We start from the raw sequence: 57,671 nt of genomic DNA, 5'->3' as shown, positions 1-57,671 counted from the left end.
GATGTCGGCGTGGCAGCTCAGGCAGCCAACGGTGTGCTGGCGGCAAACTACGCATTAGGCGGCGACGAGAAGAACCTGAAACCGGCGCTGGCATTCTTTGCTGACCTGGCAAAACAGGGGCGTCTTGGCGTGACCGATCCGGTGATCGCCAACATCGAAAAAGGGGAAGTGCAGATGGCGGTGGTGTGGGACTTTAACGCCCTTAACTACCGTGACCAGATTGATAAAAGCCGCTACGAAGTGGTGATCCCCTCTGACGGTTCTGTGACTTCCGGTTACACCACCCTCATCAACAAATATGCGAAACATCCTGCCGCGGCAAAACTGACGCGCGAATATATCTTCTCAGACCAGGGCCAGATCAACCTGGCGAAGGGCTATGCCCGTCCGATTCGTGCCGAGCATCTGACGCTGCCTGCGGATGTTCAGGCTCGTCTGCTGCCGCAGTCAGAGTACAAAAATGCCCGCCCGGTTAAAGATCAGGCCGCCTGGGATAAATCGTCAAAAATGCTGCCGCGCCTGTGGCAGGAAAACGTCATCATCAACATGCAGCAGTAACCTGCGGCGGGGAGAGGAAATGAAGACTATCCTGGTGGTGCTGGATGGGCTGAGCAATCAGGTCGCACAACATGCAATGGGTTATCTGCATGCCGAATGTTCGCAGGGCAACGGCTTTTACTACCGTCTGACCTGTGAACTGCCCTCACTGTCGCGGCCACTTTATGAGTGCATTCTGACCGGCGTCCCGCCGGTCAGAAGCGGCATTATTCACAATGGCGTCAGCCGATTAAGTCGCGAGCGCAGCATCTTTCACTTTGCCCGTGCGGCAGGCCTGACCACCGCGGCGGCAGCCTACCACTGGGTGAGTGAACTTTATAACCGCACCCCGTTTGTTCCGGCGCGCGATCGTCATACGGACGCACCGGAACTGCCGATTCAGTATGGTCATTTTTACTCTGACGACAGCTATCCCGATTCGCATCTGTTTGAAGACGCAGAGAGCCTGCGGCTGCGTCACGATCCCGACTTCCTGCTGATCCACCCGATGAACATCGACGACGCCGGTCATAAATCGGGACTCTCCTCACCGCAGTACCGCAACCGGGCGCGCATCGCCGACGGCCTGCTGTCGCAGTGGATGCCGCTGTGGCTGGCCGAGGGCTATCAGGTGATGGTGACCGCCGATCACGGTATGAATGACGATCGCTCCCATGGCGGCATTCTGCCTGAGGAGACTACGGTGCCGCTGTTTGTCTTTGGCCGGGCCTTCTCGCTGCAGCCTGACCTGGCACCGCAGCAGACCGATCTGTGCGGCACCCTGTGCGAACTGCTTGAGGTGCCGCATGACAAACCGGTCTGCCGCGGGCTGCTGGCGGAGCCACAGAGATGAGGAAAAGAGGCTTTGCCCTGCTGCTGCTGCTGCCGTTTGCCCTGTTCTGGGTCGCCTTTCAGCTGGCACCGCTGCTGTGGATCGCCATCAACAGCTTCTGGAGTGAGATGAACAGCCAGTGGGGCTGGGATAACTATCACGACATCCTGACCTCGCCCTTTTATCAGCAGGCGTTTCGTTTTTCGCTCGATATTTCGCTCTGGTCAAGCGTCTATGGATTAGTGATTGCGCTGGTTACCGGCTACTCCCTGCATCAGCTCAGCGGCGGGCGACTGCAGCGCTTCCTGCTCTCCTTTACCAACATGACCAGCAATTTTGCCGGTGTCCCGCTCGCCTTCGCCTTTGTGATCCTGCTGGGGCTGAACGGCTGTCTGACGCTGCTGCTGCGTCACTACGGGCTGATTGAGAGCTTCCGGCTCTTTTCGCGCAACGGCATGGTGCTGGTCTACACCTGGTTCCAGATCCCGCTGGGCGTGCTGCTGCTCTACCCGGCGTTCGACGGGCTGAAGAAAGAGTGGCAGGAGTCAGCGGCTCTGCTGGGGGCCAGCCGCTGGCACTACGGGTGGCACATCGCCCTGCCGATTCTGTTTCCGGCGCTGCTTGGCACCTTTGTCATTCTGCTGGCGAACGCGCTGGGGGCGTACGCCACCATTTATGCCCTGACTACCGGAAACTTTAACGTGGTGCCGGTGCGCATCGCCGCGCTGGTCTCCGGGGATATCTCGCTGGACCCCAACACCGGCAGCGCGCTGGCGATGCTGCTGGTGGCGATTATGGCGCTGATCACCCTGGTGCAGCAGTATCTGGTGCGCCGCAGCTATCTCAACGCGAAACAGCCCTGAAGGAGCCGTCATGTCATCTGCTGAGCGCCTGTATCACCGGATAATGGTGGGGGTACTTTTTCTCCTGCTGGCCCTGCCGCTGGCGGCCACGCTGCTCTACGCGATCGCCTCTGACTGGAGTAATACCATTCTGCCGCAGGGCTATAGCCTGAAGTGGTTCATCCAGCTCTGGAGTGATCCGCGTTTTCTGACGGCGCTGGGCCATTCCCTTCTAATTTGTTTTGGTGCGCTGCTCTTCTCGCTTCTGCTGGTGCTGCCTGCCATGTTTGTAATCGCTTACTACTATCCACGGCTGGATGCGGTGATGAACATTCTGATCCTGATGCCCTTCGCCGTGCCGCCGGTGGTCTCGTCAGTGGGTTTGCTGCAGCTCTACTCTTCCTACCCGCTGATGCTGACCGGCACACCGTGGATACTGATTGGCTGTTATTTCACCATCGCGCTGCCCTTTATCTATCGGGCGCTGGCGAACAATATGCAGGCCATCAACCTGAAAGAGCTGATCGACGCCGCGCAGCTGCTGGGTGCCAGCACCTGGCAGGCGGCACTCTGGGTGGTGCTGCCCAACCTGCGCAAAGGGATGCTGATTGCGGTTCTGCTCTCCTTCTCCTTTCTGATTGGCGAATTTGTCTTTGCTAACCTGCTGGTCGGCAACCGCTATGAAACCCTGCAGGTCTATCTCTACAACATGCGCAACGGCAGCGGTCACTTCACCAGCGCGCTGGTGATCTCCTATTTCTTTGTGGTGCTGCTGGTCACCTGGCTGGCTAACGCCCTGAATCCCGAACGAGGCTGAGTATGAGTTATCTTGAGGTCAGATCGCTGAATAAACGCTACGGGCCCACCCCCATTTTCGAGGAGATCGATTTCAGCGCGGCAGAAGGTGAGTTTGTTACCCTGCTCGGCCCCAGCGGCTGCGGTAAATCGACGCTGCTGCGCTGCCTGGCCGGTTTAACCGGCGTCGACAGCGGCGAAATCCGGCTGGCGGGTCACGATATTGTGCCGCTGGCGCCGCAGAAGCGCGCCATCGGTATGGTGTTCCAGAGCTACGCACTCTTTCCCAACATGACGGTAGAGAAAAACGTCGCGTTTGGCCTGAAGATGCAGAAGCTGCCCGACGCAGAGATCCGCCAGCGGGTGCCGGAGGTGCTGGAGCTGGTGGAACTCAGCGACTATGCGCGCCGTTATCCGCATCAGCTGTCGGGCGGGCAGTGTCAGCGCGTGGCTCTGGCGCGTTCGCTGGTGACGCGTCCGCGTCTGCTGCTGCTGGATGAGCCGCTATCGGCGCTGGATGCGCGAATCCGTCGCCATCTGCGCGATCAAATCCGCCGCATCCAGCGCGAGCTGAACCTCACGACCCTTTTCGTCACCCACGATCAGGAGGAGGCGCTGACGCTCTCCGATCGTATAGTGCTGATGAACCGGGGTAAAATCGTGCAGAACGGCGATGCCGAAGCGCTCTACACCCAGCCGGCTGACCTCTTCGCCGCCGGGTTTATCGGTAACTACAACCTGCTCAGCGCTGAGCAGGCGACGCGGCTGACCGGCCAGCCTTTTCACAGCCAGGTGGCGATTCGTCCGGAATCGATGCAGTTCACGGCGCAGGGCCAGGGCATTCCTGCGGTCATCCTCAGCCACAGCCTGCTGGGCAACGTCATCCGCTACCGTATCCGGGCGCAGGATGTGGAACTTTCGGTGGATGTGCTTAACCGATCGGCGGCGGATTTGCATCCCGCTGGCAGTCAGATTGGTCTACAATTAGCGATGTCGACTTTGCGCCAGGTGGCTTAAAACACAGGAAAAAATCAGGCAAAGCACGGCAATCCCTTTCCACAGATTGCTCTCTCCGTCAGGCTGGCAGTCTGTGCTTTAAGCCTGACTCTGGAGGAGCAACCCCCCGTGTTAACTCTGCTTAATTTACTCTCCGCCGTGGCCCTGCTGGTCTGGGGCACGCATATCGTCCGCACCGGCATCATGCGGGTTTACGGCGCCGATCTGCGCCGCGTCCTCAGCCGCAGCATAGAAAAGAAACCGATGGCCTTTCTGGCAGGCATTGGTGTGACCACGCTGGTGCAGAGCAGCAATGCCACCACCCTGCTGGTCACCTCCTTTGTGGCGCAGAATCTGGTCAGCCTCACCCCCGCGCTGGTGGTGATCCTGGGGGCGGATGTCGGCACCGCGATCATGGCCCGTATCCTGACGTTTGATCTCTCCTGGCTCTCGCCGCTGTTTATCTTTTTTGGCGTGGTCTTCTTTCTCAGCCGTAAGCAGACCCGAGCCGGACAGCTAGGCCGGGCCAGTATCGGACTGGGTCTGATCCTGCTGGCACTGCAGCTGATTGTTGAAGCCGCCCGCCCGATTACCCAGGCCGCCGGGGTCCAGGTGCTCTTCTCCAGCCTGACCGGCGATGTGATGCTCGATGCCCTGCTGGGCGCGGTCTTCGCCATTATCAGTTACTCCAGCCTGGCTGCGGTGCTGATCACCGCCACGCTGACCGCCACCGGGGTGATCTCTTTCAAGGTGGCGCTCTGTCTGGTGATTGGTGCCAACCTGGGCAGCGGCCTGCTGGCCCTGATCAACGCCAGCGGCTCCAATGCGGCGGGCAAGCGCGTGGCGCTCGGCAGCCTGCTGTTTAAGCTGATCGGCTGCGTGGTGATCCTGCCCTTTGTCGATATCGTGGCGACATGGCTGGATAAGCTGCCGGTGAACGATGAAGAGCTGGTGATCTTCTTCCACGTCTTCTACAACCTGGTTCGCTGCGTGGCGATGGTGCCCTTTGCTGACCTGATGGCGCGCCTCTGCCGTCGTCTCATCGCCGACGATGTGGACACCGCTCTGCAGCTGAAACCGAAGCATCTGGACCGCAGCGCGCTGGATACCCCGGCGCTCGCCCTGGTGAATGCCGCCCGCGAGGCGCTGCGCATGGGCGACGTGCTGGAGCAGATGCTGGAGGCGTTTAATAAGGTGATGCATGGGGAATCGCGCGAGGAGCGCACGGTGCGGCGGCTGGATGATGATGTCGATGTGCTCTACACCGCCATCAAACTCTATCTGGCGCGGATGCCGAAAGAGGATCTGCCGGAAGAGGATTCGCGACGCTGGGGGGAAATCATTGAGATGTCGCTCAATCTGGAGCAGGCCGGCGACATCATTGAACGGATGAGCGGCGATGTGGCGGATAAGTCGCTGGCGGCGGGCCGCGCCTTCTCAGCCGAGGGGCTGAAAGAGCTGGAAGGCCTGCAGGAGCTGCTGATTAGCAACCTCAGAATGAGTCTGTCGGTGTTTCTGTCGCACGATGTCACCAGTGCTAAACGGCTGCGCCGCGCGAAACATCGTTTCCGCCTGATGATTCGCCGCTACTCGCACGCGCACGTTGACCGCCTGCATCAGCAGAACGTGCAGAGTATTGAGACCAGTTCGCTGCACCTCGGTTTGCTCGGTGACATGAAGCGTCTCAACTCACTGTTCTGCAGTGTCGCCTATACCGTGCTGGAACAGCCCGACGATGAGCGTGATTATGAATAAGCGCGCAGAGGAGAGAAACCTCTGCACGCCATCGGTGTTACGGCTTCTTAATCGGCTTTCCGGACCAGTAGCCCGCCAGCAGTGAACCTGACAGGTTGTGCCACACCGAGAACAGCGCGCCCGGCAGGGCGGCCAGCGGCGAGAAGTAGAGCTTGCCCAGCGTCGCCGCCAGACCGGAGTTCTGCATCCCGACCTCCAGCGCCAGCGTGCGGCAGGTTGACTCATCAAAGCCAAACAGCTTGCCTCCCCAGTAACCGCCCAGCAGGCCAATGGCGTTATACAGGATCACGGCGGCGATCACCATCAGGCCCACCGATCCGATAAAGCTCTGACTGCCCGCCACGACTGCGCTGATGATCAGCAGAATACAGATCATTGAAAACGCAGGCAGCCAGGGCTCGACCCGGCGAACCACGCTGTTCATGCTGTGATGAATGATCAGCCCGAGGCTGATCGGGATCACCACGATTTTCACAATGCTCAGCAGCATTCCCACCACGTCCACCTGAATATGGGTGTCCACATAAAAGCGGGTCAGCAGCGGCGTGGCGAATACGCCCACCAGCGCCGAGACGGAGGAGATCGTGACCGACAGCGCCACATCCCCCTTCGCCAGATAGATCATCACGTTGCTGGCAGTGCCGCTGGCGACGCTGCCGACCAGAATCATCCCCGCAGCGAGATCGGGCGGCATATGGAACAGTTTTGCCAGCGCCCAGGCGGCTAACGGCATCACCAGATAGTGCAGAAAGGTACCGGCAATCACGGGCGCGGGGCGGGTCAGCACCCGTTTAAAATCGTCAATATTGAGCGTCACCCCCATGCCAAACATGATCAGCATCAGCAGATACGTGACCCACGGCCCGATGCCAAGAAACGTTCCGGGCGAGTAATACGCGGCGACAGATAACAGCACGGCCCAGAGCGGGAACAGGCGGGTTAAAGTGGCGAGCATGGCCAGACTTCCTTATAAGAGTGTTGTGTTTTATGCAGAGTTGCCCCTGAAGCACGCCATACAGGAACGACTGCTGACGCGGGCGGGATCATAACATTTCGTTATCACGACGTAAGGCGAAGATGCGGCGGGGCGGGAAAATGCGGATCGACTGCTGCCGATCCGCTGCAAATCGACGAAATTACGCTGCTTTATCCTCTAAACTGCGGAAGATCACACCACCCACCACACCACCGATAACCGGCATCAGCCAGAACATCCACAGTTGTGAGAGTGCCCAGTCCCCCTGGAACAGGGCCACTGCCGTGCTGCGAGCCGGGTTGACCGAGGTGTTGGTCACCGGAATCGTCACCAGATGAATCAGGGTTAACGCCAGGCCAATCGCAATCGGCGCAAAGCCTTTCGGCGCGCGTTCGCTGGTGGCCCCCATGATGACGATCAGGAAGATGGCGGTCATCACGACTTCGCTGATCATGCCCGCCTGCAGGCTGAAGCCGCCCGGCGAATGCGCGCCGTAACCGTTCGCCGCGAAGCCGCTGGCGGCGGCACTGAACTCGCCTCTGCCGCTGGCGATCAGCCAGAGCACCGCACCAGCCGCAATGCCACCCGCCAGCTGCGCGAGGATGTAAGGGATAGCCTGCGCCGCGGGAAAACGTCCGCCTGCCACCAGGCCCAGGGTGACCGCCGGGTTAAAATGACCGCCTGAAATGTGTCCGACCGCATAGGCCATGACCAGCACGCTCAACCCGAACGCCAGCGCCACGCCCAGAAAGCCAATGCCCAGCTGCGGAAACGCGGCAGACAGCACGGCACTCCCGCAACCGCCCGCCACCAGCACAAAGGTGCCCAGCGCTTCTGCGATTAACCTTTTCATGATATTTCCTGTGATTGGGTGAATGGATTATGCGGCGGGATTATAAAACTGCGCAGGCTGATAGCAACGCAAGTACATGAAATGGCAAGATAAAAGGGTTACCATTTGGCAACAGGGAATAATAACCCTTTGTAAAAAGGGGATTTATCCGGGATGAGATAACGCGGGGGAAAACCGGCCAGGGTGACCCGGCCGGACGCTTTCTCAGGCCGCGCTGAGGCGGCCTGAGAAAACAGAGAGGCTTACTCGAACAGATTGCGGTGCAGCGTACGCACCACGCTTTCTGCATCGTTGCCCGGCACCAGGAAGCAGAGGTTGTAGCTGCTGGCACCGTAGCAAATCATGCGCAGGTTGAACGGGTCGAGCACACCAAACACCTCTTTGCCAACGCCGCAGGCTTTAGAGAGCTGGTTGCCGATAATCGCCACCAGCGCCAGATCTTCTTCTACTTCTACCCGGCAGAGCGACGAGAGTTCCGTCAGCAGCGCCTGGGTCAGCAGGCTGGCACTGGTAGAGGTGGAGCCGGTGGTATCGAGCGTCAGCGCCACGCTCACTTCCGAGGTGGTTATCAGATCGACCGAGACGTTGTGGCGCGCCAGAATGTTGAACAGTTCGGCGAGGAAACCAAACGTATGCAGCATGTTCAGGCTGTGCAGCGTTAACAGCGTCTGCTTGCGGCGCAACGCCAGCGCCCGGAACAGCGGCGGGTTGCGGGTTTCGTTGCAGACGCGGGTTCCTCCCGCGGCCGGATCCTTGCTGGAGCCAACAAAGACCGGGATACCGCGGCGTACGGCGGGCAGCAGCGTGGCCGGATGCAGGACTTTCGCGCCAAACGTCGCCATTTCAGCGGCTTCTTCAAAGGTGATTTCATCAATACGCTTCGCGGTCGGCACCACGCGCGGATCGGTGGTGTAGATACCCGGCACATCGGTCCAGATATCCACGCGCGCCGCGTGAAGGGCTTCGCCGAGCAGCGCTGCGGTGTAATCACTGCCGCCACGGCCTAACGTGGTGGTGCGTCCTTCACTTTCACTGCCGATGAAGCCCTGGGTCACAACCAGCGCCTGCGCGATGCGCGGCTGCAGCTGCTCCGTCGCCTGCGTTGCCAGCACGTCGACGTCCGGTACAGCCCGGCCAAAGCGATCGTCGGTGCGCAGCACTCTGCGAACGTCAAACCACTCCGCATTGACCTGGCGTTCACGCAGAATTTCAACAAACAGCAGGGAGGACATCAGCTCGCCGTGACTGACCAGTTCATCGGTCAGGGCACTTGAGGTGGCCAGCGAAGCGGCTTCGGAGAGCATACTGATATTGTCGATCATCCGATCGATTTCATCGCGGATCACATCCGGACGCTGCAGACGATCCACAATGGCATACTGGATACGGCGGATATCATCGAGCAGAACGGCACGCTGGGCAGCGGGCTGGCCTTCAGCCAGTGAAACCAGCAGATTGGTGATGCCCGCCGAGGCGGAAAGCACCACCAGACGGGTGCTGGCATCCTGCAGCACCACATCAGCGCTGCGATTCATCGCTTCAAAATCAGCGACGCTGGTGCCGCCAAATTTTGCCACAATCAGTGTTTGAGACATGTAGTAGAACCTCGTGTCAGGTTATCTTGTTCCCGCCATTGAGAAAGGGGTCGGGAAACATTCTTTCAGCCAGGCACAAGGAAAGAGCAGAAACGGGCAGACCAGATCGGGTAGACGAGTCACCCAGAAGCGCCCCACCTTGCGAAACGTCGACTGCACGTTTCTGGTGACAACCCAGAGGATTCAGCCCCTGTAGCCGACAGGCAACACACCGCGTGCTGACCCACCTCGGCGTCGCTCCCCATCATGTGTTTTCGCCGGATACGGTTCCTCCAACACACTGCCTGGGCGACGCGCCTCTTCTGGCTTGCGCACAGGTGCGCAAGTAGGCGCATACATTTAGCCTTTTCTGGCCCTGCTGTCAATGTCAGCATGGCTGGCACGCCGCATCAGAAAACAAATCTGCCTGCGCCACAGCGGCTAGAGTGCTGGGTGGGTTCAGCCCGGCGCGCCCTTTTTTCTGCGAAGCTTAATGGGTTCAGCCGTTGCATTCATTCCTGATTCGGCACAACGTTTTGTACGGCCTTTCGCGTCACACTCGGTCGGACGTTGTCACTGCCCTCTCCGGCTGTTCGCGCCAGTGAATGCTGGCGACAGGATGCGGGCTTTCCGCTCCCCAGCCCGGAGCGCGCTGACAAAATTTTTCCTTTCAGTTACAACTGTGGTCATACTGAAACGCTAAACGGGGTCGATGTGACCCGATGGGATGACGGTTCTTTTTATCAACAAGAGTGTTGCCATGAAAAATATCAATCCGACACAAACCGCAGCCTGGAAAGCGCTGCAACAGCATTTTGAGCAGATGAAATCGGTGGAAATTGCCGATCTGTTTGCTGAGGATGCCGATCGTTTTGCCAAATTCTCTGCCACCTTTGATGATCAGATGCTGGTGGATTTCTCCAAAAACCGCATCACCCAGGAAACCCTCGATAAGTTACAGGCGCTGGCCAGAGAGACCGATCTCAGCGGTGCCATTAAGTCTATGTTCTCGGGTGAGAAGATTAACCGGACCGAAGATCGTGCGGTGCTGCACGTCGCGCTGCGTAACCGCAGCAACACCCCGATTCTGGTGGATGGCAAAGATGTGATGCCGGAAGTGAACGCGGTGCTGGATAAGATGAAAGGCTTCTCCGAACGTATCATCAGCGGCAAGTGGAAAGGCTATACCGGTAAAGCGATTACGGACGTGGTAAACATCGGTATCGGCGGCTCCGACCTCGGCCCGTTCATGGTGACTGAGGCGCTGCGCCCGTATAAAAACCACCTGAACATGCACTTTGTTTCTAACGTTGACGGCACCCACATCGCCGAAACGCTGAAAGATCTCAGCCCGGAAACCACCCTGTTCCTGGTCGCATCGAAGACCTTTACCACGCAGGAAACCATGACCAACGCCCACAGTGCGCGTGACTGGTTCCTGAAAACGGCTGGCGATCAGCAGCACGTGGCGAAACACTTTGCGGCGCTCTCCACCAACGCCAAAGCGGTGGGCGAGTTTGGCATCGACACCAACAACATGTTTGAATTCTGGGACTGGGTCGGCGGTCGCTATTCGCTCTGGTCTGCCATCGGCCTGTCGATCATTCTATCTATCGGTTTCGATAACTTCGAGCAGCTGCTGAGCGGCGCACACGCCATGGATCAGCACTTCGCCTCGACGCCTGCTGAACAGAACCTGCCGGTGCTGCTGGCGCTGATTGGTATCTGGTACAACAACTTCTTTGGTGCCGAAACCGAAGCGATCCTGCCTTATGACCAGTACATGCACCGCTTTGCGGCCTATTTCCAGCAGGGAAATATGGAGTCAAACGGCAAGTATGTGGATCGCGACGGTCACCCGGTGGACTACCAGACCGGTCCTATTATCTGGGGCGAACCGGGCACCAACGGTCAGCATGCGTTCTATCAGCTGATCCATCAGGGAACCAAGCTGGTACCGTGCGACTTTATTGCCCCCGCCATCAGCCATAACGCCCTCGCCGACCACCATCCGAAGCTGCTTTCCAACTTCTTTGCGCAGACCGAAGCGCTGGCCTTTGGTAAGTCACGCGACGTGGTGGAGAAAGAGTTTACGGATGCCGGTAAATCCGCAGAGTCCGTGGCCCATATCGTGCCGTTCAAAGTCTTTGAAGGTAACCGCCCGACCAACTCTATCCTGCTGCGTGAGATTACCCCGTTCAGCCTGGGTGCGCTGATTGCCCTGTATGAACATAAAATCTTCACTCAGGGCGCCATCCTGAATATCTTCACCTTCGATCAGTGGGGTGTGGAATTAGGGAAGCAACTGGCGAACCGCATTCTGCCGGAACTGGAAAATGATGAACAGATTACCAGTCATGACAGTTCCACTAATGCCTTAATTAATCGCTACAAGTCCTGGCGTTAATCGGCTTTAAATTAATCAGGCGGCACATTTGCCGCCTTTTTTTGTCTCTGTTTACGCCCTGTCTGGCGCTTTATGGATATACAGACCGTCACTGGCGCGGGAAAATTCCGAAAGTCACCTAAGACAATTCTGAACATTGCCGGAGCATACCCGCCAATACCCAGTATAAAATGGACCTGAAAAGTGTCATTACCCTGGGTTAACCCTTGATTCATAATCCTATTTAATTTTAGCAATCCTAAGTAAATTCTGATTATTCTTATTCCGTACCAGATATTAATAAAAGAGAACATTACGCTTTGCAATTCTTTAACCCGCAGCGAAATATCTGGCATCAGGCCGAAATATTCCGATATAAAAGGCGGTTATCTCCAATCTGACTGATTAAATCACGCCATCACCTCCTTCGCCGCCCTGGTTTTTATAGCGCTGAACTCTGATATTTTGTTGCCCTATAATGAACGCGCCCGCAATGGGACTGCCTGTCGCTCTGGTCATAGCTTGTCTGTATAGCCAGGGTCGTCAGGCGGAGATCCTTCATTCACTCAATGCAGGAAACGTTGTTATGAAAAAAACTATGGTTGCCGGTGCAGCCCTGATCCTCGTTGCCGCCTCATCCAGCGCCTTTGCCGCGCCGGAAGAAGCGGGTTCCGCAGCTGGCGCGCAGGCGGGAGCAATCTCGTCCGGCACGTCGACCGCTGTCGGTATCGGTGCGCTGGGCGCGCTGGTCGGGATCGGGATCGCCGCTTCTGGCGGTGGTGACGGTGCAAATACCGGTACAACAACCACAACCACGACGAGTACAACTCGTTGATGGAAACCCGAAACGCGTCTGATTGCTGACCGGTGACTTACGGGCAACGCTGACGTTTCAGCGACGCCACACAGTCCGCCGTTTTGCCGCCAGACGTAACGGGCAGAGCACCTTTAAACATAACCACACGTCTGTGTGGTTATTTTTACTTTGGCATGACTTATCAGGGACACACAGTGCGCCAACTTCCTCTGCTGCTCGCTTGCCTGCTGCTGCAGGCCTGTACACAAACGCAAAAAGGTCTTGAACAGACCCTGCTGCTCGCGGTTAACGGTCCTGACGACGTCACCGTAACCGATCAACAGGTCAACAATCTGCCCTACGCCAGTCTCTATGCCCGGCTGAATGAGGGACCGCGTATTTTCGTGGTGCTGGGCTATAACGAGAATGGTCAGCAGAAATGGGTGACTCAGGATCAGGCGATGCTGGTCACACAGCATGGGCGCCTGGTAAAAACCCTGGGCTTACCGGATAACCTGCTGAGCGTCAGCAATCTGCAGCAGGACCCGCTGGCTGCCGCCCTTCACCTCAGCAATGGCGCAGGCTGGACCCGCATCGTGCAGTGGACCGAACAGGGCAAGGTTCGCGGCGCGACCGTGCGTTCTACCTTTGCGCGCGGCACCGATGAAGTCCTGACCCTCGCGGGCAACCGCATTCCCTGCCGCGTCTGGCATGAGCAGGTGAGCATCGACAGCAGTAACCGCACGTGGGAAAACACCTTCTGGATCGATAACAGCAGCGGCGATGTGGTGCAGGCCCATCAGATGCTGGCGGCAGATGCCTTCCCTGTAGACACCACTATTCTGAAGCCGGCGAAATCATGAAAAAAATAACATTTTTGCTGGCCGGGCTGAGCCTGCTCAGCAGCGCAGGCGCACAGGCGACGGCGCAGGTGATTGTCCACGCACCGCATAATGGCGGTCAGGCTGAACTGAGCCAGATTGCCGATATCGCCCAACTGGTGACGCTTCCTCCGCTGCAGGCGAACACGGACTGGCGTCATACTTTTATTGCCGAGCGCGGTGCCAGCGCCGTGGCACAGCAGCACTATCAGCAGACGCTGGGTGAACTGCGCGCGTGGCGTGCCGACAGCAGTGGCGACCGGGCGGCGGCCATTGATGAGGTGATCCGCCAGCTGAGTGCGATCAGGGTAACAGGCCGCCAGTTTACCTCGCTCGACCCGGACTGGATCCGTCTGCATCCGGCAGACAACCGTCGTCTGGAAGGCAGCTATGACCTCTGGCTGCAAACCCCGTCCGATTCCGTGCTGCTGCTCGGCGCGCTGAGTGGGGCAGGCAAAGTGAGCTGGCAACCGGGAAAATCCGTACGTGACTATCTCGAGGGGCATTCGTTACTTTCCGGGGCAGAACGCAATTTTGTTACGGTGATTGACCCGTCGGGTGCCACGCAGCAGGTGCCGGTAGCGTACTGGAATCATCGCCATGTGGAAGTGGAGCCAGGCAGCATTATCTGGCTCGGCTTTTCATCGTGGAGCCTGCCAGGCGCCTATGAAGATCTCAACGATCGCCTCCTCTCCGTACTGACTCACCGGATACCAGACTGATGAAAAAACGTTATCTCTTCAGCCTGCTGGCTGTTTCCGTGGCGGCAGCCTGTCAGGCGCAGGCTGACACCTGGCCTGCGCCGGTGGGACCTTCACAATCTGATTTTGGCGGCGTGGGCCTGATGCAGGTGCCGACCGCGCGCATGGCCAGAGAGGGGGAGTTCAGCCTCAATGCCCGCGACAACGATCAGTATCGCTACTACTCCGCATCGCTGCAGCTCTTCCCGTGGCTGGAGACGACCGTGCGTTACACCGACGTGCGTACCCGCCAGTACAGTGCGGTCTCTGAATTCAGCGGCACGCAGAGCTATAAAGATAAAGCCTTCGACCTGAAACTGCGTCTGTGGCAGGAAGGATTCTGGCTGCCGGAAGTGGCGGTCGGCACCCGCGATCTCGGCGGCACGGGCCTGTTCGACAGCGAATATCTGGTGGCGACCAAGGCCTGGGGGCCGTTCGACTTTACGTTCGGTCTCGGCTGGGGCTATCTCGGCAACAGCGGCACGGTGAAGAACCCCTTCTGTTCCTACAGCGACAGCTACTGTCAGCGTCCACGGGTCGGCGAAGCGGGTTCCATCAACGGCTCGCAGATGTTCCACGGTCCGACGGCGCTGTTTGGCGGTATTGAGTATCAGACCCCCTGGCAGCCGCTGCGCCTTAAAATGGAGTATGAGGGTAACGACTATCAGAATGACTTTGCTGGCCGTCTGGAGCAGCGCAGCAAGCTGAACGTCGGGGCGATTTACCGTGTGACCGACTGGGCGGATATCAACGCCAGCTACGAACGCGGCAACACCTTTATGTTTGGTGTTACCCTGCGCACGAACTTTAACGATCTGCGCCAGGCGCACATCGACAGCGAGAAGCCCGCCTACAATCCGCAGCCGCAGCCGCGTCTGCTGGAGCCGACCGTGGTGGGGAATCAGCTTACCGACCTGAAATATAACGCCGGTCTCGATGGCCCGCGTATTCAGACACAGGGGCATACGCTCTATGTCTCCGGTGAGCAGACCAAATATCGCGATACCCGCGAAGGCGTCGATCGCGCTAACCGCATCATCATGAATCATCTGCCGGACGGCATCGACACCATCAATGTCACCGAGTCGCGCTTTAATATGCCGCAGGTCACCACGGAAACGCAGGTCGCCAGCCTGCGTAACGATCTGCAAGGCTATCCGCTGGGCCATGAGCAGCCGCTGCAGCAGACGCGCAAAGATCCGGTCGATCCGGGCACTACTGAGCAGGGGATGTTTATCCGCAAAGATCGCCTGAATTACAGCCTGTCACCGGTGCTGAATCAGTCGGTGGGCGGCCCGGAGAGTTTCTACATGTATCAGGTCGGCGTGATGGGTAACGTCGATTACTGGCTGACCGACCACCTGCTGGTGGGGGGCAGTCTGTTTGGCAACCTCGCCAACAACTACGATAAGTTCAACTATAACGGCGCACCGGCCGACTCATCGCTGCCGCGCGTACGTACCCACATCCGCGACTACGTCGAGAATAACGTCTACGTTAACGATCTGCAGGCCAACTATATGGGCCACCTTGGTAACGGCTTCTATGGTCAGGTCTACGGCGGTTATCTGGAGACGATGTATGGCGGCGTGGGCGGCGAGGTGCTCTATCGTCCGGTCGATGCGAACTGGGCGGTGGGCGTCGATGCCAACTACGTCCGGCAGCGTGACTGGGATAACATGATGCAGTTCAACCGCTATAAAGCCTCAACCGGCAACCTGACCGGCTACTGGCGTCCGTGGTTTATGCAGGATGTGCTGGTGAAAGCCAGCGTCGGTCAGTATCTGGCGAAAGATAAAGGCGTGACGGTTGATGTGTCCAAGCGCTTTGACAGCGGCGTGATGGTGGGGGTGTATGCCACGAAAACCAACGTCTCCTCGGAAGAGTATGGCGAGGGTGATTTCACCAAAGGCTTCTATATCTCTGTGCCGATGGATCTGTTCACCGTGACGCCAACACGCGGTCGCGCGCAGGTTAACTGGGTGCCGCTGACGCGGGATGGCGGTCAGATGCTGGGTCGTAAGTACCAGCTGTATGATCTGACCTCCGATCGCGACGCGCGCTTTAACTAAGCAGAGGCGGCCTCGTTCAGACGGCGGCCGGACGTAAAGCGATGGGAGCATACGCCTGAAGCAAAGCATAGCGGGCCAGGGATGGCCCGCGCTGAGCCTGCCATGGATGGCGTTAAGGCGACTTTGCGCAAGGCGTATGCTCCCTGAGCCTGCTCTGCGGTAAGCGGGTGCACGCACAGGGAACCCGGTCAGTTCGGAAAGGCGCTAATGCCAATCCCTGGCCGCTCGGCCCGCGCCGTCCCTGCCGCGGGACGCTTTCCTCTTCTGACCGGGTTCCCTGCGCATTGAGCTTATTCATTGCAGTAAGATTCGCCCGGATTTAAATTTCCAGCTGTCTGAAGCGGTCTCCCGGCCGCTTTTTTACTCCTCGTCATAGCCTAGATGCGGTGCCAGCCAGCGTTCCACTTCGCTGACCGACATGCCTTTGCGGGCCGCATAATCCTCCACCTGGTCACGCTGGATCTGCGCCACGGCGAAATATCGACTGTCAGGATGGCTGAAGTACCAGCCAGCGACGGCGGCGCCCGGCCACATGGCATAGGATTCGGTGAGCGTCATGCCGATCTGTTCTTCCACCCCCAGCAGCGTCCAGATGGCCGCTTTTTCGGTGTGATCCGGGCAGGCCGGATAGCCTGGCGCCGGTCGTATCCCCTGATAACGCTCGCGAATCAGCTCGTCATTGCTGAGATTTTCATTGGGGGCGAAGCCCCAGATCACCTTACGCACCCGCTCATGCAGATATTCGGCAAACGCCTCCGCCAGACGGTCCGCCAGCGCCTTCACCATAATCTTGTTGTAGTCGTCATGCTGCAGGTCATACGCCGCCGCCAGCGCATCCTCTTCCAGCCCGCCGGTCACCGCGAAAGCGCCAAGATAATCCGCTTTTCCCGTTGATTTGGGTGCCACGAAATCGGCCAGGCAGTAGTTTGCAAAGTCGGTTTTCTCTGTCTGCTGACGTAAGTGATGACTCACACACAAAACTTCATCGCGCCGCTCATCGCTATAGAGATGGATATCGTCACCGACCCGGTTAGCCGGGAAAATACCGACCATGCCCCGCGGTGTCAGCAGCGACTGCTCACTTAATCTGTCGAGCATCGCACTGGCATCGGCAAACAGACGCTGTGCCTCTTCACCCACCACCTCATCTTCCAGAATGCGGGGATATTTGCCCGCCAGCGACCAGGTCATAAAGAACGGCGTCCAGTCGATATAGTGGCGCAGTGTGTCGATACTGGCCTCTACCTGACTGACGCCGGGGCGATGCGGCACCGGTGGCGTGTAGTTTTCCCACGCGATCAGGCTGGCGTTATCGCGCGCGGCATGCAGCGACACCGGCGGCGTGCGCGGTTTTTTGCGTGCGTGCTGGATGCGCACGGTTTCATACTCCCGTCGGGTCCGGGCAATAAAATCGGCTTTCAGCGTGTCGGAGAGCAGCGATGACACCACGCCGACGGTGCGTGAAGCGTTCTGCACGTAAACCGTCGGACCGCTGTAGTGCTGCTCGATTTTGACGGCGGTATGCGCCTTTGAGGTAGTCGCGCCGCCTATCAGCAGCGGCAGCGTAAAGCCCTGACGCTCCATCTCCTTCGCCATGTTAACCATCTCATCCAGCGACGGCGTGATCAGGCCCGATAAGCCGATAATATCCGCATCGACTTCCCGCGCGGTTTTCAGGATCTTCTCCCCTGGCACCATCACGCCCAGGTCGATAATTTCGTAGTTATTGCACTGCAGCACCACGCCAACAATATTCTTGCCGATGTCATGCACATCCCCTTTCACCGTGGCCAGCACGATTTTGCCGTTGCTGCGCCCGGCCTCTTTACTGGCCTCGATAAAGGGTTCCAGATACGCTACCGCCTGTTTCATGACGCGTGCCGATTTCACCACCTGCGGCAGGAACATTTTGCCTTCGCCGAACAGGTCGCCGACCACATTCATGCCCGCCATCAGCGGCCCTTCGATAACCTCTATCGGGCGGGACACCTGCTGGCGCGCCTCTTCGGTATCCTGCTCAATAAACTCCGTTATTCCTTTAACCAGCGAATATTCCATTCGCTTAGCTACCGCCCAGCCGCGCCACTCCGCCAGCTGTTTCTCCTGCGCGCCGTCACTTTTGCCGCCACGGTACGTTTCCGCCAGCGCCAGCAGCCGCTCGGTGCCCTCTTCGCGCCGGTTGAGGATCACATCTTCGACGGCATCGCGCAGTTCAGCGGGCAAGTCGTCATAGATAGCCAGCTGGCCGGCGTTCACGATCCCCATCCCCATGCCGTTGCGGATGGCGTGATAGAGGAACACGGCGTGGATCGCTTCGCGAACCGGTTCGTTGCCGCGAAAGGAAAATGAGACGTTGGAGACGCCGCCCGAGATCATCGCATGGGGCAGTTCACGCCGGATATCTTCGCACGCCCCGATAAAGTCCATCGCGTAGTTGTTGTGCTCCTCTATGCCGGTCGCCACGGCAAAGATATTGGGGTCAAAGATGATATCTTCCGGCGGGAAACCGACTTCCTGTGTGAGGATCTGATAAGCCCGGCGGCAGATCGCGATCTTACGGGCGCGGGTATCCGCCTGCCCCACTTCATCAAAGGCCATCACCACCATGGCAGCGCCGTAGCGCCGCACCTGACGGGCATGATGGATAAAGGCCGCCTCGCCCTCCTTCATCGAAATCGAGTTAACGATTCCTTTACCCTGAATGCACTGTAACCCTTTTTCAATCACTGCCCATTTCGAAGAGTCGATCATCACCGGCACGCGGGCGATATCGGGTTCGCCCGCAATCAGATTCAGAAAACGCACCATCGCCGCTTCGGCGTCGAGCATCCCTTCATCCATGTTGATGTCGATAATCTGCGCGCCGCTCTGCACCTGCTGCAACGCGACGTCCAGCGCCTCGTGATATTTCTCTTCTTTAATCAGTCTCTTAAATTTTGCCGAGCCGGTGACGTTGGTGCGCTCCCCGACGTTCACAAACAGTGATTCGGCGCTGATGTTAAGCGGCTCCAGACCGGAGAGACGACAGGCCACCGGAATAGCCGGTGGCTTCCGCGGTGTGACGCCTTCAACAGCGGCGGCCATGGCGGCAATATGCTGCGGCGTCGTACCACAGCAGCCGCCAATAATATTCAGGAAGCCGGCACGGGCCCATTCCCCCATCTGCCGGGCCATCACTTCCGCATCGAGATCATATTCGCCAAACGCATTGGGCAGACCCGCGTTGGGGTGCGCGCTGACGTAGCCCTCAGCGATGCGCGACAGCTCCGCCACATACTGACGCAGCTCATCCGGGCCGAGCGCACAGTTCAGGCCAAAAGAGAGGGGTTCTGCATGACGCAGAGCGTTATAAAAGGCTTCGGTGGTCTGGCCGGAGAGTGTTCGCCCGGAGGCATCGGTAATCGTCCCGGAGATCATCAGCGGCAGCGTCACGCCCAGCGCCTCCATCTCGCTCTGCACCGCATAGACCGCGGCTTTCGCATTCAGCGTGTCGAACACCGTCTCAATCATGATGAGGTCAACACCGCCCTCCACCAGCGCGCGGGTCGACTCCCGGTACGCATCCACCAGCTGACTGAAGGTGACGTTGCGAAAGGCGGGATCGTTTACATCGGGCGAGATAGAGCAGGTGCGGTTAGTCGGGCCCAGCACGCCCGCCACAAAGCGCGGGCGATCCGGCGTTTTCGCCGTCCACGCATCGGCGCAGGATCGTGCCAGCCGGGCCGCTTCACGGTTGATTTCTGCCGAGAGGCTTTCCATGCGGTAATCTGCCATCGCAATCGACGTGGCATTGAAGGTGTTGGTTTCGAGGATGTCAGCGCCTGCGGCCAGATAGGCGTCGTGGATCTCGCGGATCACCGCCGGCTGACTCAGCACCAGCAGATCGTTGTTGCCTTTAAGATCGCAGGGCCACTCGGCGAAGCGGCTGCCGCGAAAATCCGCCTCCTCCAGCCGGTAGCGCTGGATCAGGGTGCCCATGGCACCGTCCAGCACCATAATGCGTTGTGCGAGCTGCTGATATAACGCGTCGATTTTCGTGCTCACCGTTGCCCCACTCACGTCAGTCTGCTGGCGAAAAAGCCTGTTTTTCATTCTGGCACAAGCTTAACTGGCGACAAAGTCACCTTATGCGGGACGGATAACGATCGCGGGCTGAGAGGTCTGACCAGAAAAGCAGCGTTTGCAAACGTCACGATTAAAACGAAAATGATTTCCACAATGCAAAAGAGGAGTTTCCCATGGCAACGCCGGTTCCCGCTAAGCGCGGCAAAAAACCCCGTAGCACACCTGTCGCCGCACCAGCGGGCGGTCAGGTCCAGTCGCTGACGCGCGGCCTGACCCTGCTGGAGCTGATTGCCGATTCACACGGCAGCGTGGCGCTGACCGAACTGGCCCAGCAGGCGGGCCTGCCAAACTCCACCACCCATCGCCTGCTCAGCACCATGCAGCAGCAGGGTTTTGTCCGTCAGGTGGGCGACCTGGGTCTGTGGACTATCGGCGCACACGCCTTTGTGGTCGGCAGCAGTTTTCTGCAAAGCCGTAACCTGCTGGCGCTGGTGCACCCGGTGCTGCGCAGGCTGATGGAGCAGTCTGGCGAGACGGTCAATCTGGCGGTGCTGGATCTCAGCGATCATCAGGCCGTGATCATCGATCAGGTGCAGTGCACGCAGCTGATGCGGATGTCCGCGCCGATTGGCGGCAAGCTGCCGATGCACGCCTCCGGTGCCGGCAAAGCGTTCCTGGCACATCTGGGCGATGAGCAGGTCACGGCGCTGTTGCATCAGAAGGGCTTGCACTACTACACCGCAAAGACGCTGATGTCGCCGCAGAGCCTGAAGGAGAATCTGGCACAGGTGCGCAAAGCGGGCTTTTCCTTTGACGATGAGGAGCATGCGCTGGGTCTGCGCTGTGTCGCCGCCCCCATCTATGACGAACATGGCGACGCCTTTGCGGCGCTCTCCATCTCCGGCCCGATTGCCCGCATGACGGATGACCGCATTACTGAACTCGGCGCGCTGGTCATCCGCGAGGCGCGACAGGTTACGCTGGCGTACAGCGGTCGTTAACGGTTTCTGCCGCGTAGCAGACGCTGAAACGCTGCGTCTGCCGCCAGGCAATTACCTCTTCCACATGGCCCTGAGCGATGCGCTGCTGCTGAGCGCGCCACCAGCCGGGGTCAAAAAGCTCCGGATGCAGTTGCAGCAGCAAGGCGCCGGTCGCGGCTTCGCTGCATAACGCATAGCGGAAAGTCTCCGGAAACACATCGTCCGGCCCGACGCTGTACCAGGGCTCTGCGCTGAGTTCATCTTCCTCATAACGCGCGCGCGGCACCTCCCGGAAGTTCAGTTCGAGCATCGGGCGGATCTCATCGTAGTCATAAAAAATGACCCGGCCATGGCGGGTGATGCCGAAGTTTTTAAACAGCATATCGCCGGGAAAGATATTGGCGGCCGCCAGCTGCCGGATGGCGTTGCCATACTCCTCGATTGCATGATGCCGCTCTGCCGCGCTGGCCTGCGCCAGATAGAGATTAAGCGGCTGCATCCGTCGCTCCAGCCACAGATGACGAATGATCAGACGGTCGCCCCGGATCTCCACTTTTTCTGCCGCACAGGCGTTCAGCTCAGCCAGCAGCGCCGGTGAGAAGCGCGCCAGCGGCAGCGCAAACTGCTCAAACTCCTGCGTATCGGCCATACGTCCCACGCGATCATGCTCTTTGACCTGCTGATAACAGGCGCGCACCTGCGCTTCCGTCACCTCTTTCTGTGGCGCGAAGCGATCCTTAATGACCTTAAACACCCGATCAAACCCCGGCAGCGTGAAAACCAGCATCACCATGCCGCGCACACCAGGCGCGATCTCAAAGGCCGCATCACTCTCTGCCAGCGCCTGAAGATATTCACGGTAGCTTTCCGTTTTGCCATGTTTCTGGCAGCCAATCGCCCTGTACCGTTCCGCCAGGGTTTTGCCTGGCAGAATCGGTTGCAGCCAGGCGACCAGCGCAGCAGGCACCGAGGCATAGACCATGAAACAGGCGCGGGCGAACCCAAAGACAATGCTGGCGTCATTCACATCGGTGAGACAGGTGTCTATCCAGAGTTCGCCGGCGTCAGTGCGCTGAATCGGCAGCAGACAGGGAGCGATGCCGTCCGGCAGATGCAGGCGCGCCACCAGCCACGCGGTTTTGTTGCGATAAAAAAGCTCACTGCTGACCTCAAGCCAGCCCTGATCCAGACCGGCAAAGTGCGACGTCAGGTGACGGACAATCCAGCTGACATCCCGGGCGCGGTGCTGCCACGGCAGGGTCAGCGGTAAATCGGCCAGAGCCTGATCCACCACGGCCCGCCAGCCTCTGTCCGGCAGATAACGTCGCGACAGGGGCCGCAAAGGGGTGACCGGCGTAGCCTGGGATTGAGAGCTGAAGATAAACAGGCGCTCCGGCTGCAGATCGGCATGACCATGTAACCGGCAGTAGACGGAGTTAAAAAAGCTTTCGGCAATCTCATGCCGCGGGTAGCCGGGAAGCAGGCTCTGATAGTGTTCCTTGATCCGCAGCCAGAATGCCTGATCCCAGTCTGCCGCGCCGTTCAGCACCCGCAGCTGGTCAGCAACCAGAGAGACATGATGGTCGTAGAGGTGGATACGAGCCTTCATGGCGTACTGCACCGCCTGCCACTCCGCCTCTTCAAACCGCTGCTGCGCCCCGGCGGTGATATCCAGAAAGCGGCCATACTGCGCATCTGAACCCTGCAGAATCGTGTGGGCGATTAAAGATTCACGTGGCGGCATAATCAGCTCCGGCAAAGGCCCGCCCGCAGCGTGCGGGCGGGGGATCCGTCAGGAAAGCGCGTCAGAACTGATGCTCTTCGGTCGAACCGGTCAGCGCCGTGACCGACGATTTACCGCCCTGAATGGTATTGGTGACCTGATCGAAATAGCCGGTGCCCACCTCCTGCTGATGCGACGAGAAGCTGTAACCGCGATCGCGCGCCGCAAACTCAGGTTGCTGAACCTTTTCAACATAGTGACGCATCCCTTCGCCCTGAGCATAGGCATGGGCCAGATCAAACATGTTGAACCACATGCTGTGGATGCCTGCCAGCGTGATGAACTGGAAGCGATAACCCATGTCGCTGAGCGACTGCTGAAACGTCGCGATGGTGCTGTCGTCGAGATTTTTCTTCCAGTTGAACGACGGCGAACAGTTGTAGGCCAGCAGTTTGCCGGGAAAGCGCGCATGGATAGCGTCGGCAAAGCGCTGCGCCATCGCCAGGTCCGGCGTCGAGGTTTCACACCACAGGATGTCAGCATAGGGTGCATAGGCCAGACCGCGACTGATCGCCTGTTCTATCCCCGCATGGGTGCGAAAGAACCCTTCTGCCGTCCGGTCGCCCCGGATAAAGGGACGGTCATATTCATCGCAGTCTGAAGTGATCAGGTCAGCGGCATCGGCATCGGTGCGGGCCAGCAGCAGGGTGGGCACCCCCATCACATCGGCGGCCAGCCGGGCTGCCACCAGTTTCTGAATCGCCTCCTGGGTCGGCACCAGCACCTTACCGCCCATATGGCCGCATTTTTTCACCGCAGCCAGCTGATCCTCGAAGTGAACCGCCGCGGCACCCGCCTGAATCATCGCCTTCATCAGTTCGAATGCGTTCAGCACGCCGCCAAAACCCGCTTCCGCATCGGCAACAATCGGCAGGAAGAAATCGGTGTACCGGCTGTCACCCGCTTCGATACCCGCGGACCACTGAATCTGATCGGCACGCTGAAAGGTCTGATTGATGCGCGTCACGACCTCCGGCACTGAGTTGACCGGATAGAGCGACTGGTCGGGATACATCTGCCCGGCAACGTTGGCATCTGCCGCCACCTGCCAGCCAGAGAGATAGATCGCTTCAATGCCCGCTTTCGCCTGCTGGAGGGCCTGACCGCCGCTCAGCGCGCCCAGACTGTTGATGTAGCCCTTCTTTGCCTTGCCGTTCAGCAGTGCCCAGAGTTTCTCTGCACCGCGCTCCGCCAGCGTACAGGCGGGTTGTAATGAGCCGCGCAGATTAACCACCTCTGCTGCGCTGTACGGGCGGGTAATCCCCTGCCAGCGTGCGGTCTGCCAATCCTGTTCAAGTTGCTCGATTTGTTGAGTGCGTGTCATGGCAATAGCTCCTCTGTTCAGGGGATCAGGCGGTAGCCTGGCAGGGTAAGAAAGGAAACCAGTTCGCGTTCGGTGGTGATCTGCGCCATCAGCTGCGCCGCGTCGTGGTAGCGACCGCCGCTGAAACGGGATTCACCCAGCGTGTTTTGCAGCAGATGCAGCTCTTCGTTCAGCCAGCGCAGAAACAGTTCAGCGGTGACCGGCTGGCCGCTGTCCAGGATTTGCTGGTGGCGAATCCACTGCCAGATCGAGGTGCGCGCAATCTCCGCCGTAGCGGCATCCTCCATCAGTCCATCAATCGGCACACAGCCGTTACCGCTAATCCAGGCCTCAAGGTATTGCAGCGCGACGCGGATGTTGGCACGCATACCCGCCTCGGTGCGTTGCCCTTCACAGGGCGCAAGTAACTGCTCTGCCGTGATCGGGGCGTCCGCTTCACGCATGACATGCAGCTGATTAGGCCGATCGCCGAGAGCGGCATTGAAGACGGCCATCGCACTCTCTGCCAGGCCAGGATGCGCTATCCAGGTGCCGTCGTGCCCATTGCCCGCCTCACGCTGCTTATCTTCTGTTACGCGTTGCAATACCCAGGCATTGCGCGCCGGATCTTTGTGGGGAATGAGGGCCGACATGCCCCCCATCGCAAATGCCCCCCGGCGATGACAGGTTTTAATCAGCAGTCGCGAATAGGCATCCAGGAATGGCTGCGACATGGTCACCGACTGGCGATCCGGCAATATCCGATCCGGATGCTGTTGCAGGGTTTTAATATAGCTGAAGATGTAATCCCAGCGACCGCAGTTCAGGCCGACGATGTGATCGCGCAGATTCCACAGGATCTCATCCATCTGGAAGACCGCAGGCAGGGTCTCGATCAGCACCGTCGCTTTGATCGTACCGCGCGGCAGATCGAACTGATCCTCGCTGAAACGAAAGATCTCACGCCACCAGGCGACCTCCTGCCAGCTTTCGGTTTTCGGCAGATAGAAGTAAGGGCCGCTGCCTTTCGCCAGTAAAGCGCGAACGTTGTGGAAAAAGTAGAGAGCGAAATCGAACAGGCCGCCCGGAATCGCCTTACCCTGCCAGCTGACATGTTTTTCTGACAGATGCAGACCGCGCACCCGGCACATCAGCACCGCCGGATGGGCGTTTAACTGATAGATTTTTCCCTTGTCGCTGGTGTAACTCAGCGTTCCCTGCACCGCCTCGCGCAGCGTGAGCTGACCGTCAATCAGTTTCGACCACGCCGGGGAAAGCGAATCCTCAAAGTCAGCCATAAAGACGTTCACGTCAGCATTCAGCGCGTTGATCACCATCTTCCGATCGGGTGGACCGGTGATCTCCACCCGGCGATCCGCTAAATCGGCCGGAATGGATCGAATATGCCATTCACTTTCTCTTATGGAAGCGGTTTCCATATCGAAGTCTGGCAGCGTGCCCTGGTCATAGCGTTGTTGTCGCCGCTGGCGGTCGAGTAACAGTGCTTCGCGTTGCGGCGCAAAGCGTGTCACCAGAGTTTCTAAAAACGAGATGGCTTCAGGGGTAAACAGGCTCTCTGCTCCCTGGTTCAGGGGCTGGCTGAAGGTCAGGGTATGGCTGATCACGGAATCTGTCATGCTGGCGCTCTCCTGTATTCAAAAGATCGAATGCAGCGGATCCACTCGCTGTTTGTTTTGTGAGCTACAGATCCAGAGCATAAGCATTTATTTTCTTAAATCAAAAACTATTTCCATTTTTGAATTTAAACGTCGATATCTCTTTGTTTCAGAACGGATTAAAGTTTCATCTTTTAAAGGAATGCTTTTCATCTGGCTTTTTACAGGCGAAAAAAAACCGTGCTGCCATCGGCTAACACGGTTCAGTTGAAGATTAAGCGGGACTATTCCAGCGTCGGATTCATGTGACGCAGATCGAACGGCGTGATCTGATAGACGTAGTAGTTGAGCCAGTTTGAAAACAGCAGATTACCGTGGCTGCGCCAGGTGGCGCGCGGTGGCAGCGCCGGATTATTCTGCGGGAAATAGTTATACGGAATCTCCGGTTTCACGCCCGCTTCATAATCGCGATGATACTCACCGGCCAGGGTCAGGGCATCATACTCCGGGTGACCGGTAACAAAGACCAGTCGCTTGTCCCTGCTCGCCATCAGATACGCACCGGTTTGTTCCGATTCAGCAAACAGCTCAAGATCGGTGTAATCCGTGATCAGCTGGGTAGGAAAATCAGCATAGCGTGAGTGCGGAGCCAGGAAATTATCATCAAAACCCCGGGTCAGTAACGCGTGCGGATGCAGTATCTGATGCTCATAGACGCCAGACAGTTTGTTCTGTCGGGTTTGTTTCGGAATACCATACAGAATATTCAGCGCAGCCTGCACCGCCCAGCAGACAAACAGGGTTGAGGTAACATGCTCATTTGCCCAGTGCAGCACGCGCTGAATCTGTGGCCAGTAAGCGACATCGTTAAAATCAACCAGTCCGAGCGGCGCACCTGTCACGATTAAGCCATCGTAGTTGTCGTGCTGAATATCTTCGAAATTGCAGTAGAAGTTGTTGAGGTGCTCGCTGGGGGTGTTGCGCGACTCACGGCTGTCGATACGCAGCAGCTGAATATCGATCTGTAAGGGTGAGTTGGACAGCAGACGCAGAAACTGATTCTCCGTTTCGATCTTCTTCGGCATCAGATTCAGTACCAGCACTTTAAGCGGACGGATCTCCTGAACACTGGCGCGCGATGATGTCATAACAAAGACATTTTCATCACGCAAAAAATTTACTGCCGGTAATTCGTCGGGAACCCTGATTGGCATAACCTGCTCACCTCATACAACCGTATAAACGTTTAGACATCTGGATGCCCAACATTAGCCTGATTGGGGTGAGTTGTCGAGGTTTCATGCAGAAAATGAAAATGTTTCAGCTTAAATTGGCAAACAGCAGACGTAAAAAAGCCCCGCACGTCAGTGCGGGGCTTCTTCACTTGTATAATGCCTGGCAGTTCCCTACTCTCGCATGGGGAGGCCCCACACTACCATCGGCGCTACGGCGTTTCACTTCTGAGTTCGGCATGGGGTCAGGTGGGACCACCGCGCTAAAGCCGCCAGGCAAATTCTTTGTGCTCTGTCCTGTGTCTTCTGTGCTGATGCTGCGTTGGCCGCCCTCCCGCTGCTCAGTCACATACGTCAGTATGCTCCTTCACATCGCTCGGTTGCCGCCTTGCCTCAGCGCAGAATCCTTCGGACTTTACTCCGCAGGACACAACTGTTATCCGGTAACAAAGCTGAAAATCTGTCTCTCAAAAAACGCCTCTGGCGTTGTAAGGTTAAGCCTCACGGGTCATTAGTACCGGTTAGCTCAACGCATCGCTGCGCTTACACACCCGGCCTATCAACGTCGTCGTCTTCAACGTCCCTTCAGGACCCTCAAGGGGTCAGGGAGAACTCATCTCGGGGCAAGTTTCGTGCTTAGATGCTTTCAGCACTTATCTTTTCCGCACTTAGCTACCGGGCAGTGCCATTGGCATGACAACCCGAACACCAGTGGTGCGTTCACTCCGGTCCTCTCGTACTAGGAGCAACCCCCCTCAATTCTCCAGCGCCCACGGCAGATAGGGACCGAACTGTCTCACGACGTTCTAAACCCAGCTCGCGTACCACTTTAAACGGCGAACAGCCGTACCCTTGGGACCTACTTCAGCCCCAGGATGTGATGAGCCGACATCGAGGTGCCAAACACCGCCGTCGATATGAACTCTTGGGCGGTATCAGCCTGTTATCCCCGGAGTACCTTTTATCCGTTGAGCGATGGCCCTTCCATTCAGAACCACCGGATCACTATGACCTGCTTTCGCACCTGCTCGAGCCGTCACTCTCGCAGTCAAGCCAGCTTATGCCATTGCACTAACCTCACGATGTCCGACCGTGATTAGCTGACCTTCGTGCTCCTCCGTTACTCTTTGGGAGGAGACCGCCCCAGTCAAACTACCCACCAGACACTGTCCGCACCCCGGATCACGGGGCCACGTTAGAACATCAAACATTAAAGGGTGGTATTTCAAGGATGGCTCCACGCAGACTGGCGTCCGCGCTTCAAAGCCTCCCACCTATCCTACACATCAAGGCTCAATGTTCAGTGTCAAGCTGTAGTAAAGGTTCACGGGGTCTTTCCGTCTTGCCGCGGGTACACTGCATCTTCACAGCGAGTTCAATTTCACTGAGTCTCGGGTGGAGACAGCCTGGCCATCATTACGCCATTCGTGCAGGTCGGAACTTACCCGACAAGGAATTTCGCTACCTTAGGACCGTTATAGTTACGGCCGCCGTTTACCGGGGCTTCGATCAAGAGCTTCTCCTTGCGGATAACCCCATCAATTAACCTTCCGGCACCGGGCAGGCGTCACACCGTATACGTCCACTTTCGTGTTTGCACAGTGCTGTGTTTTTAATAAACAGTTGCAGCCAGCTGGTATCTTCGACTGGCTTCAGCTCCGGGAGCAAGTCCCTTCACCTACGCGCCAGCGTGCCTTCTCCCGAAGTTACGGCACCATTTTGCCTAGTTCCTTCACCCGAGTTCTCTCAAGCGCCTTGGTATTCTCTACCTGACCACCTGTGTCGGTTTGGGGTACGATTCTGTGTTACCTGATGCTTAGAGGCTTTTCCTGGAAGCAGGGCATTTATCACTTCAGCACCGTAGTGCCTCGTCGTCACGCCTCAGCGTTAAAAGAGTCCGGATTTACCTGGACCCTCCGCCTACACGCTTAAACCGGGACAACCGTCGCCCGGCTGATATAGCCTTCTCCGTCCCCCCTTCGCAGTAACACCGAGTACAGGAATATTAACCTGTTTCCCATCGACTACGCCTTTCGGCCTCGCCTTAGGGGTCGACTCACCCTGCTCCGATTAACGTTGAACAGGAACCCTTGGTCTTCCGGCGAGCGGGCTTTTCACCCGCTTTATCGTTACTTATGTCAGCATTCGCACTTCTGATACCTCCAGCATGCCTCACAGCACACCTTCGACGGCTTACAGAACGCTCCCCTACCCAACAACACATAGTGTCGCTGCCGCAGCTTCGGTGCATGGTTTAGCCCCGTTACATCTTCCGCGCAGGCCGACTCGACCAGTGAGCTATTACGCTTTCTTTAAATGATGGCTGCTTCTAAGCCAACATCCTGGCTGTCTGTGCCTTCCCACATCGTTTCCCACTTAACCATGACTTTGGGACCTTAGCTGGCGGTCTGGGTTGTTTCCCTCTTCACGACGGACGTTAGCACCCGCCGTGTGTCTCCCGTGATAACATTCTCCGGTATTCGCAGTTTGCATCGGGTTGGTAAGCCGGGATGGCCCCCTAGCCGAAACAGTGCTCTACCCCCGGAGATGAGTTCACGAGGCGCTACCTAAATAGCTTTCGGGGAGAACCAGCTATCTCCCGGTTTGATTGGCCTTTCACCCCCAGCCACAGGTCATCCGCTAATTTTTCAACATTAGTCGGTTCGGTCCTCCAGTTAGTGTTACCCAACCTTCAACCTGCCCATGGCTAGATCACCGGGTTTCGGGTCTATACCCTGCAACTTAACGCCCAGTTAAGACTCGGTTTCCCTGCGGCTCCCCTATACGGTTAACCTTGCTACAGAATATAAGTCGCTGACCCATTATACAAAAGGTACGCAGTCACACCACAAGGGTGCTCCCACTGCTTGTACGTACACGGTTTCAGGTTCTGTTTCACTCCCCTCGCCGGGGTTCTTTTCGCCTTTCCCTCACGGTACTGGTTCACTATCGGTCAGTCAGGAGTATTTAGCCTTGGAGGATGGTCCCCCCATATTCAGACAGGATACCACGTGTCCCGCCTTACTCATCGAGCTCACAGCGTGTGTGCTTTTGTGTACGGGAGTATCACCCTGTACCCTGCGACTTTCCAGACGCTTCCACTAACACACATGCTGATTCAGGCTCTGGGCTGCTCCCCGTTCGCTCGCCGCTACTGGGGGAATCTCGGTTGATTTCTTTTCCTCGGGGTACTTAGATGTTTCAGTTCCCCCGGTTCGCCTTGCAGCACTATGTATTCATGCTGCAATGATGCACTGAGTGCACCGGGTTTCCCCATTCGGACATCGACGGCTGTAGCGGTTCATATCACCTTACCGTCGCTTTACGCAGATTAGCACGTCCTTCATCGCCTCTGACTGCCAGGGCATCCACCGTGTACGCTTAGTCGCTTAACCTCACAACCCACAGGCGTTTTTCAACGCTGCAGACTGTAAGCATTTGAGAGACTCGGACATGTCGCCATTTCATTCTTATTACGGAGAATGAACGCGTCATGTCGTTTCAATTTTCAGCTTGTTCCGGATTGTTAAAGAGCAATATCTTAAACATGACTCGTAAGTCATCTTTAAGATATGTGGGCAACATCTTTCACCTGTCACCGAGCATGGCGTCCCCTAGGGGATTCGAACCCCTGTTACCGCCGTGAAAGGGCGGTGTCCTGGGCCTCTAGACGAAGGGGACATTTAAGTCTGTCTTCGCAAGACGCTTTGCTCATTACTTTTTTATCAGACAATCTGTGTGAGCACTGCGCGGGAAGGTATCTTCAGGTAAGGAGGTGATCCAACCGCAGGTTCCCCTACGGTTACCTTGTTACGACTTCACCCCAGTCATGAATCACAAAGTGGTAAGCGCCCTCCCGAAGGTTAAGCTACCTACTTCTTTTGCAACCCACTCCCATGGTGTGACGGGCGGTGTGTACAAGGCCCGGGAACGTATTCACCGTGGCATTCTGATCCACGATTACTAGCGATTCCGACTTCACGGAGTCGAGTTGCAGACTCCGATCCGGACTACGACGCACTTTGTGAGGTCCGCTTGCTCTCGCGAGGTCGCTTCTCTTTGTATGCGCCATTGTAGCACGTGTGTAGCCCTACTCGTAAGGGCCATGATGACTTGACGTCATCCCCACCTTCCTCCGGTTTATCACCGGCAGTCTCCTTTGAGTTCCCGACCGAATCGCTGGCAACAAAGGATAAGGGTTGCGCTCGTTGCGGGACTTAACCCAACATTTCACAACACGAGCTGACGACAGCCATGCAGCACCTGTCTCAGAGTTCCCGAAGGCACCAAAGCATCTCTGCTAAGTTCTCTGGATGTCAAGAGTAGGTAAGGTTCTTCGCGTTGCATCGAATTAAACCACATGCTCCACCGCTTGTGCGGGCCCCCGTCAATTCATTTGAGTTTTAACCTTGCGGCCGTACTCCCCAGGCGGTCGACTTAACGCGTTAGCTCCGGAAGCCACTCCTCAAGGGAACAACCTCCAAGTCGACATCGTTTACGGCGTGGACTACCAGGGTATCTAATCCTGTTTGCTCCCCACGCTTTCGCACCTGAGCGTCAGTCTTCGTCCAGGGGGCCGCCTTCGCCACCGGTATTCCTCCAGATCTCTACGCATTTCACCGCTACACCTGGAATTCTACCCCCCTCTACGAGACTCAAGCCTGCCAGTTTCAAATGCAGTTCCCAGGTTAAGCCCGGGGATTTCACATCTGACTTAACAGACCGCCTGCGTGCGCTTTACGCCCAGTAATTCCGATTAACGCTTGCACCCTCCGTATTACCGCGGCTGCTGGCACGGAGTTAGCCGGTGCTTCTTCTGCGGGTAACGTCAATCGGTGAGGTTATTAACCTCACCGCCTTCCTCCCCGCTGAAAGTACTTTACAACCCGAAGGCCTTCTTCATACACGCGGCATGGCTGCATCAGGCTTGCGCCCATTGTGCAATATTCCCCACTGCTGCCTCCCGTAGGAGTCTGGACCGTGTCTCAGTTCCAGTGTGGCTGGTCATCCTCTCAGACCAGCTAGGGATCGTCGCCTAGGTGGGCCATTACCCCGCCTACTAGCTAATCCCATCTGGGTTCATCCGATAGTGAGAGGCCCGAAGGTCCCCCTCTTTGGTCTTGCGACGTTATGCGGTATTAGCCACCGTTTCCAGTGGTTATCCCCCTCTATCGGGCAGATCCCCAGACATTACTCACCCGTCCGCCACTCGTCACCCAAGAGCAAGCTCTCTGTGCTACCGTCCGACTTGCATGTGTTAGGCCTGCCGCCAGCGTTCAATCTGAGCCATGATCAAACTCTTCAATTTAAAGTTTGATTTGCTGAAACGGGTTCAGCGGTGCTCATCTGTAAAACGTCATAATGAATTTCATTATGTGTTCACTCGTGAGGCTTTGATATTTTTGTGCGTCCGAGGACGCTGATATCAATCCTGCGAGTGCCCACACAGATTGTCTGATAAATTGTTAAAGAGCAGTGCGAACAGTGCGTTAGCGCCCTGTCGCGAGGTGGCGTATATTACGCTTTCCTCCTTCAGAGTCAACCTCTTTTTCAGAAGTTTTTTCTCCGGCGGCTCAGTCTCCTGAACCTCTCAACACCGCATTCCGTAAGCCGTTGTGCCGTGTCGATGGAGGCGCATTATAGGGAGTTGTCAGACAGGCGCAACCCATAAATTGCAGAAAAAAGCGCGTTCGCTGCATTCCACAGCAAAAGTCGCTGTTATACGCAGTTACACACAGCGTTATCCACATTCGCAAGGCCTAGCAAATTTAGGCGAGCATCACGCAAACGTTTTCGCTACAATGCCGGGCAATATGACGGACTCCCCTTTTAGGGGCGTTACCTGAGGTTTTTGATCTTTCCTTCTTATATAGAAGAGAAAACCGCTGTAAAACCTGATGTAACGCTCTTCTATACGCGAAACAAAGCCAAGGGATAAACCACCATGCAACAACCTCGTCCTGTACGCCGCGCCTTGCTCAGTGTCTCTGACAAAGCCGGCATCCTCGAATTTGCTCAGGCGCTCTCCAGTCGCGGTGTCGAACTACTCTCCACAGGTGGAACCGCTCGCCTGCTGGCGGATGCGGGTCTGGCTGTCACAGAAGTCTCTGATTACACCGGTTTCCCGGAAATGATGGATGGACGCGTCAAAACCCTGCATCCGAAAGTGCATGGCGGCATTCTGGGTCGTCGCGGCCAGGATGATGCCATCATGGCGCAGCATGACATCAGCCCTATCGACATGGTGGTCGTTAATCTCTATCCCTTTGCCCAGACCGTTGCCCGTGAAGGATGCTCACTGGAAGACGCAGTAGAAAACATTGATATCGGCGGCCCGACCATGGTGCGCTCTGCCGCCAAGAACCACAAAGATGTGGCCATCGTGGTCAGCAGCGGCGACTACGACGCCATCATTGCTGAAATGGATGCCCACCAGAACGGCCTGACGCTCGACACCCGTTTCGATCTGGCGATCAAAGCGTTTGAACACACCGCCGCTTACGACGGTATGATCGCAAACTACTTTGGTAGTCTGGTGCCCGCCTATCACGGTGAACGCAATCAGCCTGCAGGTCGCTTCCCGCGTACCCTGAATCTGAACTTCATCAAGAAGCAGGATATGCGTTACGGCGAAAACAGCCACCAGCAGGCGGCCTTCTATATAGAAGAGCAGGTTGCTGAAGCCTCGGTTGCCACCGCGCAACAGGTTCAGGGCAAAGCGCTCTCCTATAACAATATCGCTGACACGGATGCTGCACTCGAGTGTGTCAAAGAGTTCAGTGACCCCGCCTGCGTCATTGTTAAACATGCTAACCCCTGTGGCGTTGCGACCGGCGACGACCTGCTGTCAGCCTATGACCGTGCTTACCAGACCGACCCTACCTCTGCGTTCGGGGGCATCATCGCCTTTAACCGCGAGCTGGATGAAGCGACAGCACAGGCCATTATCAGCCGCCAGTTCGTTGAGGTGATCATCGCGCCAGCCGTTTCCGAGGCCGCGCTGAAGATTACCGCCACGAAACAGAATGTCCGTGTCCTGATCTGCGGCCAGTGGCAAAACCGCACGGCAGCGCTGGATTTCAAACGCGTCAACGGTGGCCTGCTGGTTCAGGATCGCGATCTCGGTATGGTCGATGCCAGCCAGCTGCGCGTGGTCAGCAAGCGTCAGCCATCGGAGCAGGAGCTGCGTGATGCCCTCTTCTGCTGGAAGGTCGCGAAGTTTGTTAAATCCAACGCCATTGTCTATGCGCGTGACGGGATGACGATCGGGATTGGTGCCGGCCAGATGAGCCGCGTCTACTCCGCTAAAATTGCCGGTATTAAAGCGGGCGATGAAGGACTGGAAGTGAAAGGTTCTGCCATGGCGTCAGATGCGTTCTTCCCCTTCCGCGACGGTATTGATGCGGCCGCTGCGGTGGGCGTGAGCTGTGTGATTCAGCCTGGCGGATCTATCCGCGATGAAGAGGTGATTGCGGCGGCGGATGAGCACGGCATTGCCATGATCTTTACCGATATGCGCCACTTCCGTCATTAATCGTTCCGGAGAGTAACAGATGAAAATTTTAGTGATTGGTAATGGCGGACGTGAACACGCGCTGGCCTGGAAAGCGGCACAGTCGCCGCTGGCAGAAACCGTCTTTGTTGCGCCAGGTAACGCCGGTACGGCATTAGAGCCTGCGCTGCAGAATGTCGCAATCAGTGCGACCGATATCCCTGCCCTGCTGGATTTTGCCCAGCGCGAGAAGATCGATCTGACCATTGTCGGACCGGAAGCACCGCTGGTCATTGGCGTGGTGGATGCATTCCGTCAGGCTGGGCTGACCATTTTTGGCCCGACTCAGGCTGCCGCACAGCTGGAAGGCTCAAAAGCATTTACCAAAGATTTTCTGGCGCGCCATCAGATCCCCAGCGCGGCATACCAGAACTTTACCGAGGTCGAGCCGGCTCTCGCGTATCTGCGTGAAAAAGGCGCGCCTATCGTTATTAAAGCTGACGGCCTGGCCGCCGGTAAAGGCGTCATTGTGGCGATGACGCTGCAGGAAGCTGAAGAGGCCGTTCAGGATATGCTGGCCGGTAATGCCTTTGGCGACGCCGGGCACCGCATTGTGATCGAAGAGTTTCTGGATGGCGAAGAAGCCAGCTTTATTGTAATGGTCGACGGCGAGCATGTGCTGCCAATGGCCACCAGCCAGGATCATAAACGCGTAGGCGATGGCGATACCGGTCCGAACACCGGTGGAATGGGCGCCTACTCCCCGGCGCCGGTCGTCACCGATGAGATCCACCAGCGCGTCATGGATCAGGTTATCTGGCCGACGGTGCGCGGCATGGCTGCTGAAGGCAACGTTTACACCGGTTTTCTCTACGCCGGTCTGATGATCGATCGCACCGGGCAGCCGAAAGTGATCGAATTCAACTGCCGCTTCGGCGATCCGGAAACCCAGCCGATCATGCTGCGCCTGCAGTCGGATCTGGTCGATCTTTGCCTGGCCGCCTGTGAGGGTAAACTGGATCAGAAAACGTCCCAGTGGGATCCGCGTCCTGCGCTCGGTGTGGTACTGGCGGCGGGCGGTTATCCGGGTGACTACAGTCAGGGTGATCAGATCCACGGTCTGCCACTGGAAGAGGTTGCGGACGGCAAGGTCTTTCACGCCGGAACCCGGCTGGAAGAGGATCGGGTGCTGACCAGCGGTGGCCGCGTGCTGTGCGTTACCGCACTGGGTGAGGATGTCGCTGCGGCACAGAAGCGGGCTTATGCGCTGACACAGCCCATCTCGTGGCAGGGCAGCTTCTGCCGCCGCGATATTGGCTATCGCGCCATTAATCGCAAATAAGTTCAGGGGGCACCGGGTGCCCCCTTTTTATTTTTACATATCATCTTCTGTCGGCTGCTGCGCGCACTCATCCTGCTGACTGATCCGCAACAGCTGAATGCCTTCCGGCGCGTCCAGCCATGATACCATCAGCGGTGCCGGGGCGCTGCGCTGCTGCTGTGTCAGTATCCGCAGGGCATCAGCATCAAAAGCGGGCCTGACCTGCTTCCCTTCACAACTCTCCAGCAGATTGTTGCCCAGCCAGTGTCCCTGCCTCAGGAATACCCGACCGCTTAACAGCGCATCACTAAGATTACGCATCCGCTGAGCGTCAAACTTATAGAGTTCCACCGCATCAGCACTCACGGCTTCACGCCGGTCTGACAGCTGACGCTGCATAAAGTTGAGGCCGCCCGCCTGGTCAAAGCGCAGGGTGACATCATCAGGCTGCTTCCCTTTTACCTGGCGCTGAACGCTGATCAGCGCCTCTTCCAGCCAGACATAATCGGTCACCTCGCCCTCACCGCCACTGAACGGCGTGTAGATCGTACGAATATGGACAGACTGGTGATCGCTGTTTTTACGCCAGATGCGCACAACACCACGATCGGCAAGATAGCCACTGGCAGAAAAGGGGGGAATATCCGGAACAGAGCTGCAGCTAAACAGAAACAGGGAGAGAAACAGAACAGCTAAACGCTGAAACAGCGGGATCATGATGGCTGGCCTCTTAAACAAAAGGGGCGAAACGCCCCCTGTTTTAAAGCTTAACCGCAGTGCGACGTCTTACTTAACGGCGTCTTTCAGCGCTTTACCAGACACGAATGCCGGTACGTTTGCTGCAGCGATTTTGATCTCTTTGCCAGTCTGCGGGTTACGACCGGTACGCTCAGCGCGGTGGTTCACTTTAAAAGTACCAAAACCAACCAGTTGTACAGCATCACCATCTTTCAGAGACTCAGTGATCGCAGCCAGAGTAGATTCCAGCGCTGCCTTAGCCTGGGTTTTAGACAGGTCAGCTTTTTCTGCGATCACATCAATCAGTTGAGTCTTGTTCATAAGTTATCCTTAAAGTGTATTTATCGCTTGCTAAGCAACGAGTGCGAGGGAAAAGCCATATTCTGGCACTCTTCTGCCTGCACGCACCGATAGCCACAATTTTCAGCCCCCCAAATGTAGACCAGAGAGGGGGCCAATGTGAAGCCTCCAGGCGCGCTAATTCGGGCCTGAAGTCACGTTTTATCGCCTTACTGCTGGAAATTTATACCGATGTTACTTATTCCCGCTTCACGCAGGTCAGATCGCAGACCTTTAATCAATTCAAGGTCGCGCTCTTCACACTCCGCCAGCAGGCGGAAAATCTCCCACTGGAGGTCCCACTCATCGATGATAGCCGGGTTTTCACGCAGCTCCTCATCGGTCATTTCGCGTCCAGCCTGTGTCATTTCCAGCATGGCAACCGTCGTAATGGATGTCCTGCTGACTTCAATCGCATGCTCCAGCGTTTCACCACTCAGCTGGGCATGTAACACTTCGCTCAGGGCCACGCAGGCATCGATAGCCGGATAGACGCCATAGACCTCAAACGCATCGCCATCGGGAATGGCAGCCTCGAGCTTTTCCAGCTGGCTGTCGAAGTTAATCTTCGCATCTTTGACCGTCAGGTTTTCCCAGATCAGATCAAGGATGCGGCGATAGAGTGCCGGATCGGCAAATTCAGTCTGCTCGCAGAATGCGCGATAGTTGGGGTACATACGCTCGCACAGGCAGGCCATAAACGTCAGATGCTGCCAGCTTTCCAGCTTCGCCAGACGCAGATGAACGGGATTTTGTAACATAAAGGTGGCTCTTATTCGTTTCGCTGGCCGCAGTGTAACTGCAAAAGCGCAGCACAAACAGTGTTAAAGCGCGTTTTGCCAGCGCTGGAAAGCGGAACGGTTCGACGCCACTGCATCGGCCCAGCGGGTGGGTTCCGGCAAACGGTAACCGCGCGTACAGTTTTCGACCCACTGCAGCGCAGTATCCAGGCTGACACGGTGGCCGGTGGCGACGAACAGTGGGTTGCAGCGTTGCTTGCTGCGCCATACCCAGCCAATCTGCTCACCTTTGTCGATCAGCGGCTGGCGGCTGCCCGGTTGCGCATCCAGATCGGCAAAACGACCACACAGCCGGCTTTTCGCGACCCCGATAGTAGGCACATCCACCAGCAGACCAAAATGCGAGGCAACGCCGAGCCGTCTGGGATGCGAAATTCCGTGTCCATCCACAAACAGCAGGTCCGGCTTCTGCTCCAGCATCTCCCAGGCGGCCATCAGGGCCGGATATTCCCGGAAGGAGAGAAAGCCCGGGATATAGGGCATCGTCGTCTCAATACGCGCGATGCGATGCTCCACCAGCCGAAGCGATGGGTACTCCAGGATTACCATCGCTGCGCGTGTGATCGTGCCTTCCTGCTCAAAACCTACGTCGGCCCCGCCGATATAGCGAGGCGGTAACACATCAAAATCATCGTCACGCACCACGTCAGCGGCGCGTTGTAACTGCTCAGCGCGAAGTGCGGCAATATCCATGATTACTCCTGATGCCAGGGACGTGATAAACGATGCACAGCATCAACAAAGACACCGGCATTTTCCGGTGGCACATCCAGATGAATGCCGTGCCCCAGATTAAAGACATGGCCGGTGCCGGAACCAAAGCGCTCCAGAATACCGGCCACTTCCTGCTCAATACGCTCAGGTGCCGCATAGAGCATAGAGGGGTCCATATTGCCCTGCAGCGCAACTTTATCGCCCACGCGACGGCGCGCATCGTCAATGTCGGTGGTCCAGTCGAGACCCAGCGCATCACAGCCGGTGGCGGCCATCGCTTCCAGCCACTGTCCACCGCCTTTGGTGAACAGGGTCACCGGCACGCGGCGGCCATCATTTTCACGCAGCAGGCCATCAACAATTTTGTGCATGTAGTGAAGGGAGAATTCGCGGTAGTCACGGCCGGTCAGCACGCCGCCCCAGGTATCGAAGACCATCACCGACTGGGCACCTGCGCGAATCTGCGCATTGAGATAGAGAATGACGCTGTCAGCCAGCTTATCCAGCATCGCATGCAGCGTAGCAGGCTCGGCATACATCATCTTTTTGATTCGGGTAAACGCTTTGCTGCTGCCGCCTTCCACCATGTAGGTGGCCAGCGTCCATGGACTGCCGGAGAAGCCGATCAGCGGCACCTCGCCATTGAGATTGCGGCGGATGGTGCGAACCGCATTCATCACATAGCCCAGCTCCATCTCCGGATCGGGCACCGGCAAGCGATCAACGTCAGCGCGGCAGGTTACAGGGTTTGAGAAACGCGGGCCTTCGCCAGTTTCAAAATAGAGTCCCAGTCCCATCGCATCCGGAATTGTCAGGATGTCACTGAAGAGGATGGCGGCATCCAGCGGAAAACGACGCAGCGGCTGCAGGGTGACTTCACAGGCCAGCTCGGCGTTTTTACACAGCGACATAAAATCACCCGCCTGGGCGCGTGTCGCTTTGTACTCCGGCAAATAGCGCCCGGCTTGTCGCATCATCCATACCGGCGTGACATCCACCGGCTGACGTAACAGGGCACGCAAATAACGATCGTTCTTCAGTTCACTCATCTCAACACTCTCTCAATAACAGGCGTGTAGTGTAGCACTTTCACACTTCAGCGCGGCACAGGGCGACGGTATCTTCAATCAGGCGGCGTGCCACGGTGCCGGGTGGAGGCAGCAGGGGAAGGTCATCAAAACGGAACCAGGCCGCATCCAGCAGCTCTTTGCCATCATGCTGCAGATCGCCGCTGTCATACTCCGCCATGAAGGCGGTCATCAGGGATTGCGGAAAGGGCCACGGCTGAGAGGTCACATAGCGCACGTTTTTGACGCGGATGTTGCTCTCCTCCATCACTTCGCGGGCAACGGCCTGCTCCAGCGTCTCACCGACCTCCACAAAGCCGGCCAGCACGGTATAGACCTTGTTGCGATGGCGGGCATGATTTGCCAGCAGGATTTCATCACCACGACGGATGGCCACGATAATGCAGGGGGCGATTTGCGGATAGTAACGCTCACGGCAATGACTGCACAGGCAGGCAAATTCATGCCTGCTGTGATGCATTTCATGGCCGCAGTAGCCGCACCAGCGATGAGAGCGGTAAAACTCCGCCAGCTGCACACCCCGCCCCGCCAGTTGAAACAGTCCGACATCCTGATCGATCAACTGCCGCACGGAGAACATATCGGCAGAGCGTGACGCACAAATCAGCCAGACATGTTCGCCCTGCCACTCTCCGATAAGGCGTGCTTTACTGCCAGTCAGACCAAAATTTTCGGCGTTTCCGTGGGGTAAATCACCTTGTGGCAACCAAAGTTTCTGTTCATGGCTGACAATCCACCATCCAGCGTCTACGCTTGAGATTTCGCATTGCATTTATTTCGTCATCCTTAGCGTCAAATCGTACGCTGAAGCCCTGATGTTAAGTGTGTTGATAAACAACTATAACTCACATGGAGTCAGATATGCTTAACCAGTTAAACGTCCTGGCTGAACGCGTAGGTGGCAGTAATGAGCTGGTCGATTCCTGGCTCGAAGCCCGTCGCCAGCTGCTGGTGACCTATTATCATCTGGTCGGCCTGAAGCCCAACAAAGAAGCCCTGACCCGTCTCGATGAGCAGGCGCTGGACAACTTCTGTCACAGCCTGGTCGATTATCTTTCGGCCGGTCACTTCAGTATCTATGAACGTGTTATCAGTGAAATGAACGGTGACAGCCCGATGATTGCGGCTGCGCAGATCTATCCGCCACTGGAAGCCAACACCGAGCGGCTGATGCAGCTCTATGATGGTCACCTGCAACAGGCGATAGACGATGAAAACTGCATGACTTTCCAGCAGGCGCTTTCAGAAGTGGGCGAAGTGCTGGAGTCGCGCTTCACGCTGGAAGATAAGCTAATCCAGCTGGCATGGGATAATCAGCTGGCTACCCCGCCGGTTGCCAATGACAGCCAGATTGCCCGTCCCGCTTAACCGGTATCACCACCAAAAGGGTTGAGATTATCCACTCGCCCTTTTATGCTGAAGAGGTTCCGAGGCCACTACGCCGACGAACCTTTTTTGTTTTTTGCTGTGAAAAACACGATTTTTACGCCCGATCTGCCGGTCAGATTGGTGCGTAGAAAGCGCTTCTTGTCGGAGTGCCCAGCCGGGCTGAGACCGTTAATTCGGGATCCGCGGAACCTGATCAGGTTAGAACCTGCGAAGGGAACAAGAGTAAATTTTTACGGTAGGCCAGCACTCTTATGCTGCCGATACCGCTACTCCTTCCGAACTCCGGACAAGCATCGTTCCCCCTGAACAGGAAGATTGCTATGTCTGACCCAAAAATGACCCGTCGTGAACAACGTGCCCAGGCGCAGGAATTTATCGATTCGCTGCAAAGCGGCAGTGCATTTCCCCAGTCCCGTCGCATCTGGATAACCGGCAGCCGTGACGATATTCGCGTTCCGATGCGCGAGATCACGCTAAGCCCGACCCACACCGGTGGCAGCAAAGCCCAGCCGACCTATGAGCCAAACGAAGCGGTGCCGGTTTACGACACGGCAGGTGCCTATGGCGATCCCGCGGCACAGATCGATGTTCATCGCGGCCTGGAAAAACTGCGCGCCCGCTGGATAGCGGAACGCGATGACAGCGAATACCTGCCACAAAACAGTTCCGGCTACACCCAGCAACGGCTGGCTGATGAGGGGCTGGACCATCTGCGCTTCGATCACTTACCGACGCCGCGCCGGGCCTGTGCAGGCCGCCGCGTCACCCAGCTGCATTATGCCCGCCAGGGGATCATCACCCCGGAAATGGAGTTTATTGCGCTGCGGGAAAATATGGGCCGTGAACGGATTCGCAGTGAAGTGCTGCTGCAACAGCATCCGGGCCACAGTTTTGGCGCGCATCTGCCAGCCAGTATCACACCGGAGTTTGTGCGGCAGGAGGTGGCAGCCGGACGGGCCATCATCCCTGCCAATATCAATCACCCGGAATCGGAGCCGATGATCATCGGCCGCAACTTTCTGGTTAAGGTGAATGCCAATATCGGTAACTCGGCGGTCACCTCCTCCATCGAAGAGGAAGTGGAAAAACTGGTCTGGTCGACGCGCTGGGGGGCCGATACGGTGATGGATCTCTCTACCGGCCGCTATATTCATGAAACGCGCGAGTGGATTCTGCGGAACAGTCCGGTTCCTATCGGCACAGTGCCGATCTATCAGGCGCTGGAAAAAGTGAACGGCGTGGCCGAGGCGCTGAACTGGGACGTTTTCCGCGACACGCTGCTTGAGCAGGCGGAACAGGGGGTGGATTACTTCACGATACACGCTGGCGTCCTGCTGCGTTATGTCCCGATGACGGCGAAGCGGCTGACCGGGATCGTGTCGCGCGGCGGATCGATCATGGCGAAATGGTGCCTGTCGCATCATCAGGAGAACTTCCTTTATCAGCATTTCCGGGAGATTTGTGAAATCTGCGCCGCTTACGATGTATCGCTGTCGCTGGGCGATGGTCTGCGGCCGGGTTCGATTCAGGATGCGAACGATGAGGCGCAGTTCGCTGAGCTGCGTACCCTGGGCGAACTGACCCGTATTGCCTGGGAATATGATGTACAGGTGATGATTGAAGGGCCGGGCCATGTGCCGATGCATATGATCCGCCGCAACATGACCGAACAGCTCGACCTGTGCGATGAGGCCCCCTTCTACACCCTCGGCCCGCTGACCACCGACATCGCACCGGGCTATGACCACTTTACCTCCGGAATCGGGGCCGCCATGATTGGCTGGTTTGGCTGCGCCATGCTCTGTTACGTCACACCTAAAGAGCATCTGGGGCTGCCGAACAAAGAGGATGTCAAACAGGGGCTGATCACCTACAAAATCGCGGCACATGCTGCCGACCTGGCTAAAGGCCATCCCGCTGCGCAGATCCGCGATAACGCCATGTCCAAAGCGCGCTTTGAATTCCGCTGGGAAGATCAGTTCAACCTGGCCCTGGACCCTCACACCGCCCGCGCCATGCATGATGAAACCCTGCCGCAGGAGTCAGGCAAAGTGGCCCATTTCTGTTCAATGTGCGGCCCTAAATTCTGCTCAATGAAGATTTCTCAGGAGGTACGCGAGTTTGCGGCACGCCAGGATAGCCGCGCTGAACCGGTGGAAGTGGGCATGGCCCGGATGTCAGAGCATTTCCGCAGCCGCGGGGGGGAGCTTTATCACTCTGCCGATGTTATTGAGGAGGAGTAATCATGTCTGCCTTTCCTGCTACCGCCCCGCGCCTGGGGCTCTATCCGGTGGTTGACAGCCCCGCCTGGATTGAACGCCTGCTGACGGCGGGCGTGCGCACGTTGCAGCTGCGCATAAAAGATCAGCCTGATGAGATTGCCGAACCCGCGATTGCTCAGGCGATAGCGCTGGGCAAACGCTACGATGCGCGCCTGTTTATCAATGATTACTGGGAGCTGGCGATCAGACATGACGCCTATGGTGTGCATCTGGGTCAGGAAGATCTGGATGTTGCCGATCTCGCCCGGATTCGCCAGGCAGGATTACGGCTCGGGATCTCCACCCATGATGATACCGAGCTGGATCGCGCCCTGGCGATCCAGCCCTCTTACATTGCGCTGGGACATATCTTTCCGACGCAGACCAAAGCGATGCCTTCTGCTCCTCAGGGCGTGGAACAACTGAAGCGACATCTGGCACGCCTGACGCACATCCCCACCGTGGCGATTGGCGGTATCTCGATTGCCCGGGCACCGGAAGTCCTGGCAACCGGCGTGGGCAGCATTGCTGTGGTGAGTGCGATTACCCGGGCAGATGACTGGCGTGAAGCCACGCGCACCCTGCTGGCGCTGGCAGAGCCTCACGGATAGCGATTTCCGGAACCTGTCCCGCATCCTGGCGGCAAATGCGGTAACGTCCACCACTTTCCGGGAAAGCGGCGCGCAGAAGCAGAGGCTGAGGGTGGCACCTCCTGAACCGGTACTTTAACGTGGCCGTCGTCAGGTGAAGGTTATCTGACCAGGGCCGGTTCCCTCCTCTTGCCGGCCCTGCTTCCTCTTCGGTTTAAGCGACATCGGGAGCGGAAGCAGGCGTCTCATGCTGACAGGAGAGCATGGCGCGTTCCACGGCCGCACCCAGCCGTGCCAGCGCCTGTTCCGTCTGATCGGTGATGGGCAGCGCAAAGTTCAGACGCAGACAGTTGCGATATTTCCCCGATGCTGAAAAGAGTGAGCCGACGGCAATCTGGATTTTTGACTCGCGCAGTTCGCGGTTAAGCCGGACGGCGTCAAACGCTTCAGGAAGTTCTATCCACATCATAAAACCGCCCTGAGGACGAGAGACGCAGATACCGCAGGGAAAGTAGTGGCGCACCCAGCAGCTGAAAGTTTCATAGTTGCGGTGATAGATCTGCCGCATCCGGCGCAGATGAGGCTGATAATGGCCCTGGCGGATAAACTCGGAAACGGCATGCTGAGGCTGCGTAGCCGTAGAGCCTGTGACGATATATTTCATGTGCAGCACGCGGTCGCGATAACGGCCAGGTGCCACCCAGCCAACCCGCAGACCTGGCGCCAGCGTTTTTGAAAAGGAGCTGCAGAGCAGAACCCGGCCATCCATATCGAGCGCCTTAATGGCAGGCGGACGGGGATATTCCCAGGCTAACTCTCCATAAACGTCATCTTCGATGATTGCCGCATCAAAACGCTGCGCCAGCGCCAGTAACGCCCGTTTGCGCGCCTCAGGCATGATAAAGCCGAGCGGATTATTGCAGTTCGGAACAACGATGACCGCTTTAATGGGCCACTGGTCAAAAGCCAGTTCCAGCGCCTCAAGACTGATGCCGGTTAGCGCATCGGTCGGAATCTCAATGGCCCGGATGCCAAAGCCGCGCAGGGTTTGCATGATACCGTGAAAAGAGGGTGACTCGACGGCGATGATATCGCCCGGTTCACAGACCGCCCGCACGGCTACCGATAAGGCTTCATGGCAGCCGGTCGTGATAACAATATCATCGGCGGTAAGCTGACAGCCGCTATCGATCGCCAGCCGGGCAACCTGTTTCCGCAGCGCGAGGACGCCATAGAGGGTGTCATAATTCAGCAGACCAGCCTCCTGCTTCTGAGCCTGACGGCTGAAGGCTTTCCACAGCGGCTTCAGGGTCGGCTGGGTCAGATCGGGCATGCCGCTGCCCAGTTGCAGTACGTCATCTTCCAGCCGGCTGTTGAGCAGCTCCAGCACCGCGTCCCACTGCGTCACCTCAACAGGCCGCTGCACGGGACGGGTCAGCGCAGGTACCGGCGGCGTGGCTTTGTGCGACGCCACAAAATAGCCGGAGCGCGACTGCGGGATAATCATCTGCTTCTCTTCCAGCAGGCGATAAGCCTGCTGCACCGTGCTGATACTCACCCCATGTTCCGCACTCAGGCTGCGCACAGAGGGCAGACGCTCCCCGCTGCGAAACAAGCCCTGTTCGATACGCTGTGCCAGCAACGTGGCCAGATGTTCATAGCGGGTCATTGTATCCTCTCCTGCCAGCGTGATGATGATAGACCAGTACAGTCAGGCTCCTTATTTACCATTCAGATCGCGATCTCTTCAATCTGTATGTTAATAAAAGGTGATTTTTGAGTCTGTATCATACAGGTGTATCTCCGGAAAATAGTGCTCAGGTCAATCATTGAGGAAACTATCATGGGATATGATGAAAATCGCGCCGCTAAACCTTTTGCCGTTACGCCTTACCTTCTGCTCCGTTATCTGTGGCGCAGCTTCAGACGCTGGCAGCTGCGGCGCGAAACGCGCGCTATTCTGTCGAGACTGAGTGACAGTCAGCTGAAAGATATCGGCATCGGCCGCAATGACTGGAATGGCTGAATCAGAGACAAAAAAAAACCCTGCCGAAGCAGGGTTTTTATCAGGCGAAGGACGATTAATCGTCTTTGCTGCCGCCGAGGCCGGCGTTCAGCAGTTCAGCCAGGCTGGCTGAGGCTTCATCCGCAGTCACCTGCGGAGCAGCCGGAACTTCACCCGCCGCTTTACGGCGCATACGATCCTGATGGTATGCATAACCGGTACCGGCCGGGATCAGACGACCCACGATGACGTTCTCTTTCAGGCCGCGCAGTTCATCACGCTTGCCTGCTACTGCTGCTTCGGTCAGGACACGGGTCGTTTCCTGGAACGATGCGGCAGAGATGAACGATTCGGTTGCCAGTGACGCTTTGGTAATACCCAGCAGGTCACGTACGAAGGTTGCGCCAACTTTTCCGTTCGCTTCCAGATCACGGTTAGAGATCTTGATGCGAGAGAATTCAGCCTGCTCACCTTCCAGGAAGTCGGTGCTTCCTGCGCTCACGATGGTCGCTTTACGCAGCATCTGACGAACGATGACTTCGATGTGCTTATCGTTAATCTTAACGCCCTGCAGACGATAAACTTCCTGCACTTCGTTAGTGATGTAACGGGTCACCGCATGCACGCCACGCAAGCGCAGGATGTCATGTGGAGACTCTGGGCCATCGGAAACCACGTCACCGCGCTCAACACGTTCACCTTCGAACACGTTCAGCTGACGCCATTTCGGAATCATCTCTTCGTATGGCTCACTGCCATCCAGCGGCGTGATGACCAGACGACGTTTACCTTTGGTCTCTTTACCGAAGGAGATGATACCGCTGATCTCAGCCAGGATAGCCGGCTCTTTCGGACGACGCGCTTCGAACAGGTCAGCAACGCGTGGCAGACCACCGGTAATATCCTTGGTACCGCCAGATTCCTGCGGAACACGCGCCAGCGTGTCACCGGCACTGATCTTAACGCCATCTTCCAGCTGAACAATCGCTTTACCCGGCAGGAAGTACTGAGCAGGCATATCAGTGCCTGGGATCAGAACGTCGTTGCCGCTGGCATCAACAATTTTCAGCGCAGGACGCAGATCTTTACCGCCTGACGTACGTTCAGCACTGTCCAGCACCACCAGCGAAGAAAGACCGGTCAGATCATCTGTCTGACGGGTAATGGTCTGGCCGTCAATCATGTCGGTGAAGCGAATGAAACCGCCCACTTCGGTGATAACTGGCATGGTATGCGGATCCCAGTTTGCTACGGTTTCGCCCGCTGCAACCTGCTCACCATCACCTTTCGCCATGGTAGAACCGTAAGGAACTTTATAGCTCTCTTTGGTACGACCAAATTCATCGATCATTTTCAGTTCGACGTTACGCGAGGTGATCACCAGCTTACCTGCCGAGTTCGTTACCGACTTGGCGTTGGTCAGCTTGATGGTACCTTTGTTCTTCACCTGAATGCTGGATTCAGCAGCCGCACGTGATGCCGCACCACCGATGTGGAACGTACGCATCGTCAGCTGTGTACCTGGCTCACCGATGGACTGTGCCGCGATAACACCGATCGCTTCACCTTTGTTGATGATGTGACCACGTGCCAGGTCGCGACCGTAGCAATGCGCACACACACCAAAGTCGGTTTCACAACCTACGACCGAACGCACTTTCAGGCTGTCGACTGAGTTCAGTTCCAGCACGTCACACCAGTGCTCATCGAGCAGCGTGTTACGTGGAACCAGAATGTCAGCCGAGCCCGGCTTCAGAACGTCTTCCGCGGTCACACGACCCAGAACGCGTTCGCGCAGTGGCTCTTTCACGTCGCCACCTTCGATGACCGGGGTCATCATGATGCCTTCGTGCGTTCCACAGTCATCTTCGGTCACAACCAGATCCTGGGCAACGTCAACCAGACGACGCGTCAGATAACCGGAGTTCGCGGTTTTCAGTGCGGTATCCGCAAGACCTTTACGCGCACCGTGGGTTGAGATGAAGTACTGGAGTACGTTCAGACCTTCACGGAAGTTCGCGGTAATCGGCGTCTCGATGATGGAGCCATCTGGCTTCGCCATCAGACCACGCATACCGGCCAGCTGACGAATCTGTGCAGCAGAACCACGCGCACCGGAGTCGGCCATCATAAAGATGCTGTTAAAGGAAACCTGTTTCTCTTCTTCGCCGTCACGGTTAATCACGGTTTCAGTAGAGAGGTTTTCCATCATCGCCTTGGCAACACGTTCGTTGGCTGCGGCCCAGATATCGATGACTTTGTTATAACGTTCACCCGCGGTAACCAGACCAGACTGGAACTGTTCCTGGATCTCAGCCACTTCCGCTTCCGCTTCGGTGATGATTTCCACTTTCTTCTCTGGAATAACCATGTCGTCGATACCGACTGACGCGCCTGAACGGGCTGCGTAGGCGAAACCGGTGTACATGGTCTGGTCAGCAAAGATAACGGTCGGCTTCAGCCCCAGAATGCGGTAACAGGTGTTCAGCATTTTGGAGATCGCTTTTTTACCCAGCGCCTGGTTGACGATGGAGTAAGGCAGACCTTTCGGCACGATCATCCACAGAATCGCACGGCCAATCGTGGTGTCGATCAGGCTGGTTTTCGCAACCCACTCATCCTGCTCATTTTTCTCGTGTTCGGTGATACGCACCTTAACGCGAGCGTGCAGTGAGGCCAGGCCAGCGCGATAAATACGCTCAGCTTCTTTCGGGCCAGTCAGTACCATGCCTTCGCCTTTGGCGTTAACACAGTCACGGGTCATGTAGTACAGACCCAGTACAACGTCCTGAGAAGGAACGATGATTGGCTCGCCGTTCGCAGGTGACAGGATGTTGTTGGTAGACATCATCAGCGCACGCGCTTCCAGCTGGGCTTCCAGCGTCAGCGGAACGTGAACAGCCATCTGGTCACCATCGAAGTCGGCGTTATATGCCGCACAAACCAGCGGGTGCAGCTGGATAGCTTTACCTTCGATCAGAACCGGTTCAAAAGCCTGAATACCCAGACGGTGCAGCGTAGGCGCACGGTTCAGCAGAACCGGATGCTCACGGATCACTTCGTCGAGGATATCCCAGACAACCGCTTCTTCGCGCTCAACCATTTTCTTCGCGGCTTTGATGGTGGTGGCCAGGCCACGCAGTTCCAGCTTGCCGTAAATAAACGGTTTGAACAGTTCGAGTGCCATTTTCTTCGGCAGACCGCACTGATGCAGACGCAGGTATGGACCCACGGTGATAACCGAACGACCGGAGTAGTCGACACGTTTACCCAGCAGGTTCTGACGGAAACGACCCTGCTTACCTTTGATCATGTCAGCCAGCGATTTCAGCGGACGCTTGTTGGAACCGGTGATCGCACGACCGCGACGACCGTTATCCAGCAGTGCATCGACTGCTTCCTGCAGCATACGCTTTTCGTTGCGCACGATGATATCTGGCGCAGCCAGATCCAGCAGGCGCTTCAGACGGTTGTTACGGTTGATCACGCGACGATAAAGATCGTTCAGATCTGACGTAGCAAAACGTCCGCCATCCAGCGGAACCAGCGGACGCAGATCCGGTGGCAGAACAGGCAGCACGGTCAGGATCATCCACTCTGGCTTGTTACCAGACTGAACGAACGCTTCCAGCAGCTTGATACGCTTGGTCAGCTTTTTACGCTTGGTTTCAGAGTTGGTTTCGTTCAGCTCTTCACGCAGCTGCTCGCACTCCTGGTCCAGATCCATGTTTTTCAACAGGGCCTGGATCGCTTCGGCGCCCATTTTGGCGTCGAACTCGTCACCGAACTCTTCCAGTGCGTCAAGGTACTGCTCTTCAGTCAGGATCTGACGCTTCTCGAGGTTGGTCATGCCACCTTCGATTACCACGTAAGATTCAAAGTAGAGCACGCGCTCGATGTCACGCAGTGGCATATCCAGCAGCAAGCCGATACGCGATGGCAGTGACTTCAGGAACCAGATGTGCGCAGTCGGCGACGCCAGTTCGATGTGGCCCATACGCTCACGGCGTACTTTAGTCTGGGTCACTTCAACGCCGCACTTCTCACAAATCACACCACGGTGTTTCAGACGCTTGTACTTACCGCACAGGCACTCATAGTCTTTTACCGGCCCGAAGATACGGGCACAGAACAGACCATCGCGCTCTGGCTTAAAAGTACGGTAGTTAATGGTTTCTGGCTTTTTCACTTCACCAAAAGACCAGGAACGGATCATGTCTGGCGAAGCCAGCGCAATTTTGATCGCATCAAACTCTTCGGTCTTAGTTTGCGCTTTCAGAAACTTAAGTAAGTCTTTCACGGATTAGCTCCCGTCGGAGTGAGACTCAGGGGGCGTCCAACCGAAATTGAACGCCCCGTAACCAGTACAATTGCGAGCGCTTAAACCCTGCGCTTTCAGGCGGCGGCGAACCACAGCCTGAAATGGGGGTTACTCGTCTTCCAGCTCGATGTTGATACCCAGCGAGCGAATCTCTTTCAACAGTACGTTGAAGGATTCCGGCATGCCCGGTTCCATCTGATGGTTGCCGTCAACGATGTTTTTATACATCTTGGTACGGCCGTTGACGTCATCAGACTTAACGGTAAGCATTTCCTGCAGGGTATACGCGGCACCGTATGCTTCCAGTGCCCATACTTCCATCTCACCAAAGCGCTGACCACCGAACTGCGCCTTACCACCCAGCGGCTGCTGAGTAACCAGGCTGTAGGAACCGGTAGAACGTGCATGCATCTTGTCATCAACCAGGTGGTTAAGTTTCAGCATGTACATGTAGCCAACGGTTACCTGACGTTCGAACTGTTCACCGGTGCGGCCGTCAAACAGGGTAATCTGACCGGAAGAAGGCAGACCGCCGAGCTGTAACAGCTCTTTGATTTCGCTCTCTTTCGCGCCATCAAACACCGGCGTTGCGATTGGCATACCTTTTTTCAGGTTCTCTGCCAGGCGCAGCACTTCGTCGTCGGAGAAGGTGTTCAGGTCAACTTTCTGACGCAGATCGCTTCCCAGGTCATAGGCACGCTGGATGAATTCGCGCAGTTTCGCGACTTCTTCCTGCTTCTTCAGCATGGCGTTGATTTTCTCACCAATGCCCTTCGCTGCCATCCCCAGGTGTGTCTCAAGGATCTGACCGATGTTCATACGCGATGGTACGCCCAGCGGGTTCAGTACGATGTCGACCGGCGTACCGTTCTCATCGTAAGGCATGTCTTCGATTGGGTTGATCTTAGAGATAACACCTTTGTTACCGTGACGACCTGCCATCTTATCACCAGGCTGGATCTGACGTTTAACGGCCAGATAAACCTTAACGATTTTCAGCACGCCCGGTGCCAGATCGTCGCCCTGGGTGATCTTACGGCGCTTGCCTTCGAGTTTTTTCTCAAACTCGTGCTTCAGTTCGTCGTACTGCTCTGCCAGCTGCTCCAGCTGATTTTGTCTGGCTTCATCAGTCAGACCCAGCTCCAGCCAGCGCTCGCGCGGCAGCTTGTCCAGCTTGTCAGCTTCAACGCCACCTGCGATCAGGACGCTCTGGATACGGCTGAACAGGCCCGCTTCCAGGATCTGCAGCTCTTCAGACAGGTCTTTCTTAGCCTGCTTCAGCTGCATCTCTTCGATTTCGAGCGCACGTTTGTCTTTTTCCACGCCATCGCGGGTAAAGACCTGAACGTCGATCACGGTACCTGACACGCCATTCGGCACGCGCAGTGATGAATCTTTTACGTCAGAGGCTTTTTCACCGAAGATCGCACGCAGCAGCTTCTCTTCTGGCGTCAGCTGGGTTTCACCTTTCGGGGTAACCTTACCAACCAGAATGTCACCACCGGTCACTTCAGCACCGATGTAGACGATGCCTGACTCATCCAGTTTAGAGAGTGCAGCTTCACCCACGTTCGGGATATCAGCGGTAATCTCTTCCGGCCCCAGTTTGGTGTCACGCGACACGCAAGCCAGTTCCTGGATGTGGATGGTGGTAAAGCGATCTTCCTGAACCACGCGCTCGGAGACCAGGATGGAGTCTTCGAAGTTGTAACCGTTCCACGGCATGAACGCGACACGCATGTTCTGGCCCAGCGCGAGTTCACCCAGATCGGTGGACGGGCCATCTGCCAGCACGTCACCGCGCTCAACCGGCTCACCCAGAGAGACACATGGCATCTGGTTGATGCAGGTGTTCTGGTTTGAACGGGTATATTTGGTCAGGTTATAGATGTCGATACCGGCTTCGCCCGCGTACATCTCATCTTCGTTAACTTTGATAACGATACGTGATGCATCAACATATTGAACGGTACCACCACGTTTGGCGACGGCAGTAACACCGGAGTCAACGGCAACAGCACGTTCCATACCGGTACCAACCAGCGGCTTATCTGCACGCAGAGTCGGAACGGCCTGACGTTGCATGTTCGCACCCATCAGAGCACGGTTGGCGTCATCGTGTTCCAGGAACGGGATCAGGGATGCACCGACAGAAACCACCTGCTGGGTGGAAACGTCCATGTAGTCAACCTGATCGCGGCTGAACAGACTCGATTCGCCTTTGCTACGGCAGGTGACCAGGTCATCAACAAACGCGCCGTTTTCATCGAGCGGGGCGTTCGCCTGAGCGATAACGTAGTTACCCTCTTCAATAGCAGAGAGGTAGTGGATCTCGTCAGAAACCAGACCGTCGATAACACGACGATAAGGCGTCTCAAGGAAACCATACTCATTGGTCTGTGCATAAACAGACAAGGAGTTGATCAGACCAATGTTCGGACCTTCAGGGGTTTCGATTGGGCAGACACGACCGTAGTGCGTTGGGTGTACGTCACGCACTTCGAAGCCGGCACGCTCACGCGTCAAACCACCCGGGCCAAGTGCAGAGATACGACGTTTGTGCGTAATCTCTGACAGCGGGTTGTTCTGATCCATAAACTGTGAAAGCTGGCTTGAACCGAAGAACTCTTTCACCGCAGCCGAAATCGGCTTCGCGTTGATCATGTCCTGTGGCATCAGCGTATCGAGGTCGCCCAGAGAGAGACGCTCTTTAACCGCACGCTCAACACGCACCAGGCCGACACGGAACTGGTTCTCAGCCATTTCACCGACTGAACGAATACGACGGTTGCCGAGGTGGTCGATATCGTCCACTTCGCCTTTACCGTTACGGATGTCGATCAGTTTTTTCATCACTTCGATGATGTCTTCTTTGCTCAGGATACCTGAACCTTCGATTTCATCACGCAGCAGTGAACGGTTGAACTTCATGCGGCCGACGGCAGAGAGATCGTAACGATCTTCAGAGAAGAACAGGTTCTCGAACAGGTTCTCTGCAGCTTCACGCGTTGGCGGCTCACCAGGACGCATCATGCGGTAGATCTCAACCAGTGCGCTCAGGCGATCGCTGGTTGGGTCAACACGCAGGGTCTCAGACATATATGGACCGTGGTCCAGATCGTTGGTGAACAGCGTTTCGATGCGCTTGTGACCCGACTGGCTCAGTTTGGCCAGCAGATCCAGTGACAGCTCCATGTTCGCTGCAACAATCAGCTCACCGGTGCTCTCATCGATGTAGTCTTTAGCAACCACTTTGCCCGCGATATATTCAACCGGAACTTCGATGTGCTGAATGCCATCTTTTTCCAGCTGACGAATATGACGCGCAGTAATGCGGCGACCTTTTTCGACGTAGACGGTGCCGTTCGCTTCGATATCGAAGGTCGCGGTTTCACCGCGCAGGCGCTCAGGCACCAGCTCCATCTGCAGCTTGTTGTCGCGAATTTCAAACACCACTTTCTCGAAGAAGAGATCGAGGATCTGAGGTGTTGTGAACTGCAACGCACGCAGGATGATAGTGGCCGGCAGCTTACGACGACGGTCAATACGGACAAACAGGTTATCTTTCGGGTCAAACTCAAAGTCGAGCCATGAACCGCGGTAAGGGATGATACGTGCGTTATAAAGCACTTTACCCGAAGAGTGGGTTTTACCCTTATCGCTATCAAAGAACACGCCAGGACTACGGTGCAGCTGAGAAACGATAACGCGCTCGGTACCGTTAATAACAAAGGTACCGTTGTCGGTCATGAGCGGAATTTCGCCCATGTAGACTTCTTGTTCTTTAATGTCTTTTACGGTGCCTTCTGGCGCTTCGCGCTCATAGATCACCAGACGCAGTTTCACGCGCAGCGGTGCCGAATAGGTCACGCCACGGATCTGACACTCTTTCACGTCAAAGACAGGTTCGCCCAGGCGATAGCTAACATACTGCAACTCAGAGTTGCCGCTGTAGCTCGCAATAGGGAATACAGAGCGGAATGCAGCTTCCAGCCCGTACTGACCTTCTGGATCTTGCTCGATAAACTTCTGGAACGAGTCGAGCTGGATGGAAAGGAGATAAGGTATGTCCAGTACTTGTGGACGTTTACCAAAATCCTTACGAATACGTTTTTTCTCGGTATAGGAGTAAACCATAGGGTTCCTCAGCTAGCTGACAAGTCGACCCACGCTGTCCGTCCTGACAGGACAGTTCATGCAACACGATTTTGTTTGATTCACTGGCTGCGCGGCAGCAGTGCAATACCTCTTTCTATCACGCTTAAATCATTTCATCGCTTTTGTGAAGGCAGGGAACCCGCACAGGAAAGCGGTATATTAAGTCGTCGATAGAGAAAGATATTGAAGAGTAGCAATGGACAAACAGTGTGAAACCCCATTGAGACCCTGTAGCGCAAAAAGGCTGGTGACCAAAAAGTCACCAGCCATCAGTCTGAAACTACTCAGACTGCAACCCGAAGGTTGTCTTACTTAACTTCAACTTCAGCGCCAGCTTCTTTCAGAGCAGCTTCAAGTGCAGCTGCGTCATCTTTGCTGATGCCTTCTTTGATTACGCCAGTTGCTTCAACCAGGTCTTTGGCTTCTTTCAGGCCCAGACCAGTTGCAGTACGTACGGCTTTGATAACTGCTACTTTGTTCGCGCCAACAGCTTTCAGTACGACGTCGAATTCAGTTTTTTCTTCAACAGCTTCAGCCGGGCCCGCAGCAACAGCTACAGCAGCAGCAGCAGAAACGCCGAATTTTTCTTCCATAGCAGAAACCAGCTCAACAACTTCCATTACGGACATCGCTGCAACAGCTTCCAGAATTTGGTCTTTAGTGATAGACATGACAATTGTTCCTAAGAATCAGAAAAAGTTTATACGTAAGCAGGTACGAAGAAAAGAAAAGGGCCTTAAGCCGCTTCTTTTGCATCGCGTACAGCAGCCAGAGTGCGGACCAGTTTGCCGGCAGCGGCTTCTTTCATGGTCGACATCAGACGTGCCAGTGCTTCTTCGTAGGTCGGCAGAGTTGCCAGACGGTCAATATTGGCCGCCGTGATCAGCTCACCTTCAAAGGCTGCAGCTTTGACCTCAAATTTTGCATTCGCTTTCGCGAAATCTTTGAACAGACGAGCAGCAGCGCCCGGGTGTTCCATAGAATATGCAATCAGGGTCGGACCAACAAACGTGTCTTTCAGGCACTCAAACTGAGTACCTTCAACGACGCGGCGCAGCAGGGTGTTACGAACAACACGCATGTAAACGCCAGCTTCACGACCTGCTTTACGCAGTTCGGTCATTTTATCAACGGTAACGCCACGGGAATCCGCAACAACCGCTGAAAGCGCACCTTTGGCTACTTCGCTGACTTCAGCAACAATTGCTTGTTTGTCTTGAAGATTTAATGCCATTAGCTTTTGCTCCTGGATTTGACCGGGAAAGGATTTCCCCGGAACTCACTTCACTTACTCACCCAAAAGGGGAAATAAGCGCTCGAACACGGTGAGCAGAATCCAGCTAAGAAAAAATTCTTTTGGTTCTGTCACCGTCTACGCAGGGTATTAAGCGGACTATCCGGAGATAGACAGCTCCTGCGGTCTTGGACGGAGGCCAGGATAAGGCCTGGCTCCAACCTAAATTCTGTGTGACGCAGCAGAATCAGAGGGAAAGGCGTTAAACGCCACTGTCGCATCTGACTCTCTGGTGTCCTGTTCTGCTAATAACAGAACAACGGGCGTAAGATTCTAGGTGAATTTTTCGCCCGTTTCAAGCAGCAATTAGTTTGCTGTTGCGTTCAGACCAGCCTGGTCAACGGCAACGCCGGCGCCCATGGTGGTTGAAAGGCTGACTTTCTTGATGTACACGCCTTTCGCCTGAGATGGTTTCGCTTTTTTCAGCGCAACCAGCAGAGATTCCAGGTTTTCTTTCAGTTTGTCAGCGTCAAAGTCCACTTTACCGATGGTAGTGTGGATGATGCCGTTTTTGTCGTTACGATAACGAACCTGACCTGCTTTAGCGTTCTTAACCGCTTCAGCAACGTTAGGGGTTACAGTACCGACTTTCGGGTTTGGCATCAGGCCGCGTGGACCCAGAATCTGGCCCAGCTGGCCAACAACGCGCATTGCATCCGGAGAAGCAATAACAACGTCAAAATTCATTTCGCCTTTCTTGATCTGCTCAGCCAGGTCTTCCATACCAACCAGCTCTGCGCCAGCAGCTTTTGCCGCTTCAGCGTTTGCCCCCTGGGTGAAGACAGCAACACGTACTGAACGACCAGTACCGTGTGGCAGAACGGTCGCGCCGCGTACGTTCTGATCAGATTTACGTGCATCGATGCCGAGGTTGACAGCAACGTCAACGCTTTCAACGAACTTGGCAGTCGCCAGTTCTTTCAGCAGAGCAACAGCTTCAGCAATGTCATACTGCTTGGTCGCGTCAACTTTGTCGCGAATTACGGTCATGCGCTTGGTCAGCTTAGCCATTTCTTAGTCCTCTACTACCAGGCCCATGGAACGAGCAGTACCTTCGATTGAGCGAGTCATCGCTTCAACGTCAGAACCAGTCATGTCCGCAGCTTTGGTTTCTGCGATTTCACGTACCTGAGCACGGGTCACTTTACCGACTTTATCTTTGTTCGGCTTACCAGAACCAGACTTGATGCCCGCTGCTTTTTTCAGCAGTACGGCAGCCGGAGGGGTTTTGGTGATAAAGGTAAATGAACGGTCGCTGTATACAGTGATAACAACAGGAGTCGGCAGACCTTTTTCCAGAGATTCGGTCTTCGCGTTGAACGCTTTGCAGAATTCCATGATGTTAACACCCTGCTGACCCAGAGCTGGACCAACCGGTGGACTTGGGTTCGCCATACCAGCTGCAACCTGCAGCTTGACGTAGGCTTGGACTTTCTTAGCCATGATATTTCCTCAATTGGGTTATAGCGCCTTTAAAAGGCTCCCCGTGATAACGATTTATACGCCGTTGCCAGCGCATAAAAACAAAAGGCGCGAAATTGTAGTTAAATTTCGCGCCTGCTGCAACAGCTAAATTGTGAGCGGAAAGAGGTTAACCTTTCTCCACCTGACCGAAGTCGAGTTCAACCGGTGTTGCACGTCCGAAGATGGAGACAGAAACCGTCAGGCGGCTCTTCTCGTAATCCACATCCTCAACCACACCGTTAAAGTCAGCAAACGGACCGTCGTTAACGCGAACCATTTCGCCTGGTTCAAACAGCGTTTTCGGACGAGGCTTGTCGCCGACCTGCTGCAGACGGTTCATGATCGCATCAACTTCTTTATCGCTGATAGGTGCCGGACGGTCAGATGTGCCGCCGATGAAACCCATCACGCGCGGGACGCTGCGCACCAGGTGCCAGCTGGCGTCATTCATCACCATCTGAACCAGTACATATCCCGGGAAAAACTTGCGCTCGCTCTTACGACGCTGGCCACCACGAATTTCAACGACTTCTTCAGTCGGAACCATGACGTCGCCAAACAGCTCTTCCATGTTGTGCAATTTGATATGCTCGCGCAGCGACTGTGCTACGCGGCCTTCAAAACCGGAAAACGCCTGTACGACGTACCAGCGTTTCTTTGGAGCTTCAGACATCTCAGAACCT

41 protein-coding genes, 1 tRNA gene, 3 rRNA genes and 2 riboswitches (2 of these 47 running past the window's edge) are annotated in these 57,671 nt (G+C 56.4%); of the genes, 18 read left to right on the top strand and 27 right to left on the bottom strand.

Annotation, left to right across the window (positions count from 1 at the left end; genetic code table 11):
* From AC6I7A_RS01270 to AC6I7A_RS01245, 6 genes are all read left to right on the top strand, one after another.
* Positions 1-558: the 3' portion of an ABC transporter substrate-binding protein gene (locus AC6I7A_RS01270; RefSeq protein WP_009092621.1), read on the top strand. It extends 504 nt beyond the left edge of the window; only the last 558 of its 1,062 coding nucleotides appear in the window; its start codon lies off the left edge, out of view; the stop codon is at positions 556-558.
* Between the two features lie 19 nt (positions 559-577).
* On the top strand, positions 578-1,390 hold the full coding sequence (locus tag AC6I7A_RS01265; RefSeq protein WP_046101007.1) for an alkaline phosphatase family protein: 813 nt from the start codon (positions 578-580) through the stop codon (positions 1,388-1,390).
* The gene (locus AC6I7A_RS01260) at positions 1,387-2,232 is read left to right on the top strand and encodes an ABC transporter permease (RefSeq protein WP_058956992.1); all 846 of its coding nucleotides are present in this window, start codon (positions 1,387-1,389) and stop codon (positions 2,230-2,232) included. Before AC6I7A_RS01265 ends, AC6I7A_RS01260 begins: the two co-directional genes overlap by 4 nt.
* Positions 2,233-2,242: 10 nt before the next feature.
* On the top strand, positions 2,243-3,028 hold the full coding sequence (locus AC6I7A_RS01255; RefSeq protein ID WP_058956991.1) for an ABC transporter permease: 786 nt from the start codon (positions 2,243-2,245) through the stop codon (positions 3,026-3,028).
* Between the two features lie 2 nt (positions 3,029-3,030).
* Entirely contained in the window at positions 3,031-4,023 is a 993-nt protein-coding gene (locus AC6I7A_RS01250) for an ABC transporter ATP-binding protein (RefSeq protein ID WP_046101005.1), read from the top strand.
* A 108-nt stretch (positions 4,024-4,131) separates the two neighbouring features.
* Entirely contained in the window at positions 4,132-5,757 is a 1,626-nt protein-coding gene (locus AC6I7A_RS01245) for a Na/Pi cotransporter family protein (RefSeq protein WP_009092626.1), read from the top strand.
* A gap of 37 nt (positions 5,758-5,794) precedes the next feature.
* On the opposite strand, the gene panS is transcribed toward AC6I7A_RS01245, so the two are convergent.
* From panS to lysC, 3 genes are all read right to left on the bottom strand, one after another.
* Positions 5,795-6,712, bottom strand: coding sequence for a ketopantoate/pantoate/pantothenate transporter PanS (gene panS / locus AC6I7A_RS01240; RefSeq protein WP_058956990.1), 918 nt, complete (start codon positions 6,710-6,712; stop codon positions 5,795-5,797).
* Between the two features lie 181 nt (positions 6,713-6,893).
* Positions 6,894-7,589, bottom strand: a complete 696-nt coding sequence (aqpZ, locus tag AC6I7A_RS01235) for an aquaporin Z (RefSeq protein WP_195910798.1) — start codon at positions 7,587-7,589, stop codon at positions 6,894-6,896.
* A gap of 239 nt (positions 7,590-7,828) precedes the next feature.
* On the bottom strand, positions 7,829-9,181 hold the full coding sequence (lysC, locus tag AC6I7A_RS01230) for a lysine-sensitive aspartokinase 3 (protein ID WP_009092631.1): 1,353 nt from the start codon (positions 9,179-9,181) through the stop codon (positions 7,829-7,831).
* A 119-nt stretch (positions 9,182-9,300) separates the two neighbouring features.
* A riboswitch (Lysine riboswitch) is annotated at positions 9,301-9,491 on the bottom strand.
* 429 nt (positions 9,492-9,920) lie between these two features.
* Here lysC and pgi point away from each other — a divergent pair.
* The 5 genes from pgi (at position 9,921) to AC6I7A_RS01205 (ending at position 16,035) form a co-directional block, all read left to right on the top strand.
* Positions 9,921-11,567 (top strand): glucose-6-phosphate isomerase, encoded by a 1,647-nt coding sequence (gene pgi, locus AC6I7A_RS01225; protein WP_058957046.1) that lies wholly within the window; start codon positions 9,921-9,923, stop codon positions 11,565-11,567.
* A 565-nt stretch (positions 11,568-12,132) separates the two neighbouring features.
* Complete coding sequence (yjbE, locus tag AC6I7A_RS01220) at positions 12,133-12,381, top strand: exopolysaccharide production protein YjbE (RefSeq protein ID WP_009092634.1); 249 nt, start codon at positions 12,133-12,135, stop codon at positions 12,379-12,381.
* A 176-nt stretch (positions 12,382-12,557) separates the two neighbouring features.
* Entirely contained in the window at positions 12,558-13,205 is a 648-nt protein-coding gene (locus AC6I7A_RS01215) for a YjbF family lipoprotein (protein ID WP_046101001.1), read from the top strand.
* Entirely contained in the window at positions 13,202-13,945 is a 744-nt protein-coding gene (locus AC6I7A_RS01210) for a capsule biosynthesis GfcC family protein (RefSeq protein ID WP_058956987.1), read from the top strand. The genes AC6I7A_RS01215 and AC6I7A_RS01210 overlap by 4 nt, the downstream gene beginning before the upstream one ends.
* A complete protein-coding gene (locus AC6I7A_RS01205; protein ID WP_046100999.1) occupies positions 13,945-16,035 on the top strand; it encodes a YjbH domain-containing protein in 2,091 nt (696 codons plus the stop codon). Before AC6I7A_RS01210 ends, AC6I7A_RS01205 begins: the two co-directional genes overlap by 1 nt.
* A 360-nt stretch (positions 16,036-16,395) precedes the next feature.
* Here the strand turns inward: AC6I7A_RS01205 and metH are convergent, their stop codons facing one another.
* Positions 16,396-20,079, bottom strand: coding sequence for a methionine synthase (gene metH, locus AC6I7A_RS01200; RefSeq protein WP_058957045.1), 3,684 nt, complete (start codon positions 20,077-20,079; stop codon positions 16,396-16,398).
* Positions 20,080-20,273: 194 nt separating this feature from the next.
* On the opposite strand from metH, the gene iclR reads away from it, so the two are divergent.
* Complete coding sequence (gene iclR / locus AC6I7A_RS01195) at positions 20,274-21,101, top strand: glyoxylate bypass operon transcriptional repressor IclR (protein ID WP_046100998.1); 828 nt, start codon at positions 20,274-20,276, stop codon at positions 21,099-21,101.
* On the opposite strand, the gene aceK is transcribed toward iclR, so the two are convergent.
* From aceK to AC6I7A_RS01155, 8 genes are all read right to left on the bottom strand, one after another.
* On the bottom strand, positions 21,076-22,824 hold the full coding sequence (aceK, locus tag AC6I7A_RS01190; RefSeq protein ID WP_058956986.1) for a bifunctional isocitrate dehydrogenase kinase/phosphatase: 1,749 nt from the start codon (positions 22,822-22,824) through the stop codon (positions 21,076-21,078). The genes iclR and aceK overlap by 26 nt on opposite strands.
* A 61-nt stretch (positions 22,825-22,885) precedes the next feature.
* The gene (gene aceA, locus AC6I7A_RS01185; RefSeq protein ID WP_058956985.1) at positions 22,886-24,187 is read right to left on the bottom strand and encodes an isocitrate lyase; all 1,302 of its coding nucleotides are present in this window, start codon (positions 24,185-24,187) and stop codon (positions 22,886-22,888) included.
* Between the two features lie 17 nt (positions 24,188-24,204).
* A complete protein-coding gene (gene aceB, locus AC6I7A_RS01180; protein ID WP_058956984.1) occupies positions 24,205-25,803 on the bottom strand; it encodes a malate synthase A in 1,599 nt (532 codons plus the stop codon).
* A gap of 263 nt (positions 25,804-26,066) precedes the next feature.
* Positions 26,067-26,996 carry a homoserine O-acetyltransferase MetA gene (gene metA, locus AC6I7A_RS01175; protein WP_009092644.1) on the bottom strand — a complete coding sequence of 310 codons (930 nt, stop codon included), beginning with the start codon at positions 26,994-26,996 and terminating at the stop codon, positions 26,067-26,069.
* A 179-nt stretch (positions 26,997-27,175) separates the two neighbouring features.
* Positions 27,176-27,291, bottom strand: a 5S ribosomal RNA gene (rrf, locus tag AC6I7A_RS01170).
* 213 nt (positions 27,292-27,504) lie between these two features.
* A 23S ribosomal RNA gene (locus AC6I7A_RS01165) occupies positions 27,505-30,409 on the bottom strand.
* Positions 30,410-30,619: 210 nt separating this feature from the next.
* Positions 30,620-30,695 (bottom strand) — tRNA-Glu (locus tag AC6I7A_RS01160).
* 87 nt (positions 30,696-30,782) lie between these two features.
* Positions 30,783-32,322: ribosomal RNA gene (locus AC6I7A_RS01155) — 16S ribosomal RNA — on the bottom strand.
* The 16S, 23S and 5S rRNA genes sit together here with 1 tRNA gene alongside, the layout of an rRNA operon.
* A 636-nt stretch (positions 32,323-32,958) precedes the next feature.
* Between AC6I7A_RS01155 and purH the strand changes: the two genes are divergently transcribed.
* Together purH and purD are read left to right on the top strand one after the other, a co-directional pair.
* Positions 32,959-34,548: a bifunctional phosphoribosylaminoimidazolecarboxamide formyltransferase/IMP cyclohydrolase gene (gene purH, locus AC6I7A_RS01150; RefSeq protein WP_046100994.1), complete on the top strand. Its 1,590-nt coding sequence runs from the start codon at positions 32,959-32,961 to the stop codon at positions 34,546-34,548.
* A 19-nt stretch (positions 34,549-34,567) separates the two neighbouring features.
* Positions 34,568-35,848 carry a phosphoribosylamine--glycine ligase gene (purD, locus tag AC6I7A_RS01145; protein WP_009092646.1) on the top strand — a complete coding sequence of 427 codons (1,281 nt, stop codon included), beginning with the start codon at positions 34,568-34,570 and terminating at the stop codon, positions 35,846-35,848.
* 33 nt (positions 35,849-35,881) lie between these two features.
* Here the strand turns inward: purD and AC6I7A_RS01140 are convergent, their stop codons facing one another.
* The 6 genes from AC6I7A_RS01140 to nudC form a co-directional block, all read right to left on the bottom strand.
* Entirely contained in the window at positions 35,882-36,544 is a 663-nt protein-coding gene (locus AC6I7A_RS01140) for a DUF1481 domain-containing protein (protein WP_058958347.1), read from the bottom strand.
* 69 nt (positions 36,545-36,613) lie between these two features.
* A complete protein-coding gene (hupA, locus tag AC6I7A_RS01135) occupies positions 36,614-36,886 on the bottom strand; it encodes a nucleoid-associated protein HU-alpha (protein ID WP_003850136.1) in 273 nt (90 codons plus the stop codon).
* Between the two features lie 188 nt (positions 36,887-37,074).
* A complete protein-coding gene (locus AC6I7A_RS01130; RefSeq protein ID WP_009092648.1) occupies positions 37,075-37,665 on the bottom strand; it encodes a YjaG family protein in 591 nt (196 codons plus the stop codon).
* A gap of 63 nt (positions 37,666-37,728) precedes the next feature.
* Complete coding sequence (nfi, locus tag AC6I7A_RS01125) at positions 37,729-38,397, bottom strand: deoxyribonuclease V (protein ID WP_009092649.1); 669 nt, start codon at positions 38,395-38,397, stop codon at positions 37,729-37,731.
* 2 nt (positions 38,398-38,399) lie between these two features.
* Positions 38,400-39,467, bottom strand: coding sequence for a uroporphyrinogen decarboxylase (gene hemE, locus AC6I7A_RS01120; RefSeq protein ID WP_009092650.1), 1,068 nt, complete (start codon positions 39,465-39,467; stop codon positions 38,400-38,402).
* A gap of 40 nt (positions 39,468-39,507) precedes the next feature.
* Positions 39,508-40,278, bottom strand: coding sequence for an NAD(+) diphosphatase (nudC, locus tag AC6I7A_RS01115; RefSeq protein WP_058958346.1), 771 nt, complete (start codon positions 40,276-40,278; stop codon positions 39,508-39,510).
* 89 nt (positions 40,279-40,367) lie between these two features.
* Between nudC and AC6I7A_RS01110 the strand changes: the two genes are divergently transcribed.
* The 3 genes from AC6I7A_RS01110 (at position 40,368) to thiE (ending at position 43,767) form a co-directional block, all read left to right on the top strand.
* Complete coding sequence (locus AC6I7A_RS01110) at positions 40,368-40,874, top strand: Rsd/AlgQ family anti-sigma factor (protein ID WP_009092652.1); 507 nt, start codon at positions 40,368-40,370, stop codon at positions 40,872-40,874.
* Positions 40,875-41,027: 153 nt separating this feature from the next.
* Positions 41,028-41,128, top strand: a riboswitch (TPP riboswitch).
* 87 nt (positions 41,129-41,215) lie between these two features.
* Positions 41,216-43,138, top strand: a complete 1,923-nt coding sequence (thiC, locus tag AC6I7A_RS01105; RefSeq protein WP_009092653.1) for a phosphomethylpyrimidine synthase ThiC — start codon at positions 41,216-41,218, stop codon at positions 43,136-43,138.
* Positions 43,139-43,140: 2 nt separating this feature from the next.
* Entirely contained in the window at positions 43,141-43,767 is a 627-nt protein-coding gene (thiE, locus tag AC6I7A_RS01100; protein ID WP_058958345.1) for a thiamine phosphate synthase, read from the top strand.
* A gap of 193 nt (positions 43,768-43,960) precedes the next feature.
* On the opposite strand, the gene AC6I7A_RS01095 is transcribed toward thiE, so the two are convergent.
* Positions 43,961-45,415: an aminotransferase-like domain-containing protein gene (locus tag AC6I7A_RS01095; protein ID WP_058958344.1), complete on the bottom strand. Its 1,455-nt coding sequence runs from the start codon at positions 45,413-45,415 to the stop codon at positions 43,961-43,963.
* 174 nt (positions 45,416-45,589) lie between these two features.
* Between AC6I7A_RS01095 and AC6I7A_RS01090 the strand changes: the two genes are divergently transcribed.
* Positions 45,590-45,772, top strand: coding sequence for a DUF1127 domain-containing protein (locus AC6I7A_RS01090; protein WP_046100988.1), 183 nt, complete (start codon positions 45,590-45,592; stop codon positions 45,770-45,772).
* 55 nt (positions 45,773-45,827) lie between these two features.
* Here the strand turns inward: AC6I7A_RS01090 and rpoC are convergent, their stop codons facing one another.
* The 8 genes from rpoC to secE form a co-directional block, all read right to left on the bottom strand.
* Positions 45,828-50,051 (bottom strand): DNA-directed RNA polymerase subunit beta', encoded by a 4,224-nt coding sequence (rpoC, locus tag AC6I7A_RS01085; protein ID WP_009092657.1) that lies wholly within the window; start codon positions 50,049-50,051, stop codon positions 45,828-45,830.
* A 129-nt stretch (positions 50,052-50,180) separates the two neighbouring features.
* Complete coding sequence (gene rpoB / locus AC6I7A_RS01080; protein ID WP_046100987.1) at positions 50,181-54,209, bottom strand: DNA-directed RNA polymerase subunit beta; 4,029 nt, start codon at positions 54,207-54,209, stop codon at positions 50,181-50,183.
* 329 nt (positions 54,210-54,538) lie between these two features.
* The gene (gene rplL, locus AC6I7A_RS01075; protein WP_009092660.1) at positions 54,539-54,901 is read right to left on the bottom strand and encodes a 50S ribosomal protein L7/L12; all 363 of its coding nucleotides are present in this window, start codon (positions 54,899-54,901) and stop codon (positions 54,539-54,541) included.
* Positions 54,902-54,966: 65 nt separating this feature from the next.
* Positions 54,967-55,464 carry a 50S ribosomal protein L10 gene (gene rplJ, locus AC6I7A_RS01070; RefSeq protein WP_003848098.1) on the bottom strand — a complete coding sequence of 166 codons (498 nt, stop codon included), beginning with the start codon at positions 55,462-55,464 and terminating at the stop codon, positions 54,967-54,969.
* A 366-nt stretch (positions 55,465-55,830) separates the two neighbouring features.
* Positions 55,831-56,535, bottom strand: coding sequence for a 50S ribosomal protein L1 (gene rplA, locus AC6I7A_RS01065; protein WP_009092662.1), 705 nt, complete (start codon positions 56,533-56,535; stop codon positions 55,831-55,833).
* 3 nt (positions 56,536-56,538) lie between these two features.
* The gene (gene rplK, locus AC6I7A_RS01060; RefSeq protein ID WP_006121495.1) at positions 56,539-56,967 is read right to left on the bottom strand and encodes a 50S ribosomal protein L11; all 429 of its coding nucleotides are present in this window, start codon (positions 56,965-56,967) and stop codon (positions 56,539-56,541) included.
* Between the two features lie 148 nt (positions 56,968-57,115).
* On the bottom strand, positions 57,116-57,661 hold the full coding sequence (gene nusG / locus AC6I7A_RS01055; protein WP_003848088.1) for a transcription termination/antitermination protein NusG: 546 nt from the start codon (positions 57,659-57,661) through the stop codon (positions 57,116-57,118).
* 1 nt (position 57,662) lies between these two features.
* A protein-coding gene (gene secE, locus AC6I7A_RS01050) for a preprotein translocase subunit SecE (RefSeq protein ID WP_008927141.1) crosses the window boundary here: on the bottom strand, positions 57,663-57,671 show its 3' portion. The gene runs 375 nt beyond the window's last position; only the last 9 of its 384 coding nucleotides appear in the window; its start codon lies beyond the right edge, outside the window; it ends in the stop codon at positions 57,663-57,665.

This window comes from Type-F symbiont of Plautia stali (assembly GCF_059731105.1).
This window is presented reverse-complemented; position numbering and strand designations above follow the sequence as displayed.

Coding starts and splice junctions, on each gene's coding strand:
- AC6I7A_RS01265 (WP_046101007.1), top strand. CDS start 578: ATGAAGACTATCCTGGTGGTGCTGGATGGGCTGAGCAATCAGGTCGCA.
- AC6I7A_RS01260 (WP_058956992.1), top strand. CDS start 1,387: ATGAGGAAAAGAGGCTTTGCCCTGCTGCTGCTGCTGCCGTTTGCCCTG.
- AC6I7A_RS01255 (WP_058956991.1), top strand. CDS start 2,243: ATGTCATCTGCTGAGCGCCTGTATCACCGGATAATGGTGGGGGTACTT.
- AC6I7A_RS01250 (WP_046101005.1), top strand. CDS start 3,031: ATGAGTTATCTTGAGGTCAGATCGCTGAATAAACGCTACGGGCCCACC.
- panS (WP_058956990.1), bottom strand. CDS start 6,712: ATGCTCGCCACTTTAACCCGCCTGTTCCCGCTCTGGGCCGTGCTGTTA.
- lysC (WP_009092631.1), bottom strand. CDS start 9,181: ATGTCTCAAACACTGATTGTGGCAAAATTTGGCGGCACCAGCGTCGCT.
- pgi (WP_058957046.1), top strand. CDS start 9,921: ATGAAAAATATCAATCCGACACAAACCGCAGCCTGGAAAGCGCTGCAA.
- yjbE (WP_009092634.1), top strand. CDS start 12,133: ATGAAAAAAACTATGGTTGCCGGTGCAGCCCTGATCCTCGTTGCCGCC.
- AC6I7A_RS01210 (WP_058956987.1), top strand. CDS start 13,202: ATGAAAAAAATAACATTTTTGCTGGCCGGGCTGAGCCTGCTCAGCAGC.
- AC6I7A_RS01205 (WP_046100999.1), top strand. CDS start 13,945: ATGAAAAAACGTTATCTCTTCAGCCTGCTGGCTGTTTCCGTGGCGGCA.
- iclR (WP_046100998.1), top strand. CDS start 20,274: ATGGCAACGCCGGTTCCCGCTAAGCGCGGCAAAAAACCCCGTAGCACA.
- aceK (WP_058956986.1), bottom strand. CDS start 22,824: ATGCCGCCACGTGAATCTTTAATCGCCCACACGATTCTGCAGGGTTCA.
- aceA (WP_058956985.1), bottom strand. CDS start 24,187: ATGACACGCACTCAACAAATCGAGCAACTTGAACAGGATTGGCAGACC.
- aceB (WP_058956984.1), bottom strand. CDS start 25,803: ATGACAGATTCCGTGATCAGCCATACCCTGACCTTCAGCCAGCCCCTG.
- metA (WP_009092644.1), bottom strand. CDS start 26,996: ATGCCAATCAGGGTTCCCGACGAATTACCGGCAGTAAATTTTTTGCGT.
- purH (WP_046100994.1), top strand. CDS start 32,959: ATGCAACAACCTCGTCCTGTACGCCGCGCCTTGCTCAGTGTCTCTGAC.
- purD (WP_009092646.1), top strand. CDS start 34,568: ATGAAAATTTTAGTGATTGGTAATGGCGGACGTGAACACGCGCTGGCC.
- AC6I7A_RS01140 (WP_058958347.1), bottom strand. CDS start 36,544: ATGATCCCGCTGTTTCAGCGTTTAGCTGTTCTGTTTCTCTCCCTGTTT.
- hupA (WP_003850136.1), bottom strand. CDS start 36,886: ATGAACAAGACTCAACTGATTGATGTGATCGCAGAAAAAGCTGACCTG.
- AC6I7A_RS01130 (WP_009092648.1), bottom strand. CDS start 37,665: ATGTTACAAAATCCCGTTCATCTGCGTCTGGCGAAGCTGGAAAGCTGG.
- nfi (WP_009092649.1), bottom strand. CDS start 38,397: ATGGATATTGCCGCACTTCGCGCTGAGCAGTTACAACGCGCCGCTGAC.
- hemE (WP_009092650.1), bottom strand. CDS start 39,467: ATGAGTGAACTGAAGAACGATCGTTATTTGCGTGCCCTGTTACGTCAG.
- nudC (WP_058958346.1), bottom strand. CDS start 40,278: ATGCAATGCGAAATCTCAAGCGTAGACGCTGGATGGTGGATTGTCAGC.
- AC6I7A_RS01110 (WP_009092652.1), top strand. CDS start 40,368: ATGCTTAACCAGTTAAACGTCCTGGCTGAACGCGTAGGTGGCAGTAAT.
- thiC (WP_009092653.1), top strand. CDS start 41,216: ATGTCTGACCCAAAAATGACCCGTCGTGAACAACGTGCCCAGGCGCAG.
- thiE (WP_058958345.1), top strand. CDS start 43,141: ATGTCTGCCTTTCCTGCTACCGCCCCGCGCCTGGGGCTCTATCCGGTG.
- AC6I7A_RS01095 (WP_058958344.1), bottom strand. CDS start 45,415: ATGACCCGCTATGAACATCTGGCCACGTTGCTGGCACAGCGTATCGAA.
- AC6I7A_RS01090 (WP_046100988.1), top strand. CDS start 45,590: ATGGGATATGATGAAAATCGCGCCGCTAAACCTTTTGCCGTTACGCCT.
- rpoB (WP_046100987.1), bottom strand. CDS start 54,209: ATGGTTTACTCCTATACCGAGAAAAAACGTATTCGTAAGGATTTTGGT.
- rplL (WP_009092660.1), bottom strand. CDS start 54,901: ATGTCTATCACTAAAGACCAAATTCTGGAAGCTGTTGCAGCGATGTCC.
- rplJ (WP_003848098.1), bottom strand. CDS start 55,464: ATGGCATTAAATCTTCAAGACAAACAAGCAATTGTTGCTGAAGTCAGC.
- rplA (WP_009092662.1), bottom strand. CDS start 56,535: ATGGCTAAGCTGACCAAGCGCATGACCGTAATTCGCGACAAAGTTGAC.
- rplK (WP_006121495.1), bottom strand. CDS start 56,967: ATGGCTAAGAAAGTCCAAGCCTACGTCAAGCTGCAGGTTGCAGCTGGT.
- nusG (WP_003848088.1), bottom strand. CDS start 57,661: ATGTCTGAAGCTCCAAAGAAACGCTGGTACGTCGTACAGGCGTTTTCC.